The organism is Verrucomicrobiia bacterium, from assembly GCA_019634625.1.
GTDB lineage: Bacteria > Verrucomicrobiota > Verrucomicrobiia > Limisphaerales > CAIMTB01 > CAIMTB01.
Genome location: JAHCBA010000007.1, coordinates 115,343 through 173,013, shown reverse-complemented (window position 1 = coordinate 173,013; position 57,671 = coordinate 115,343). Strand labels below are relative to the sequence as shown.

Sequence of the window (57,671 nt, the reverse complement as noted above, 5' to 3'; positions counted from 1 at the left end):
ACCGCGCCTATTACACGCTGAACGAAATCCCGAGGTGAGGTCCTGAAGCATCTCATCCAACGGGTCCTCCGTACGGTTGCCGAGGACCTCATCAGGATGGGAAAGGGAGCGGAGCTTCCCGGGGCAGGACGACGAACGACGAACGACCGGATCGTGGCGATGGGAACGAAGCCTGGACTGGGAGAGGGACAGGGTGGGAGAACGATTCGGGAGAAGGCGGGTGAGGATTGAACTGGCGGAGACGATACCGATTCCGATAGCGACCCCGACCCCGATCCCATTGCGCCTTGCGACAACTTGGAGGTGCGTCCGATGGTTTCCCGGACGGGGTTCCTGCATTGACATACGTATGCGTTGCGCCTATGCGTGGATGCATGAAGCGCACGACGCTGGTGCTTGAGGAGGGGCTGCTGGCAGGCATCCGCCGGGAGGCGCAGCGCCGCGGTTGCGACATGTCGCGTTTGGTGAATGACTTGCTGCGCGAAGGGTTGCATCGACGCCCCGACCGACCCCATCCGCGTGTCCGGCTGCCCGTGTTCTCCATGGGGCAAGCACGCGTCAACGTCGCGGATCGTGACGCTCTGGAGGATCTGATGCGCACGCCATGAGCGGCGTCATTGACACAAACCTGCTGCTTTACGCAGCCAATGGCGACTGTCCGGAGCATGCTTCGGCCAGGGCATTTCTAGAGACCGTTTTCAACGATCCCGCTGTCTGGTATCTGACGGAGGGCATTTGCTACGAGTTCCTTCGGGTGGCTACTCACCGCCGGGTGTTCCCTTCCCCGCTGTCGGCCGCAAATGCACTCGGATTTCTCGATGCCTTGATGAGCTTGCCGGGAATGTCGATGCTCCGACCCGGACCAGACCATTGGCGGGCGCTGCGAGATCTGGTGGGATCCGTTCACGCACCGGAAGGGAATCTCTTTTTCGACATTCGCACCGTGGTCCTGATGCGGGAGAACGGAGTGCGGAGGATCTACACCGCGGACACCGATTTCCTGCAGTTTTCGGGGATCGAGGTCATGAACCCCTTAAGACCGGTGTGAGCCCGGCGTGTGGGATTTCCGAGCCATTGAATGGTCGGATGTCCCGTCCATCGTCTTCTGCCATCCGGACAAAGCGTCGCGGCCCCGTTCTTGACATGGTGTCAAGATGCCACTACACGGTGTTGCATTATGACGGGTTACCTTGACCGGGAGATCGTTGTGCGATTGGAAAGCGCGGCGCGACGGTTGCCCGTGGTCGTGCTGTCCGGGCTGCGGCAGGCCGGGAAGAGCACCCTTCTCCAGAACGAGCCCGGCCTGGCTCGCGGACGGACCTACCGCACCCTGGACGACTTCGCCACGCTGGCGGCAGCCCGTTCGAATCCCGAGTCGCTGTTGGAAGGTGCGGTCATCCTCGACGAGGTGCAGCGCTGCCCCGAGTTGCTCGTTGCCCTGAAGCAGCGTGTGGACGCCCGGCGGCAACCGGGTCAGTTCTTCCTCTCCGGGTCGGCCAATCTGGCCTTGATCGGCCATGTCTCGGAGACCCTGGCCGGGCGTGCGGGATACTTCACCCTTCATCCGATGACGCGACGGGAACTGCAGGGAGCCACGAACGAGGAGCCTCTCCTTGCAGCGTTCCTGAGGACGCAATCGATGCCTTCCGGCAAAGCCGTTCCCGTCACGGAACAGGAGGTCCTGCGTGGCGGCCTGCCACCAGCGTGCCTTGGTCCTGAGGGCGGCGTGGCCGAGTGGTTTCGTGCCTACGTGCAGACGTATGTGGAACGGGATGTCCGACAGCTCTCCCAGATCGCCGATCTGCTGGCCTTTCGGACTCTGGCGCAACTGGCCGCCATGCGGACGGGGCAGGTGCTTGTCATCAGCACCCTGGCTCGCGACGCGAAGCTCAACGCCGTCACGACGGGGCGTTACCTCGACCTTCTGGAAACGTCGTTTCTCATTCGGAGACTGCCGCCGTTCCTGAAGAATCGAAGTTCGCGCCTCGTGAAGTCCCCCAAGCTGCACTTCACGGACAGCGGCCTGGCGGCGCATCTGGCAGGAGTCAGTGACATCGAACCGGGTCGGGACGATCTCCTGCGCGGCGCCTTGTTCGAGACGTATGCGGCACAGAACGTCGCCGCCCTTCTGGAGGCCCATGTGCCCGAGGCCCGACTGGCGTACTGGCACGAGCAGGGCCGGCACGAGGTGGATCTGGTGATCGAATCGGGCCGGAGGATCTTCGGCATCGAGGTCAAGGCCGCTTCCCGCTGGACGGATGGCGATCTGTCGGGGCTGCGAGCGTTCCTCCTGCGGACGCCGGACTGCGTGGCCGCCATCCTGGCCTACAACGGGAAGGAAGCCGTGAAGCTGGAGGAGCGCTTGTTTGCAATCCCTCTTGGGCATCTCCTGGGATAGGCAACGTCTCGATTCGCGCCTCGTGCTTCTGCATGACGACGAACGAAGCCGGGAATGGGACAGGGTGGGATAATGATTCAGGAGAAGCCGGGTGAGGAGCGAATGGGCGGAGACGATACCGATTCCGATACCGACCCCGATGGGGGAGGGGGCCGGAACAGGCGGTGGCCCCGGTCCTCCACGGTGGTCGTTCTCATTTCGCCTGGGTCGTTGGGGAGAACCGCAATTCGGGAAAGTTGACGGGCAACCCTGATGATCCCCCCGACGGAGGGATCGGGCCGCGCCATCGGTCCGATCAAGTCGCCCATGGATGCGGTGAATGGTTACTGATACGAAGTGTCCCGGCTTGTCGTCCCACCGGCGTGACTTCTGTGATGTTCAACTGATCGCCGACCTAGATGCGCGCCATGTCCATCAGAGCCGCATCCCAGATCAATCCCTGCGAATTGCCGATCCGGGTAACGAAGGACGAGCCACAGCTCACCCTGGTCACGGCCCGATCGAGGGAGAGTTGGACGATCGAACGACCGCGCTTGGAGCGTGTTTCGGTATCTGTGTCATCTGTGGTGCATTCTCTGGTCAGGGGATTCGCTGGGCAAGGTGGCCGTGCGGGTCATAAACCTCCAGATAATTGCTGGCGACAACGTGAATGCGGTCGGGGAACACCACGACGTTGATGCCGCCAGGACGCTTGGCAGAGGCATATTTGATTCCAACGATGCGTCCGGAATCGTAGGCGAGTTGCCCCAGCCGTTGCGTGGGTGGATGCGGCAGGGGCGTCCAAGTGCCGGTCATCTCCTGGGCGGTTGTGCCGAGCGTCGTCAAGGTAGCTGGATCGGTCAGGTCCAGCAGGTTGTTGAGGATGCCGTCCACACTGATGACCACCCACGGTGCGGAACGAACGGGCACAGGTCCGCCGGGCAGCAGGATCAAGGCGGAGACTTCGATGAAAGCCGTGATGGGATCGTGCCCGAGGTAGATGGAATCGAAGCCGCCTGCGGGGGTGAAGCGTGCGCCGGCAGTTTTGGCCGCACCACCCCACAGTGGTTGAGGCGGGCCGCTCTGGCCCGGCGGCGGGCCGAGCAAATGGCGATAGCCGATGGCGCGCGACCACGGCCCGTGCGCCGAGACCAGGGCGGCGCAATTGAGCGCGGCAGCGAGTTGCAGGAGGGGCAACATCAGACGGGCACGCCAGCGGCAGCGTTTTCGAGAATCCGAAGGACCGCGCTGGAGTTGTTGGCCAGGATCATTTCCAGCGCGGTGTGCCCGTCGAGGTCCGGATGCGAGGTGTTGAGCCAGACCCGGACCGTTTCCGGTTTATGGAAGAAGTCGTGTAGTATCTCGGCGGAGCGCTTCACGGGTTTCAAAGCGGGCTGGAAACCCTCCGCCGAGGGGTTTCGATGAATGGCCTTGTAGTTTAGATGCAGGCCTTCGGCGAGCCGCTTGAGCGGCACACCCAGGTAAGCGGCAAGTTTTTGCGCATCAATGCGTCCGCTGGTTTCATCGTGCAGTTCAGGCAGGATCACCTGCAACCCGCCGACACCGCGCAAGAGCGTCTGCAGTTTTCCCTGCATGGCAGCAACTTGGCTTTGCAGCTCCGCCGCACGCTCCAGGATTTCCGATTCGGCTTCCACCAACGTCGTTTTCATGGCGAAAATCTACATATAATCTACATATAGTCCACAAATAATCCTGTCAGCCTGCCTTTGAACCAAACATGCGCGTTCACAGCCCGTGCTGGCTGGATCACGGCGATGCGAACGAAGCCGGGACTGGGACAGGGTGGGATAACGATTTGGGAGAAGCTGGGTGATGTTCGAATGGGCGGAGCCGATACCGATTCCGATACCGACCCCGACCCCGATGGGGAGGATTGGATGCGCACGTCATGAAGGGTGTCATGGACACAAACCTGACGCTCGGCGCAGCTCGTCCACTTACCTTCACTTACACAGGAGCTCTCGCAGTCGGCGGGTCGTCTGGTCGCGGTCGAACCGGCTGGCGGCGACATCGAAGGCCAATGCCGCCCAGGCATCGACGTCGAGGTTCTCGTCGGGCAGAAGGTTGTTTTCGCTCAGGAACACCAGGCACGTCGCCAGCGCGGTCCGCTTGTTGCCATCGACGAACGGGTGGTTGCGGCAGAGGTAGAACAGATAGGCGGCGGCGATCTCCAGCGGTTCGGTCAGGATCGGTTGACCCATCATGGTGGCCTGCGGCGCCGCCACCGCGGATTCCAACAGGGCCACGTCACGCAAACCGGCCTTGCCGCCGTGGGCCGTCAGCACTTCGGCATGGATGGCCTTTACCGCCTCTGGTGTGGGGTGCGAGAGGGGACGCTTCATGCCAGCCGCCGGAACAGCTCCGCGTTCTTTCTGATCAGGCGATTGGCGGCGACGGCGGCCCTTTCGGGAGTGATGACCGGTCGCAGTGGCGTCAGGACGATCGCACCTCCCTCGTGAACCGTGATGTTCACCTGATCGCCGACCTTGAGGCGCGCCAGGTCCATCAGGGCCGCATCAAAGATCAATCCCTGCGAATTGCCGATCCGGGTGATGGTCTTCGTCATGGCGTCAAACTATGTATTACGCCGGAGGGGGTCAAGCCGGCGGGCAGGGCCCCGTCCTCGTTCCAACCTCGTTGGGGCTGTCCGGCTGCTGTTGGGTGCAGGCGCGGACGTGAGGACGCGGGCTTTCGGAGCTCGTCCCTCCGAAGGGTGAAGCGGGGTGGTGGGATCGGAGGGACCGTTGGGTGTACACGCTTCAGCGTGAGCCTCCCAAATCCGCCCCCGACACGCTACAGCGTGCACACCGAACAAAGTCCGACCCAGCCTCTGCCCCCCCACGTCCCCGCCCTGCCAGCGCACCTCAGACTTTTGCACCAGACCTCGTAATCGTAATCGTAATCGTAATCGTAATCGCCCCGCCCAATTCCCATGCGGCATGGGAGGTCCGAACAGGATCGAACCCATCGGGCCAGCCATGAGGCGACGCTGAAACGGTGCGGCTGCGAGTCGAGGACGATGACGAGTACGAGTACCGCCCTTCGGGCTGAGTACGAGTCCCGGGGAGGGGGAAAAGGTGTGGTGCAGTGGAATGCGGACTCGCGGAGCTCGTCCCTCCGATTCGCTGCCTTCTCACCCACAACTCCGGGATGCACGGGAGGTTCGGGTGGATACGACACTTTTCGTACATTTTTGGGAACGACCCGAACCGCCACCATGCCCCAGGATCTGCACGCAACAGCCATTCAATATCTCTCCCGTCGCGATAAGCATCCCCATGAAACCCAAACTTCGAATCACTCCATGGACTCTCGTGCGGCGCCTGACGGTGCCGCTGGCCGAACTGGCCGCCGCAGCAGGGGCCGTTGCGGCGACCATTCACGTGCCGAGCGACGGCTCGGATGGCGTCCTGACGATCACCACCAATATCGTCGCGCCGAACATCACGGTTACGGGTACGAACATCGTGATCGATCTGGGGATGGCGGTGGACGGGGCGTGGAACGACGACAACAGCGCCCAGAGCGGGTTGGGGGTGTACGACTTCGAAAAGTGGGCGGTGGTGTTCAAGTACAGTTCTGTCTCCATCGCGGCGGGGACGCGGGTGACCTTTCGCAACCATCCGAGCAAGGCTCCCGTGGTTTGGTTGGTGGATGGGGATGTCACCATTAACGGGATACTGGACTTGAGCGGCGCGAACGGGGTGGCCGCGCCCGGTCATGCGGAGCCAGGGCCGGGAGGGTTCCGTGGGGGGCGGGGGTATTATGCACCGGGGGTGGGGGCGGGGTCTGGATTTGGGCCGGGGGGAGGGAGAACTGAAGGCGGCTGGTGGGGGAGTGGAGGCAGCTACGGGGCGCAGGCGTCCGGAACGCCGCCTGCCTACGGGAACCCGTCGCTCGTGCCATTGATTGGAGGTTCCGGAGCAGGGGGAGATGGTGACGAGGGCTGGGGCGGCGGGGCAGGAGGAGGCGCCATTCTCATTGCGGCCGCAGGTTCGGTTACGGTCGATGGTCGTGTCGATGCCAACGGGGGAAACAGACCGGCTCAGAACCCAGGCGGCGGCTCGGGCGGAGGCATCCGCATCGTGACGGGAGATCTCGCCGGGAATGGGATGATCCGAGCCCTGGGCGGCATCGGACAAGGCAACGGCACCGTCGGGCGGATCCAGATCGAGCGGTTGAGCGCCTCTGGCAATCCGACGGTAATACCGGATCCAGGCATCGTGCCCCTTGTGGAGCCGGCCACGGCCCTGATCTGGCCACCGGACGATGGGCCGACGGTGCGCGTGGTCTCGATCGGAGGCGGGGCGGTTCCGGCGGATCCGCGGGCGGATTTCGGGGTCTCGGGACCCGACGTGGCACTGCCCGAGACGGCCTCGACGCAGGTTGTGGTGGAGACGGTGAATGTGGAATCGGCGTCGCAGGTGCAGGTGCGGGTCACCCCGCGGGGCAATGCCAACTTCACGACGGCGGATGCCGCGGTGGAGACGGTGGTGAGCGACACGCCGCTGGTGATCCGCTGGGTGGCGACCCTCCCGGTGACCGTGGGCTACTCGGCGGTTCAGGTGAAGGTGGTGCGCCCGTAGCGGGGTGTGTCGCGGCCGGGTTCTGACGTCACCTCCATCTCTGGAACCATGCATTTCCCGGAGTTCTCCCGGAGTTCGGTGGTCCCTTGCCCGGCCGGCCGGGCGGCTTCCGGGCCATGCCATGTCGGTGGTCGAACGGCCAGGCGCGTCACGGGGCGGGTACCGTTCCTGGCTTTGGCACTGGGCTGGCTGATGGCCGGACCCGGGGTGGGCGCACAGCCGGCGGTGCATGTGAAGGAACTGGTCTCGCGGGAGGTGTCAGTGCTGGTGGGGGGCGATGCGACGTCGGGGATCCGCGAGGTGATGTCACGGGAGGTCTCGATCGCGGTGGAGAACGGAAGGTCGGACATCGCCCAGGCCATTTCGCGGGAAGTCGGATTGGTGGTGGCGACCTACGAGGTGCCCCCGCAGGTGACCGGGGTGGCGATGACCGTTTCGCCGACGGGAGAGACGGTGACGCTCGATTGGGGAGCCTACAATCAGTGGTTGGTGGGGGACATTGTCCGGTTCGACATCTATTACTCGGAGGACGGGCCGTTCGGGAGTGTCACCAACCGGACTCCGGTGCTTGCCGTGCCCGGGGGGGTGACGCAGGCGACGCTGACGGGACTGACGGCCTTCAAAGACCACTATTTCGCGGTGGTGGCGGTGGATGCGCTCGGCGGGTACGACAGTTCCGTGCGGTATGCGGCGGCGTATGTGCTCACGCCGCAGGTACTATCGAGGGAGGTGTCGCTGCTGGTGAACAACGGGCCGGCGGAATGGGTGGCCCAGGTGATTTCGCGGGAGAACAGTCTGGTGGTGGCTACGCCGGAGCCGCCGCCAAGGATCGAGAGTCTGGCCGTCAGCATGTCAGCGGACGGCAGTGAGGCCACTCTCGACTGGAGTGCCTACAACCAGTGGGCAGTGGGGGACATCGTCCGGTTCGACATCTATCGGTCCGAGACGGGACCGATCGCGACCGTGAGCGGGATGGTTCCGGTGCGGTCGGTTCCGGCTGGAACGGCGTCCGTGGTGCTGGAGGGATTGGGGGCGTTCCGGGACCATTACTTCGCCGTGGTGCCCGTCGATGGGCTGGGAAACTTCGACCCGGTCGTGCGGTATGCGGCGGGGTATGTGTTGTTGCCGCAACTGGTGTCGCGTGAGATCTCGATCCTGATCGAGAACGGACCGCCCGACAGGCAGGTGGTATCCCGTGAGGTTTCGCTGGTGGTTCCGGATGCCCTGATACCGGCGCCCGTCACGGGATTGGGGAGCGGATTTGCGGTGGCGACGTCCCGGTCGGCCTTCGGCGCGGTGGATCTGGACTGGAGCCACTACAACGAGGCGGCGCAGAACGATGTGGTCCGGTACCGGATCCATGTGGGATCGGCGTTCTTCGACAACGTTTCCACACTCGAACCGTGGGGGTTCGTTCCGGCCGGGATGCAGCGCTTCACCGTGACCGGACTGGCGGGGAGCGGGATCTTTCACTTTGCGGTGGTTGCGGAGGATGCACTGGGGAACTTCGATGCGACGGTGCGATCCTCCTCCGCCCAGGCCTCGATTGGCGGGGTGGGGGAAGTCATCGGGCTGGCGGTGGTGAGCGGGCCGGACCGGCTGTCCTTCACCTGGGCGCCGCCGGGGGATGCGGGCGAGTTTCTGGCGGCGTTTCGGTTGTATCTCGGGGCGGGCGGCATCCCGGTCCAGATTCCGCCGGACGCGACCTCGTATGAGTTCGATGGGCTGACGCCGGCCACCGGTTATACGCTGCGCATGGCCACACTGGACATTTTCGGGAGGGAGAGTGACGGGACGACGCTGGTGGCCGCGACCTGGCTGCCGAATCCGACCGGGGTCCGACTGGAAGTCGAGGGCGGTTCGGTGTGGCTGGCATGGAATCCGGTTTCGCCCGGGGCGCTGGTTCGGGAGTACGCTGTGTTCGATGGGTTGACGCCGTTCGATCAGGTGTCCGGCCGGACACCCCTGGCAGTGACTTCGCAGTCCCGTGCGGTGGTGGGAACGCTCGAGGCGGTGACCGGGCGGCATTTTGCGGTGGCCACGGTGAACGTCAGCGGCGGCACGGATCCGGCGGTGGTGTCCGTGTCTGCGGTTCGGGAGTCGCAGACGGTGGACTTCCCGGCGCCGCCGGTCGAGGCGCTGGTCATTCCGCTGGCGGCCACGGCCTCGAGCGGGTTGCCGGTCCGCTTTCTCGGAGGGGATCCGGAGGTGGCGGCGCTGGAGGGGAACCTGCTGCACGTCCTGCAGGGCGGCTCGACGACGCTGCTGGCGCGACAGGATGGGAACGATGCGTGGTGGCCGGCCGAGACGTCGCGCACCCTGCGGATCCCGCCGGTGATCGTGACGTTCACGGCGAACGGCGAGGCGTTGGAAGACGGGCAGGTTCTTTACGGCGGTTCGCTGCGGTTGGCGGTCACGGCAGCCGACAAGGAGGGGATCGTCCGGGCGGAGTTTTCCGTCAGGACGGTGGGGGAGACTCCGTGGACTCCCTTGGGGCAGGATGAGTCGGCTGCGGACGGGTGGATGTGGGATGGCACGCTGGCGGGTCTGGCGTCCGGCGAATTGGACCTGCGGGTGACGGTGTTCACCGCCTCGGGGGCTGCGCGCGACGCGGTTCGGCGGGTCGTGCATCACCCGAGCACGCCCGCAGACCTGGTGGCGGTTGAGATCGTCGGGCCGGAATCGGCGTTGGCGGGCACGGCCATCACGGTCCGGTGGACGGTCGAGAACCGGAGTCCGCATCCGCTCAGCGGGTTGCGGCGGGATGGATTGTACCTGTCGGGCGATGCCGCGATCGGGGAGGACCGTTTTCTCGGCTGGGTGGATGTGCCGAACGATCTCGGGCCCCATGCCTTTCAGAACCACGAACGGTCGGTCCTTCTGCCGTCCGGGCTGGCCGGGAACCAATGGCTGGTGGTGCATGTGGATGCGGACGACACGGTGTTCGAGGCGGGTGCCGAGGCGAACAACTGGACCATCGCCGTCGGCCCGATCCTGGTTCATGCGGTGGATCTCGAAGTGGAGGCCCTGGAATTGTCCGCAGCGGGTGGCGTTGCGGGCGGGGACATCGAAGTCGAGTGGCGGGTGAACAATCTCGGATCGGCGCCGACCTCGGCCCTGTGGCAGGACGCCATCCTTTTCACCACGACGCCGGGCGATCCTGCGGGGGCGCGGGTGTTGAAGACGGTGGCCGGGCCCGCTTCGCTGGGGGCGGGGGATCATTATGTGCGGCGCGTTGGCGTGACCCTGCCGTTGGCCGGGGATCTGCCGGCGGGTGCGTATCATCTGGTGGTGCGGGTCAACGCGGGTTCGGTTCAGCCGGAGGCCACCTTCGAGAACAACCTCGCCTCGGCGCCGTTCACGCTGACTTTGCCGCCGCTGCCGGATTTGTCGGTGTCCCTGGTGACTGCGCCCGCGTTGGTTGTGCCGGGTGAGCCGTTCGAGATTGGCTACCAGCTCACCAACGGCGGGTCGGGCCCGGCCCCGGCCGGGTTTGGCGCGGCCATTCATCTCGCGACGCCGGGGGGATCCACGCTGGGTGCGCCGCTGGTCCGCGTGCCCAACACCCCTCCGAGGATGCCCGGCGAGGTTTGGGACCAGACGGCCGTGGCAACGCTCCCGGGTTCGGTGGGGGCCGGCACGTACCGGATCGCGGTGCGGGTGGATGACGAGGGAGTGGTGGTGGAGGGGGACGAGGCGAACAACCTCGGCCTCAGCGCCACGTTCGAGGTGGCGGCGGTGCTGGGGCTGCGTCTGGCGGTGACCGACGTGCGCGAGGATGTCAGTCCGCCCCAGGTGAGTGCCCTGTTGAGCCGCAACTCGACGACGGCCGTTCCGCTGGACGTTCTGCTGACCTCCTCGGAACCCGACCGCCTTGGCGTGCCGGCGACCGTGCGTTTCGAGGTCGGGCAGAGTTCCATTCCGGTGGCGTTCACCGTGGTGCCCGATGGCGTTCCGGGCCCGGACGCATCGGTGACGATCACGGCTGCGGCGTCCGGACATCGCACCGCCACCGCCGATCTCGTGGTGCGCAACGTGGATCTTCCAGCCCTGCTGGTGATGCTGGATCCGGTCGAAGTGATCGAAGGCGAGGCGGCGGCGGGAACGGTGTTCCGGACGGGGTCCAGTGGAGAGGCGGTCACGGTGAACTTCAGCGCGTCGCACCCTTCGCAGGTGATCCTGCCGGGCCCGGTCCCCATTCCCGCGGGCATGGCCGAGGCCACCTTCACGGTGTATGCGGTGGACGATTCGCTGGTCGAAGGCACCCAGACCTACACCCTGCTCGCCTCCGCTCCCGGCCACACCACGGGAAGCGCGACCCTGACCGTGGTGGACAACGATGTGCCCGAGCTCGAACTCACGGTCACGCCGGAAACCTTCAGCGAAGGGGCGGGCGTGCAGGCAGCAATCCTCACGGTGCGTCGATCGGTGGGTTCGTCGCGGGACTTGTCCGTGGCCCTGTCGTCCGACCGGCCGGACCTGGTGCAGGTGCCTCCCAGCGTGACCATCCCCGCCTTCAATGTGGTGGCTTCCGTGCCGGTGGCCGCCCTCGACAACACCGAAGTCGGGCCGCCCCAGACCGTGACCTTGAGTGCGGTGGCCCGGGTGAGCGGAACGGCCCAGGAAATCGGGACGCCCGTCACCGTTGCCGTGACCGTGACCGACGACGATGGGCCGACCTTGAGCGTCGCGCTCGCCGACCCGGTGGTGCGGGAGGGTTCGACCACCGTCGGAACCGTCCGACGCAACACCGGCACGGATGGAGATCTGTTGGTGTTGCTGACTTCGAGTGACACCGCCGAGGCGATGGTGCCGGTCGAGGTGGTCATTCCCGACGGGGCGGACTCGGCTGTGTTCACGGTGGTGACTCTCGAGGATGGCGTGCCGGACGGAAGCCGGTCGGTCACGGTGACGGCCGGGGCGGACGGGTACACGCCTGGGCAGGCGCGATTGACCGTCACCGACGCCGACCTGCCCGACCTGGTGATATCCGAGGTGTTCGGTCCGGCGACGGCCCTGGTGGGGGAACGGGCGAACCTGACCTTCCGCGTGGCCAACCAGGGCGTGGCCCCGGCCCGCGGCCGGTTCGTCCAGCGTGTGTTTCTGTCCCGCGACGCGCTGGTCGGGGACGATCTGCTGATCGGGAACTTCGACCTGACCCCTTCCGGCGACGGCTTCGCGCCGGGGTTGTCCTTCGCGCAGACCGTGCCGAGCCATGTCTTCACCGAAGTGGGCGACTACTGGGTGGTGGTGACCGCGGATGTCGAGGACTCCGTGGAGGAACTCGACGAGACCAACAACACGCGCATTGCCGCCGTGCCGATCCGGGTCGAGTCGGACTTCACGGCGACGGTGCAGGTCGATCTCCCGGGTCGCACCGCACCGGCCGGAACCCCGGTGCCGTTGAGCGGGTGGGCCCTCACCCCGGGCGGACAGCCGGCGGTTGGAAAGCGGGTCGATGTTCATCTGCACCTGCGCGAGTTCCGGCGGGTCCTCTCGGCGATCACCGATGCCAGCGGGCATTTCAGCATGGTCTTCCGACCGCTCCCGGGTGAGGCCGGGCACTACACGGTTGGCGCCGCGCGCGGCGGGGAGAAGACCGCGACGCCCCAGGACGCCTTCACCCTGTACGGCGCCGCCTTCGAGCCGCCGTTCCTCGAAGTCCGGATCGACGAAGGCAGCAGCGTGGCGGGGCATGTCCGGTTGCGGAACCTGAGCGACGTCCCGCTGACCGGGCTGTCCGGAGCGATCCTGGGCGAGGGCGGTGAACTCAGCGGAACGGTCACCTTGAGTGGCGCGGGATTGCCGGGGCTGCACTTCATTGAAGCCCACTACACGCTGACCGCGGGCTTCCTGTCGGGAGGGGCGGCGATGGGTCCCCAGACCGCGGAGCGAACCCTGCGGGTCACCACGGCCGAAGGGACCACGCACGACCTGCCGATGACCGTGACCGTGGAGCCGTTGCGCCCCCGGTTGCGAACCGAGCCGGACGAACTGGTTGCTGGGATGGTCCGGGGCGGCCAGCGGGCGGTGGAGTTCACGGTCATCAACGAAGGTCGGGCGGACACCGGTCCGCTGTCGGTGTCGTTGCCGGAGGCAGCCTGGCTGCGGCTGGCCAGTCCGAACCCGATGCCTTCCCTGGCGCCCGGCGCCAGCAACACCGTCACGCTCCTCCTGTCACCCGCCGCCGATCTGCCGTTCGGACCGTACACGGGCCACCTGGCCCTCAACGGTTCCGCCACCCATCTCCGCGTGCCCTTCACGTTCCGGTGCCTGAGCGAGCTGAAGGGCGACCTGTTGGTGCGGGTGGTGGACGAGTACACCTACTACGCCGAGGGGAATCCGCCGGTGACCAACGCCACGGTGACGGTCACGGATGCGTTCACGGGGGAGGTGTTGCATCGGGGTCTCAGTGACAACAGCGGTGAGGTGTTGTTCACAGGGTTGCCGGAAGGCTACCATGCGGTCGAGGTGGTGGCGCCGGATCATGCGACCTTCCGGACGACCGCTCTGATCGACGCGGGTTCGGTCCGCGAGGTGCGGGCCTTTGTCGGGCGCGAATTGGTGAAGCATCGGTGGAAGGTCGAGCCGACTGAAGTGGAAGATCGGACGCGCCTTACCATTGAGAGCACGTTCGAGACCTTTATTCCCGTGCCCATCATCACGGCCGATCCTCCTGTCATTGTGGATTTCCTCGGGCCTGGCGAGGAGAAGGTCATTGAACTGACACTGACAAATCATGGCTTGATCGCTGCCAACGACGTTCACTTTGTGATCCGACCCGGGCGTGGATTCCGAGTGACACCGCTCATCGAGATTGTCGGTCAGATTCCGGCGCGCAGCAGCATCGGGGTGCCCGTGTTGCTTTCGAGAGAGGCGGACGCCGGGGCGCCGGGCGGGCTGCGGATTGCGGCAGGGGAGGCGGACGATGACTGTTCGTTCCCAGAGGTTACCGTGCTGTACCAGTACTACTGTGGTCCGGACGGCATATGGCGATCCTTCGAGATCCCAATGTGGCTTCTCGACTACTACGCGTGTTTCAGAGGCATCATCAGCCGCAACGTCCTGGACGCGATCTGTTCATGCGCGGCGTTGTTTCATGTCAATCTGGGTTGCCTGTGTGCCATCTACGATCTGGCCAAGAGTCCCAGCGGCAGCGGCGCGGCGACGGCATTGAAGGAGTGTTGCCCAAGCCTTGCCCCGACTCCCGGGTTGATACGCAGGCGTGGAGAGGATGGTGGAGGGGGAGGGATCATCATCCAGCCAGGCACCCTGCTTGAGCGATGGAAATGCGAGGATCGGCGCGTCGCCAGCCGTGCCAGTGGCGAAAGGCGGGAGGCGTTGAACGCGGGAGTCGCGTCGATTCCGCCGGAATCCGAGGATGAGGGTGTGTGTGCCCGCGTCCGGTTACGGATTGAGCAGGATGCTGTGACCACCCGCGATGCGTTTCGCGCTACGCTGGAGGTGGACAATGGCACGGCGGAGTCCCTCACGGAAGTTGGCGTCGAACTGTCGATTGGGGACGGCGAAGGGGTTCTGGCATCCGAACTCTTCGGCGTGCGGGCACCCATACTGGACGGCATCACCGGGGTGGACGGGGGCGGAGTCATTGCCCCGCAATCCGCGGGCTCGGCGACGTGGATTTTGATTCCGACGCTGGATGCGGCGCCGGAGGGGCCGACGGTGTATCTCGTGGGCGGGACGTTGAGTTACACGCAGAACGGGACGCGGGTGCGGGTGCCGCTGGCGGACGTGCCGATCACGGTGCATCCGGGCCCGGAACTGTATGTGGACTACTTCCATCAGCGGGATGTGTTCAGCGACGATCCGTTCACGGAGGAGATCGAGCCGGCGATTCCGTATTCGCTGGGGGTGATGGTGCGGAACCTGGGGCGTGGCGAGGCCCGGAACTTCCGGATCACGTCGGGTCAGCCGCAGATTGTGGAGAACGAGAAGGGTTTGCTGATCGACTTCAACCTGATCGGGACCGAGGTGGCGGGGGAGACTCTGAGCCCGTCGTTGACGGCGAATTTCGGGAACATCGCGCCGGGCGGGAACGTGATTGGGCGGTGGTTGTTCACCAGCTCGCTGCAGGGGTTGTTCATCGATTACAGCGCCACCTTCGAGCACCTGGATGCCATTGCGGGGCGGCGGTTGTCGTTGATCCAGGAGGTGGGCATCCACGAGATGATCCGGATGGTGGCGGCTCCGGGGCCGTTCGAGGACGGGCGGCCGGATTTCCTGATCAACGGGATTCCGGACCTGGAGGATTTGCCGGACACGGTGTGGTTGAGCGACGGGACGACCGCGCCGGTGAGCGTGGGTCTGGAGGCCATGCCGCTCGGGGTGCCGGGCGGGGAGGGCGGCGAGGTGGCGGTGGAAATGGTGGTGCCGGAGGGATTTGTGTACATGCGCTTCCCGGATCCGGCGGGGGCGACGGGTGCCTTGCCGGTGCGGCTGGCCGGGGTGCGACGCGGCGACGGGACGATGCTGGCGCCGGAGAACTTCTGGCAGACCGACCGGACCTTCATCGGGTTGGGGCGGCGTCCGATCCGGGAGAACCGGGTGCATCTGTTCGACCATGATCTGGGCGGTTCGTACACCCTGGTGTATGAGCCGGTGGCGGGGCTGGATCGGGAGGCTCCAACGAGCCGGGTGGCGACACTGCCGGCGGAGGTCGGGCTGGAGTTTGCGGTGCGTTGGTCGGGGACGGATGACCGGCCAGGGCCGCTGTCCTTCGATGTGTTCGTTTCGACGGACGACGGTCCGTTCCTGCCGTGGCGGGTGGAGACGACGGCGACGAGCGGGATCTTTGCGGGGGAGATGGGGCGTCGGTACGCCTTCTACAGCGTGGCGCGCGACGCGGCGGGGAACCGGGAACTCCCGCCGGTGTCGGCCCACACCACGACGCGGGTCGGGCTGGCGAACCGGGCGCCGGTGATCGAGCCGGTATCGGAGCAGCGGGTGGCGCCGGGGAGCGAGTTGCGGGTGGCGTTGCGAGCCAGCGATCCGGACGGCGACCCGATCACCTGGCGGTTGCGGCAGGGTCCGGTGGGCTTGACGCTGGACGGTGCGGGCGTGGTGCGGTGGGCGACGGGGCCGGCGCATCGGGGGACGGTTCACGCGGTGGAGGTGGAAGCACGGGATACGGGGGTGCCGCCACTGGCGACCACGAGTGCGTTTCAGGTGGTGGTCGAGGGGGGCAACCGGCCTCCGGTGGCGGGAACGGACGTGTTGAGCCGACCTCCGGGCAAGCCGGGGCGGATGCGGGAGAGCCGACTGCTGGTCAACGATACGGATCCGGACGGGGACACCGTGCATCTGGTCGGCGTTGCGGCGACGAGTGCCGGGGGCGGGACGATCCGGCGCAGCGAGGGATGGATCACCTACACGCCGCCGCCGGGTGAGGATCAGCCGGACGAGTTCACGTACACGATCACGGACGGCGAGGCGGAGGCGACGGGACGGGTGCGGGTGATCGTCGAGGATCCGGACGGCGGATTGAGCCTGAACATTCTCGGGCTGACGGTGGAGGCGGACGGGCGGGTGGCGTTGCGCATGGCGGGTATTCCGGGACGGCAGTACGCGTTGCAGACGGCCAGCAGCCTGCTGGCCCCGGTGTGGCACACGATCGGGGTGCGCACGGCGGATGCGAACGGGCGGTTCACCTTTGTGCATGAAGAGCCGCCTCCGGTGGCGGCGTTTTACCGGGCGATCGAGTACACGCCGGCGCCCGGGCCGGCGGTGCGTGCGCTTCGGTGAGGACGGAATGCCTGGAACCTCAATCTCACGATGAAACTCAATACATGCCTGGTTGGTGGTCTGGCGGTCGTCGGGCTGCTGGGGTTTGGCGCGGCGAAAGGCCGTGCCCAGATGATGTTCTTCGAGGTGGACCGGGCGGTGCCGGATGGCAATCCGGCGGGCCTCGCCGACGTCCGGACCCTCGGCGGGATCGCACCCGGGCTGCCGTTCACGGTGGGGTTATCGATCCGGGGGCGCGACGAGGACGGGATGTTGAGCGGGGACCTGTACGTGACGCTGTCGCATGAGGGGGTGGGTGGGGAAGTGGACGCCATGGTGGTCCTCTTGAACCGGCCGGGGCGGCGCGTTGAGGACGGGGAGGGGTACAAGGACAACGGTCTGGCGGTGACGTTCTCGGCGGATGGCGATTTGCCCGACGTTCACAACTACCGTCTGGTCTTGAACGGAGACCACGGGATTCCGCTGGGCGGCCCATTGACCGGGATGTGGTCGCCAGACGGGCGGAGCACGGATCCGGATGGGGTCCTGGACACCGACCCGCGGGACACGGATCTGGCATCGTTCTTTGCGCTGGAGACCTACGACGGAAAGTGGACGCTGTTCGTGGCGGACCTGATGCCGGGGGGCACTGCGCAGTTGGAATCCTGGAGTCTGACCTTTGTTCCGGAGCCCTCACGGGTCGCACTGATGTTCGGGGCGGGGTTGCTGGTGCTGGCGGGTTTGAGGCGGCGGGGACGCGGGTAGCGTTGGTCCCCCCCATCCACCGCTTGATGACCGCGCCGCTCCGTCGGCGGACCGGGCGGACCGGGGCAGGTCTGCGTCGATGAGGAAACGACCGGGAGTCCTCCGCGTGACAGGGCGTCCACTAGTCCGCACCGGATGCCAGGCTCTTCGTCAGGTGGGAGCGGGCGGAGCGATCGCGCCCGGGGCGTCCCGCAATACCGGACCTTGGGGGGTGATCTCAGCCCAGGTCAGGCGCCAATGGAAAGGCAGGTGGCCGCCTTCGAAGGATTTCCACAGGGCGTCGATTGCGGCATCCGATTCGTCGGCCGGATCGAGCTGGAGGAGGTTCGTCCAAGTGCCGGTATTGAGGTAGTGGTGCGGCGTGTCTTCCCGCGCCCACGATCGGGCCGCATGAGTGTGGCCGCAGACGACGACGCGCTGCGTCTCGCGCGGCAGGCTTTCTGGCAGCCAGGCATCGACCACCGCGCGGTCTGCGGCGGACAATTCGGTGGGATTGAAGAAGGCCGCAACGCTCTTCCGAACCTGCCGCAGCCACCCGCGGAACATCCAGCGACGGGCGCGACCGATCGATCCGGCGGCGGCGGCGAGGGTTCCATGGAGTGCCGGTTCGTCACCCCGGAACAGCGCCGACATCTCCGCTTCGAGGACGGCCTTGGTGACCCCGTCCGGCAGTCCATCCGCGATCAGGCCCGCCATCGCCTGTTCGAACCCCTGCTCGACCTCCCGTCCGCCGGAATCGCTCCCGGTTGACCTGGGTTCCGGAGCCGGTCCAGACGGTTCCTGCGCGCCAAGCACCGTGGGGGGCTGCAGTCGGCGCAGCAGCGACCGCAGGATTTCCGCCTGTATTAGGCGGAACCCGGCGGGTAGATGCCGGCGGAAGAGCGGGGGATCGAGCGCCCACAACAGAGCGAGAGTCGCGTATTCCGGCTTGAGCGCGTCCAGAAACGGAAACCTCCTTCGGCCGGTCCGCGGATCCATCGCCCGCTTGAAGGCATGCAGCGTGGTCAGGACGAACTGGGAACCCGGCGGAAGCGGGATGGAGTCCTCGCCCCGCGTGAGGGCGGCATGGATGCGTCGGGGATCGCAGTCATTGAGCGGGTCCCCGCGATGACCGTGGCCGACGATGACCTCCCACGCTCCCGATCCCGCCCGCCACGGTTCCGCGTCCCGCCAGATGGAGAAGCCGTCGGCCTCGCCGAGCGCGTCGCGCCAGACCTTGTCCGTGTCCGGATGAAACCATTCGAGATCGTGGTTGCCGGGCAGCAGGACGACCTGGCCTCCGCGGTCGATCCACTGGCGCAAGGCCGCGAGCCACGGCTCCATCCAATCGGTCTCCGAGCGCAGGCGCCTCATCAGTTCGCCCGCCAGGCGTGCCGCCGTGGCGAGGTGAAGGCTCAACGGCCGATCCTCGATAAGGAGGAAATCGAAAATGTCTCCGGCCAACACCAGCGCCTCGCCCCGCCTCGCCGCCTCCGCCTGGATCCGGGTGAATTCGGCGAGTGCCGGGCCGGCCGCGAAGTTGCCCAGGCGCTCCGCCGGGGTGAGGTGCAGGTCGCTGAGGAGGACGATGCGGTGGTATTCGGGGATCATAGGGGCGCAACCGGTCCCATCGTCTCGTCCATCGGGCTCAGGGGATCGATGCCCCGGTCCTGGAGGGCCTGCAGGCTTGCCGCGGCGGCGTTGGCGACCAGGGCTTCGCATTCCTCGACCAGCATGGGGTTTGGGTTTTCCGGATCGAAATCCGGAATCTCATTGGCCAGGATCCGGCCACGTTCCCCAGCAGACGGGTCGTCGATGCTTTTCGCTTTGGTCCAGGAGAGGTAGAGAGCGGCGACGGCTGACTGCGGATCCTTCATTGCGAGGGCTCGCGCCAGATCGCGCAGGGCCAGTCCCTGCCCAAACGCATCCTCGAGATCCGCGAGGCCTTTCCATGCCCATGCGCCGAGGACGATCGCGCGGTCGATCTCGCCCGCGGCCGCCGCCGCCCGGGCGAGGTATCCAAGGCTGCCGGCCATTCCGAGGCGACTCTCGATGGCTGCCTGAATGGCGAGGGCTTCCCGATAGCGATTGAACGCCGACCCGGGGTTTCCCTGACGGAGGGTCAGCTTTGCGATGCCTAGGAGCGTGTTGGCCTCTCCGAGCCGGTCCTCGATCTGGCGATAGATGGGCAAGGCCTCGCGGTAGCTCTGCTCGGCGTCCTGGAGCCGGTCCCTGCGCACCTGCAGATCGCCCAGCGCTTGGAGCGTGTTGGCCTCGCCGAGGCGGGCCGCGATCTGGCGATAGATGGCCAAGGCGTCGTGGTAGTGCTGTTCGGCCTCTTGGAGCCGAGCCCTACGCGCCTGCAGGTCACCGAGGGTCCTGAGCGTGTTGGCCTCGCCGAGCCGGGCCTCGATCTGGCGATAGATGGGCAGGGCTTCGCGCAAGTTCTGCTCGGCCTCCTCTAGTCGGTCGTCGCGGAGCTGCAGAGCACCGAGAGCCCTGAGCGTGTTGGCCTCGCCAAGCCGGTCCTCAACCTGGCGATAGATGGGCAAAGCCTCGCAGTAGCTCCGCTCAGACTGCTCGATTAGGTCTCGGTGTGCGTGCAGGTCACCCAACACTTTAAGTGTGTTGGCCTCGCCAAGGCGGTCCTCGAACTGCCGAAAGATCGGCAAGGCTTCGCGATAGCTCAACTCGGCTTCCCAGGGCCGTGCTTTGCGCGCTTGCAGATCGCCCAGTGCCCGGAGCGTGTTGGCCTCACCGAGTCGGGCCTCAATCTGCCGAAAGATGGGCAATGCCTCGCGGTAGCTTTGTTCGGCATCCTTGAGCCGGTCCCCGCGCACCTGCAGATCGCCCAGTGCTTGGAGCGTGTTGGCCTCGCCGAGCCGGAATTCCATTTGCCGGAAGATGGTCAAGGCGTCGAGGTAGGTCTGCTCGGCCTCCTGAAGCCGATCTCTGCGCACCAGCAGATCGCCCAGCGCCTTAAGGGTATTGCCCTCGCCGATGCTGTAATCAATATCGCGAAAGATGATAAGGGCCTTGCGGTAGTTTGATTCGGCTTCGTCCAGCCGCGCCCTGCGCGCTTGGAGGTCACCCAGTCCTCTAAGGGTGTTGGCCTCGCCGAGGCTCTCACCAATCTGGCGAAAGACGATCAGGGACTGGCGGTAGTTCGATGTGGCCTTTTGGAACTGCGCCCTGCGGACTTCTAGGTCACCCAGTGCATGGAGTGCATTGGCTACGCCCATCGGGTTCCCGATCTGTTGGTGGATCGCCAAGGCGTCGAGGTACGTCTGCTCGGCCTCCTGGAGCCGCGACCGACGCATCAGTAGATTGCCCAGCGCTTGGAGCGTGTTGGCCTCGTCAAGCCGGGCCTCGGTCTGCCGACAGATGCGCAAGGCCTCGCGGTAAGACACCTCGGCCTCCTGGAGTTGGTCTCCCTCTGCTTCCAGATCGCCCATCGATCGGATTGCTGCCGGGAGGCGAATCCCGGACCATTGAAGCCATCGTTGAACGGCATCCAAGGCCGCCTGAGCCCTGCCGGCAAACAATTCGATCGTCGCCCAGGCTTCGATGGCGGAGTCCGCTGCCAGCCAGGCACGGCAGGCCATGGCCGTGTTCAGGCCGGCAAATTGAATGAATAGGGCGTTCAGATTCTGCCCATCCTCCCCGGCGGTCCGCAGTGCTATCCCAGTGCGTCGGGGAACTCCTAGGTTCGCAGAATGATGCCCCACCAGCCATCGGGCCAGCGCTTCCGCCGCAGCGATCAGCCGTGCGTCGCGTTGCGGATCCTGGTGGCGGCTCCACTCACGGTGGGCGTACCACTGGAGGGGCGCCGGCAGGCGCAACCGGCGATCGCCGCCCACGACCTGGATCATGCTGTGCCGGCGCAGCAGTGCGACCGCCTCGGCCGCCTCCTCGCCGAAGATGGGAAGCGCCAGCGCCGAGGGTAGTCCCGCGGGAAACACACTCAGCCACCGGAAGACATCGGCGGCCTGCGAGGACGCGGAGGAGAGCGCGTCGTAGGCCAGGTCGAGACTGGCCACGAGACGCTGGGATCGCTGCAGACGTCGTTCGTCGAGCGTGCCGGGAGCGGCCTCGCCCAGCATCTGGTACGCCTCGACCGCGTCCACGCGGTGCTCGCGCACCCTTCGAAGGAGCGAACGGATCGGAAAGCTTCTGCCCGCCTGGCCGGCCACAAGGACGATCGATCGCGGATGGCCGTCCAGGAGCTTCAATAGCTCCTCCAGGTCCGGGGAACGAACCTCGTCGTCGTCGAGCCTTGGCCCGGCGATCGCCAGGAAGACCTCGCGGGCGTGACCGGCCGGCAGGACATCGACGTCGAGGACGTTCTCCGTCACACCGTCCAGGTCCCCCGATTCCCGGCGGCTGGCGAGCAGGCATCGGAGTCCGGGTACTGCGGCGAATGCCTGCGCGAGGAACTGGCGGAGGCGGTGCGGGTCGGCGGCGATGAGGTCCTCGGCGTTGTCGAGAATCCACAACACCCGGAGCTTCCCCATGGCACGAAATAGGGCTGACGGTCCTTCGAGATCCCTGGATTCCGGGAAGAGTTCCGATGCGACCCGGGCGACGATGGCATTCACCGAGGTGAGGGATTGAAGGGAGAGCCACACGGCGCGTTCGACCAGGAGCCCGCCGGATTCCAGGCGTGCGACGGCCGCCCGCGCGAGTTCGCTCTTTCCGATGCCGGGCAGGCCCGTGAGGGTGACGAGGCGGTGGGCGGTCATCCGCCGGATCAGCTCGGCGAGGTCGGCTTCCCGCCCGCGAAAGTACGGGACCGGGTCAGGCGCCGAGAGGACGAAGGCCCGATCCTTCTCGCGTTCGAGGATCTCTTCGAAGCTCTGGCGGAGGCGCTGCTCGAACGAGATGCTTTCGCCACGAAGAGGCCGTGCGTAATACACAGGTGCCGCCCATTGGAGATCGCTCGAGTGCAGGCTGCGCCGGGCGTCGCTCACCGCCTCCTCGAGCGATCGGGCGGTCTTCCTGGCCGCGTCGAAGATGGCGCGCGCGAGGGTGACGCTGCGCTCGGCGTCCACGGGCACATGCGCCGCCACCACCGCCACCACGCGACCGTTCTTGAGCAACTGCGCCGACAGTCCGTCCAGTTCGCGGTTTCGCTCGCCCCCATGGCAGATCCAGAGGAAAGCAACCCGAACCCGGGCGGATCGGAATGCGGCGGCGAAATCGCCTGCCGATACCGGTTCCCCGGAATCGTTGGGATCGCTTCGATTCCCGGGATCATGGAGCCAGACCCTTCCGCCTCCGCGCTGCCCGTGGGCGATGCAGGCCACGACGTCGATGGGGCTGTGCTCGGCGAAGTACGCGCGCAGAGCGGGCAGGGAAGCCCGGCTGCATGGGTCCAGCGCCGTTCCCCCCAGTGCCGTCGCGCCGTCGCGGACGGCGGCACAGTGCGCCTCGAAGACGGCGGCCGGGAGCGGCAGCCCGGAGGACGCGACCGTATTCGCCCACACGGTCCCGAGCTTCGTGCCTGGCTCCCACGACCACGATTCCGCTTCGAGATCGGTGAACGTCCGGACGACGGACGAACCGCCCGCGCGAAAGGCGAAGGCGCCGTCCGAGGCGAGGAGTTCGAAGGGCACGGAGGCAGGATCGAAGGAGAGATCAAGGTCCCCTGGGAACGTGAGGAACAGACGGAGCGGCCGGTGTTCCCGCAGCGCGCGACACCGCAGATTCTCCCACGTCCGCCGGATCTCGGCTTCGCGGGTGGGGAAGAGCCAGTCCGCGAGCCATCGACCGAAGTCGAGCGCCTCTCCCTCGGACCACGCATTCTGGGCGAACCGGGCCTGTGCCTCCTCGAACGTGCCCGTACGGTCGCCGCCCAGGGGAACATCCTTCGGAAGAGCGAGGGACATCACCATCCCGGCGGGACTGGCCAGGGAGTGATCCACGACATGCACGTCGAAGGCGGGACGCAGATCCCCTCCTTCGGCGGCCTCCCGACGGATTCCGGAGAACCGAAGTTCGAGGTCAAGGGGAGTGCGAGGGAGCGGCATCGGGAGGGTCGCGACTATTTCATCTTTCTCAATCCAAGTCCGAGCATGGCCAGTCGACCGGCACCGGGTCTGAACACGCCCTCCCGGGCGACCTTCACCTCCTTGTGTTTGAGAATCTGGCTCACGGCGAGCAGCCAGATGATGGACTCGAAGAACCCGACCAGAGGTGCGAGATACTTGTTGCCCTTGGCAACAAAGACCACGCGTAGAGTTCCCAGTGACTGATCCGCGATGCGTGCCAGCATGATCGCGATCGGTATGACAACCCAAGTGTACCACCAGGAATCGCTTCCTTGAAGCAACGTATCCATATCTCGATTCGTTCAGGTCCGGATGCGTCGGGACACTCGAGTATCCCGGGCGATGCCGGACACCTCGGGGTATTCCCGGCTGTCCGGTCCCGGACGACGGAATGCGGCTGGATTAGGGCATGGCTGTTCCGGTGGCTTCAATGGCATTTGCGCGGATCTCGCGCACGCGGAGGGTCGCGCTTCTCCCTTTCGCCCGGGCGGGTCTGATGCCGGCTTTCGGTGATGCGTGGACGCGCGTCGGGCGGGGTGGGGTGGTGCTACGTTCGACGTTTTTCGCCTCCCGTCCCGGTGATGCCGGTCGGATTGCGCCGCCTTGCGGATCCACGACCTTTCGCTCCCGGATAATGGGTTGATCGCCGGGGCCACTTGAGCGTGGATGAGCGACGCGACCCGGTCCGTTGGGTGTCGGAAGCCGCATCGACTCCTGCGGAATCGAAGACGCTTTGAATCAAGCGCTATGAAGATCACACCGCTTCTCCGGCTGCCTGTCCCCGTGTTCCTGTTGGCCGCCGTGTGCGCCGGACTCTCCGCGGGTGGGGAGGCCCCTGCCCAGACTCCCCGCACCAGGCTGTCACCATTGACCTCGGTGCGCGTGCTGGGGGGGCCGTTCGCGGACGCATTGAAGGCCAACCGGGACTATCTGCTGGCCCTCGATCCGGATCGACTGCTGGCGCCCTTCTTCCGGGAGGCGGGTTTGGAGGCGAAGGCAAGGTCGTACGGGAACTGGGAGAGCGGCGGGTTGGATGGTCACACGGCCGGACATTATCTCTCGGCGCTGGCGACGATGACGGCGTCCGGAGCGGACACGCCCGAAGGCGAACTGCGTCGCCGTTTGGAATCGATGCTCGCCGGGTTGGACCGGTGCCAGCAGGCGTCGGGTGACGGGTATCTGGGCGGGGTTCCGGGCGGACGTGAACTGTGGAGGGACATTGCGGAGGGACGCATCGAGGCCGACGGCTTCGGGCTCAACGGCAAGTGGGTGCCGTGGTACAACCTGCACAAGACCTTCGCCGGCCTGCGCGACGCGTGGGTCATCGCCGGAAATCAAAGAGCGCGCGCCATGCTGGTCCATCTGGGGACCTGGTGTGTGGGGGTTGTTTCCGGACTGACCGGGGAGCAGATGCAGGAGATGCTTCGAGCCGAGCACGGAGGCATGAACGAGGTGCTGGCGGATCTGCACGCCATCACCGGCGAAGAGAGGTTTCTGGAGGCCGCCCGGCGGTTTGGTCATCGGGCGGTACTCGAACCGCTGCAGCGCCATGAGGACCGGCTGACGGGACTGCACGCCAACACGCAGATCCCCAAGGTGACCGGGCTGGCCCGGATCGCCACGCTGAGCGGCGACCCGCGGGGGATGGCGGGCGCCCGGTACTTCTGGGAGAACGTCACCGGGCGGCGGACGGTGGCCTTCGGGGGAAACAGCGTTTCGGAACACTTCAACGACCCTCGGGATTTCCGGGGGATGGTGGAGCACCGCGAGGGTCCGGAAACGTGCAACACCCACAACATGCTCCGGCTGACGGAGCATCTCTTTCAGGCGGAGCCCCGGGCGGCGTATGCGGATTACTACGAGCGGGCTCTTTACAATCACATCCTCGCCTCGATTCATCCGGGAACGCCCGGCTATGTGTATTTCACGCCGATCCGGCCGGCGCATTACCGGGTGTACTCGCAACCGGGACAGGCCTTCTGGTGCTGCGTGGGCACCGGCATGGAGAATCCCGGGCGGTACGGCGCGTTCATCTACGCCGAGTCCGGGGATGACCTCCATGTCAACCTGTTCGTTCCATCGGAACTCACGGTGCCCCGACTGGGTTTGAAGCTGCGGCAGGAGACGACGTTTCCCGACGAGCCGCGCACCCGGCTGGAACTGCGGCTGGAGCAGGCTGCCACGTTCGCGATCCGGATCCGGCACCCGGGATGGGTCGCGGCGGGGGCGTTTCGGGTGCGAATCAATGGGGAGCCCGTCGCGACGAGTTCCGTGCCCTCGTCCTACGCGGAGGTCCGGCGCGAGTGGCGGAACGCGGACCGCATCGACGTGGAGCTGCCCATGCGCACGACCGTGGAACGGCTGCCCGACGGATCGAACTGGGTGGCCCTGCTGCACGGCCCGATCGTGCTGGCCGCACCGTCCGGCACGGAGGATCTGGAGGGATTGCGGGCTGATGACACGCGCATGGGCCATGTCGCGCGAGGGCCGCTGGTTCCTCCGGACCGGGTGCCCGTGCTGGTGGCGGGTCCGGCCGAAGTGCCGCGGCAGGTCCGGCCGGATCCCGCCGCCGGGCCGCTTTGTTTCCGGCTGGAGGGGGCGGTGGAGCCGGCCGTGCCGGGCGGGGTTGCGCTGGTGCCGTTCTTCCGGCTGCACGACGCGCGTTACCAGATGTATTGGGAGGTGCGCAGCCGGGACCGGACGGGCGGGCGGGCGGGCGGGCAATCCGATCCTATGGGCGGACGTTCCGGACATGGCGATGATCCGCGTCGGCGACACGTACTACGGTTCGTCGAAATGGTTCATGCGCCCTCGGGTTCGGCCTCGACGGTGGAACGGGTGGCGCTTGGGCAGGAGACGGTCTTCCTCCGGGTCGAGTGCGATTTTCGGGATCTGGCGGACCGGGCGCGGTTTTTCTACAGCCTGGACGGCGAGACCTGGACCGCCATCGGGGAGGAACTGCGGATGCGCTACACCATACCGCACTTCATGGGGTACCGCTTCGGGCTGTTCAACTACGCGACCCGGACACGGGGCGGATACGCGGACTTCGACTTCTTTCGCGTGGGCGACACGATCGCTGGAGCCGGGGGACCTGCGGATTCCCGATGAGCCGGGACAGGACGGGCATGGCGGCTCCGTGCACCCCGGAGTTCTCGGGAGAAGTGCGGGCATCGCGAGCCGTGGCATCGGTGGGCGGAGTTCCACGAGGCCGCAACCGTGGGGTGTTTTGGGGTGTGGACTCGTGGAGCTCGTCCTGGCGATCGGCTGCCACCTCATCCGCATGCCGGGATGCGCCGATGGTGGCTCGTTCCGGGGCTTTTGGCTTGGGCGGCGGGGAGGAAGGACGGAGGGTGGCGGCGTGGCGATGCTTCGAATGGCCTGCGCGGCGATGGCGACGCGGTTCGAACTGGTGCTGCACGGCCCGGAGTGCCGGCGGCTGCGGGCGCTGGGCGAGGAGGCGGTGGGGGAGATCGAACGGATCGAGGCGGCGCGACGGTGTGTGGGCTGGGACGGGATCGATCTGGATCCGGACCGGCACACGATCGGGTTTCGCGGAATGGTGGTGGAAGCGGGGGGCGGGGTCAGATTTCCGAATATGACCCTTGGGGCGTGACCCCGGTGGGGGCCTCCCAGACCTCGGGAAAGCCACGGCATTGCGCTCCTCCCTGCTCTCCCGTGGGATGGTGGTGAGACCGACAGTTCGACCGGTGCCGTGCTCCCCGCTCAAAGCCACCCTGGAATGGGGACGTCCGCGGTCCTCATCAGCCGGGGCCGCTCCTGCCACGAACTGGGGCACGGTCAGCGGCAGCAAGTGCCCTGCCCACGCGTGCGACGGCCTTGAATGGGGTCCTCATCTCGTGCTCCCAGATGCGCACCACGCGCCACCCAGCCCCGCGCAGGGTCCTTGTGACAAGGCGATCCCTGGCCCGGTTTGCCAGGAGCTTGCGCTCCCGGAACAGGTGAAGGAATGTTCGCCGCGCCGATCGAGGGTGCGACGGAGGAGGGTGACGACGGCGGGAATGGGGCGTCATCGGCGGCGGGGTGGGCGAAACACTCCCGGTGTCGGAGTTTCCTGGAGCCGACGGGCCGTGTCGTGAGGGCCCGGGGTTTGCCTTGGGCTATTCGAGGGTAAGCCAGGCGACGACCGGGAAGTGGTCGCTGGGGTAGCGGCCGTTTCTCTCGAAGGTGACGATTTCGGCGGCGCGGACGCGGGCCTGGCCGCGGAGGAGGATCCAGTCGATGCGCTGACCGTCCTGGCGGGCGGGGCGGAAGCCGTTGAAGGTGTTGAAGGTGGGGTTGATGCGTTCGGCGGCGAGTTCCCAGGTGTCCCGGAAGTAATCGTCGCCGGCCAGGATGTCGAAGGTGCGGTTGGCGCGGGCAGGGGCGTTGAAGTCGCCGACCAGCAGGATGGGGAGCTGGGTGTTGAGGGCTTCGATGCGGCGTCGGACGAGTTCGGCGGATTTTTCGCGGGCGGGCTGGAGGGCGTGGTCGAAGTGGGTGTTCCAGAAGTAGAACTCACGGCCTGTGGTGCGGTCCTTGAAGCGCACCCAGGTGACCATGCGGCGATTGGTGTTGCCCCAGGTGCTGGAGGCGATGACTTCGGGGGTGTCGGAGAGCCAGAAGTGGTCGTATTCGAGGGGGTCGAACCGGTCGGCCCGATAGTACACCGCCATGAACTCGCCGCGGCTGCCGCCGTCGCGGCCAAGTCCGATCCAGTGGTAGGCGGGGAGGTCGGCGGCGAGGTCGTTGAGCTGGCGATAGACGCCCTCCTGGGTGCCGATGAGGTCGGGGCGGTACTGGTCGAGGAGCTCCTTCATCAGGGGGCGGCGGTCGGGCCAGGCGTTGGCGCCTTCCCAACTGGCGTAGCGAAGGTTGTAGGCCATCACGGTGAGTTCGGCGGCCCGGGGGGCGGGGGCGGCGAGGAGGCCGATGGCGAGCAGGAAGGCGGCGGCGAGTTGGACGAGGGTTGGGCGTGGCGTGTGGCGGTCCGGGAGGGACGAGGGCCTGGCGAAACGGGGGGGGGAGGACAGGGACTCGTGCATGGGGGGAGGGTGGGCCGGGATGGGAAGGGGATTCAAGGGATACGGAACGTTTTTCGGGCGAAGGCCTCGGGATCGGAGCCGGGCGGGCGGCGGAGGAGGGTGTAGGTGTTCGTTTGCGAGAGGCTTTCGCCGGGGCCAATGCGGCGGAGGGGCCCGAGCATTTCGAGCTCGATGTAGGTCTTCGGGTCCGGGTTGGTGTAGATCTCCGCGCTGCTGTCGTGGTCGGGGTAGGAGGCGCCGCGCAGTCGAGGGCTTTCGATCAGCAGGGCCTGGTCGGTGCCGACCCACAGGAGGCGGTCGGTATCGAGACCGATCTTGGTGGAGCGCCGGGGATCCCGGGTGAGGGAAAGCAGGCCACGTTCCACGGCAAGGTCGGACGGGAGAGCCTCGCCGGACTGGCGGTTATAGCCTTCGGGAAAGAGGGAGCGTTCGGGAATCGGTGCGAAGACGGCCACGGGGTGTCGGAGTTGGGTGACGATCCAGACGCTGACGGTGACGGGGGGGCCCTCGACCTTCTCGAAGGTGGTGCGGACGGTCATGGAAGGGGCGCCGGAAGGGAGATGGATCTCGCGTTGGATGCGGATGCCGTAGTGGGGATCGACGGGCGAGGTCATGATCACGGTGTCGCGGCGGACGGACAGGGTGACCGGCATGGCATCGAAGGCGGCCGGGGGCGGCCAGGCGCGCGGGGTGAGGCGGGGCCAGTCGGATTGAGGTGCGGGCCAGGCCTTGTCGCCGCCGAAATTGCGCCACTCGGTGGAGTCGGGGTCGGGAGGATGGCCGTGGAGGGCGGGGTCTTCCCAGAAGGGGCTATTCTCGCCGGCCCAGCGGAACTGCTGGATGCGGCCGATATCGGGCACCACCAAGGCTTCGACGCGGCCGTTGGAGAGGGTGAAGCAGCGGTCCCAGCCGGCATAGGGGCCGACCTGGATCTGGAGCGGGGCGACCGAAGGGTTGGTGGCGGCGAGGGCCGCCGGAGTGGCGGGGGGCCTGGGGGCGGGGCGAACTGCGCGGGAGAGCTGTTCGGCTCCCTTGGGCTGGGCGGAAGAGGTCGGGGTGGTGGGAATGGCGAGTACGACCAGGAGGGCGAGGAGAGGATGAATGAGGCGGAGCGGGGCGGTTGAGGCGGCCGCGTGGCCGGGCGGGTTGGGGCGGCGGAGGGTGGGGTGGGAGGCGCCTGGGTTCATGGGGGCGGGCGGGAGGGGAGGAGAGCATCGAGGCCGATTTCGCGTAGGAGGAGACGGACGAGGAGCGGGGTGAAGTCCGAGGTGGAGCGGACGTTGCGAAGGACTTCGTTGGTGAGGCCGAGTTCCAGTTGGCGCTGGAACGGGGGGAATCCGAGGTTGGCGATACGGCCGCGATCGGCGGCGAGGTGGAGGGTTTCGATGCCGGTGTGGCGGAAGCCGGGGGGGGCGAGGAGGAGGGCGTCGAGGAGGGAGGCGCGTTCCTGAACGGCGCGGACGACTTCGTGGAGGTTGGTGCGACCGTCGGCGGAGCGGACGAGGCTGATTTCGGCGAGGTGGAGGTGGGCGGACTTGAGGCGGATTTCGCGGCGGCTGAGGGCCTGGCCGTCGAGTTCGAGACGGATGCTGGGGGCATCGAGGAGGAGACCGCCGCCAAAGGCGGGGGCGTTGGAGATGCGCAGATCGGTGAGGGTGACGGTGCCCTGGAGGAAGGCGGTGTGGAGTCCGGCGAGGCGGGTGTCGAGACCGGTGACCGTGCGGAGGCGGTGGGCGAGCCAGGGCCGGAGGAAGATGTCCTTGGCCAGCACCACTCCGACCACGAGGACGACGAGAGCGAAGAGGAGGCGTCCGAACCAGCGGGAGAAGAACCGGATCACGCGGGCGGGGCGGGTTTAGGCGACGGTGATGTCTTCGGGGCGGACATCGAGGCATTCGTCCTGGTCTTCCCAGACGACGGCGGGGAAGGGGTCGAGGAGTTTGGAGAGGTGGGTGCGGACGATGCGGGCGAGGAGTTTTTCGGCGCGGGTGGCCGCTTCATCGAGGGCATGGTCGTAGTTGCCGCTCTGTTTGCGTTGCCGATCGTCCCAATGGGCGACGTCGTGGATCTCGGAATAGTCGGCGGCCCATTTCCGGAAGGCGTTCTGGAGCTGGGCGGGGAGGTCGTCGAAGGGGACGGCGGTCACTCCGCAGTGCAGGCAGAGCAGGCCGGATTCGACGACGTCGCGGGTGAAAAGGGGAAGGAGGGGGGCACGGCAGCATTCGGCTTCGCGGTAGTCGGCCGGGGCATTGGCGAGGCGTTTGAGCCAGACCTGGCGATCATGTCCGATCTGGGCGGCGAGGCGATAGGCGCCCACGAGCGGGTGGGACATGCGCCAGACCCGGCCGCGGAGCTGGCCGAGGGTTTGGGCCATCCATCGGGCGAGGGTGAGGTCGTCGAATTCCCGGAAGATGCTCCCGTACTCCTCCCACAATTGATCAACGGGCGATTCCTTGGCCTCAGACATGGGGCGAGACTGGAAGGGAGGGCGTCGTTTGTCCAACCGGGGTTTGGGGGAGGGGAAGACTGAAGACTGAAACCTGAGACCTGAAGCCTGAAGCCTGAAGACTGAAGACTGAAGACTGAAGACTGAAGACTGAACGGTGAATCGTGGCGGTGCAGCCCGGAGTTGTGGGTGAGGAGGCAGCGAATCAGAGGGACGCGCGGTGCGAGGCCTCAACCCAACGCGCCATGCTGTTGCGGCCTCGTGGAACTCGGCCCTCCGAAGCGACGCTTTGTGGATTTCGCACCTCTCCCCACCATTCGGGGATGCACGGGAATCGTGGGGGTGGGGTCAGGCGGGGGGGGTGAAGATGAGGGAGGCGAGGTTGCCCCAGAAGCCGAGCGAATTGCTCATGACGCAGGGGGGGGTGAGGGGGCGGGGGGTGGCGAGGACGAGGTTCAGTTCGAGAGCGGTGTCCGGGTGGGGACAGGCGGCGATGGGTGGGGCGAGGCGATGGCGGAGGGATTGCACGGCGAGGACGGCTTCGAGGGCGGCGGCGGCTCCGAAGCAATGGCCTGTGACCGGCTTGGTCGAGGTGACGGACGGGGGGCGGGAGGCGGAATGGAAGAGATGGCGGAGGGCGGCGGCTTCGGCGGCGTCGTTGACGGCGGTCCCGGTTCCATGGGCGTTGACGTGGCCGACCTGGCTGGGGGAGAGGCCGGCGCGGAGGAGGGCGGTTTCCATGACCCGGGCGAGCCCGGCACCGTCGGGCCGGGTGGCGACGCGATTGTGGCATTCGGCGCCGAGGGCGAATCCGGCAAGCCGGGCCAGGGGGGGGAGGCCGCGGCGCCGGGCCTGTGCGGCGGTTTCGAGGACGAGAAAGGCGGCGCCTTCACCGGGGGTTGTGCCGTTGCGGGTCCGGTCGAAAGGGCGGCAGGCGAGACGGGGGTCGGGGTGGCTGCCGAGAATGCCGGCTGCGGCGAAGGCTTCGAGGGTGGGTCCGGTCAAGGGGGCCTCGGCGCCCCCGACGAGGACGGCGTCCGCCTGGTCGGTGAGGAGCAGGGATGCGCCGGTGACGATGGCGTGGGCGGCGGAGGCGCAGGTGGCGGAGAGGGTGAGGCAGGGGCCGGCGAAGCGAAAAGCGAGGGAGAGGGCGCCGCTCAGCGAGGCGATGGCGGAGTGGGCCGACTGGGAAGGGCGGACGCGCGGGGGCGGCGGTTGGGACCAGAGTTCGACGGGGCCGCGGGAGTTCCCGACCGCCACGGCGACGCGGGAGGAATGCAGTTCGGAGAGGCGGGCCTGGCGGCTGGCGGCCTCGGCGGCGGCGAGGGCGAACTGAGCGGAACGGTCGAGGCGCCGGGCCTGCGGGAACGCGGGGGGGATGGGGGGGTCAGGGGCGCGGCAGAGGGCACGCGGCTGGCCGGCAAGAGGCACGGACACGGCCGGGGAGCGTGCCTGAAGGGCCGTCCGGAAGAGTTCCTCCGGGGTGGTGCCGGCGGCGCACCAGACGCCGAGTCCGGTCACGACGAGGTCGGCGGGGGCCATGGGGGGAGGAGGGAAACCCGGAGTCGGGCCGGAAGTGGGGTGGTCGGGCTGGCGTCCGGCCAGGTGTCGCGGGGGAGGGACGGTTCAGGCGGCGCGGGGGGCGGAGCGTTCGCGGTATTCGTCGAGGAGGCTTTGGAAGACCAGGAGGCCGTCGTCGTTGCCAAGGATGGTTTCGCAGGCCCGCTCGGGGTGGGGCATGAGCCCGGCGACATTGCGGGTGGCGTTGCAGATGCCGGCGATGTGCCGGAGGGAGCCATTGGGGTTGGCGCGTTCGGACGGGGTGCCGGCGGGGTCGGCGTAGCGCCACAGGACCTGGTCGCCGGCTTCGAGGGCATCGAGGGTGGGTTCGTCGGCGAAGTAGCAGCCTTCGCCGTGGGCGATGGGGAGACGGAGCGTCTTGCCTTCGGGGATGGCGCGGGTGAAGGGGGATCGGCGGGTGACGGTCTGGAGGAAGATGTTTTCGCAGCGGAACTGGAGGGAGCGATTGCGAATGAGGGCGCCGGGAAGGAGGCCGGCCTCGCAAAGGACCTGGAAGCCGTTGCAGATGCCGAGGACGATTCCGCCCCGGCCGGCGTGTTCACGGACGGCGCCCATGACGGGGCTGAACCGGGCGATCGCGCCGCAGCGGAGGTAGTCACCGTAGCTGAAGCCGCCGGGGACGATGACGGCGTCGGCGCCGCGGAGGTCCGTCTCCTTGTGCCAGACGAGGTCGGCTTCCGCGCCGAGGGCATGGCGGAGGGCGTGGACGGCGTCCTGATCGCAATTGGAGGCGGGGAACTGGAGAACGGCGAAGCGCATCGGGGGGTTGTCAGTCCACGATGTCGAGGCGGTAGTCCTCGATGATGGGGTTGCTGAGGAACCGGTGGCTGGCCTCGTCGAGGGCGCGACGGGCGGCGTCGGGGTCGGTGTCGGGGGCGAGTTCGACCTCGATGTACTTGCCGACGTGGACGGCCTCGATGCCGGAGTAGCCGAGGTGAGCGAGGGCGTTGAGCACCGTCTTTCCCTGGGGATCGAGGACGGCTTTTTTGGGGGTGATGATGATCCTGGCCTTCATGGGGAAGACACGTGGAGGAGACTGTGGCGGCGGCGGGGAGTCGGAGGCGAGGCGATTCTTGGGGATGCCGGGCCATGCCCGTGCCTCCCGGCGTTGTGGGGAGGGGTGCGAACTTCGCGAAGCGGCGCTTTGGAGTGCCGGGTTCCACGAGGCTGCAACGGTGTGGAGCGTTGGGTTGAGGATTCGCGGAGCTCGTCCCTCCGATTCGCTCCGTTCAACGAGCCGGCGACTGGCCGAGGGGCGGGACTGACCAGGAATTGGTCTGGCGAGAGCAACAGGGGTGGGTTGCAGGTCGGGGAAGGGCGATGGGAGGGTTCATGCCAGAAGGGCTGTTGTGAATGTATTGCTGGTGTACCCGCCGAACCCGGAAACGTTTTGGAGCTTTCAACATGTGCTGCATCTGGTGGCGAAACGTTCCTCGTATCCTCCCCTCGGGTTGCTGACGGTGGCCGCGCTGTTGCCGCGGAAATGGGTCCTGCGACTGGTGGACGCGAATGTAAGGGCCCTTCGGGACGAGGACATTTTGTGGGCGGACTACGTGTTGATCAGCGGGATGATCGTTCATCGGGCCGCGGTGAGGGAGATCGCGGTGCGGTGCCGGGACCTGGGACGGCCGGCGATCGGTGGCGGGCCGTTGTTCGCCCCGGGTTCGGGGACGATTCCCGAAATTCCTCATGTGGTGGTGGGGGAGGCGGAGGAGGTGATGGCGTCGGTCGTCGCCGATATGGAACAGGGGGCCGTTCGTCCGGAGTATCGGGCAGGCGGGCGTCCGGATTTGTCGCGGGTTCCCATTCCGAGGTGGGACCTGATCGACTTCCGGGACTACGTGACCATGGCGGTCCAGTTTTCCCGCGGCTGCCCGTTCGACTGCGAGTTCTGCGACATTGTGGCGATGAGCGGCCGGGTGCCGCGGACGAAGTCGGCCGGGCAGTTCGTGGCCGAGTTGGAGGCGCTGCGGGTGCGGGGCTGGAAGGACATGGTGTTTGTGGTGGATGACAACTTCATCGGGAACCGGCGCCGCACCCGGGAGTTGTTGGGGGCGATGATCGCGTGGCGGGAGCGGACGGGGACGGCGATGGGATTTCTGACGGAGGCTTCGGTGAACCTGGCGGATGATCCCGAGTTATGCGCGTCGATGGTGGGGGCGGGGTTTCGGAAGGTGTTCGTGGGGATCGAGACGCCCTCGGTGGAAGGGTTGCAGGAGTGCCAGAAGGTGCAGAACCAACGGCGCGACCTGGTGGCGGCCGTCCAGAGTCTCCAACGTGCGGGTCTGGAGGTGATGGGCGGGTTCATCGTGGGCTTCGACAGCGACCCGGTGGACATTTTCCGCCGGCAGTTCGAGTTCATCCAGCGGTCGGGGGTGGTGACGGCGATGGTGGGTCTGTTGACGGCCCTGCCGCAGACGCGGCTGTACCAGAGGCTGCTGCGGGAGGGACGGATCGAGACGGAGAGTTCGGGGAACAACACCGGTCTGGCGCTGAACTTCACTCCGCGTCTCAACCGGGAGTTTCTCCAATCGGGATACCGGGAATTGATGCGGCGCCTGTACGAGCCCCGGGAGTATTACCGCAGAATCCGCACCTTCCTGAAGCATCACCGTCCGTCGGCGGCACCGATGCGCCTGTCGGTCCGCGAGGTGACGGCATTTCTGAAGTCGCTCTGGCTTCTGGGCCTCCGGCATCGGGGGCGGCGTTCCTACTGGCGCCTGATGGGGACGGCGCTGCTGCGGCATCCGCGTCAGTTCCGGATGGCCATGGAGATGGCGATCCTGGGTCATCATTTCCGCTGCGTGTCGGCGGGGCTTCAGGGGCCGGCCGGTTCGGAGGATGCTCCTCTCGCAAGCCTGTAGGTGGGGTCGTTCGGAGGTATGGGTCCTGACGGGCGCGATTCCAGGGGGTGCGATGGATGGGGGACTCGCGGAGTTCGTCCCTCCGGGGGGAAGTCAGGGCCGGGGAGGGGGTGGGTCGGGGTTGGGGTCAAGGTTGGGATCGGGAGGGGGATCCGGCGGGGGTTTGGGGGCGGGGTCGTCGCCGAGGCCGAAGAGGCCGCGGAGGACCTTCATGGGCTGGAGGGGGAGGAGGAGGAGCTTGGGGATGTAGAGGGGTTCGCTTTCGATTTCGGCAAGGGTGCCGGTGACGCGGAACTCGAGGAGCTTGGTGAGGGGACGGAGGACGAGTCCGAAGATGGGGCCGATGCCGATGATGTCGGTGAGGATCTGGCCTTCGACGCGGGCGTCGATGCGCTGGTCGAAGTCGATGGTGCCGCGGTAGAGGAGCTTGGCGGGGGGGCAGTTGATGACGAGGTCGCGGGTGAGGATGACGCTGTTGGTGAGGGTGAAGGTGGAGGAGGCGCGTTCGGCGCGGTTGTTGCCGAGGCCTGGGACGACGGAATTGAGGACGGGGCTGAGGAAGCCGAAGATGGGGACGTTCCAGAGGAGACCATTGCGGAGGTCGGCCTGGCCGCTGCCGTTCCAGGAGTGGAGATCGGCGGTGCGGGCGGAGTGGATGTCGAGGACGAGGTCGAAGGCGCCTTCGGCGAGGTTGGTGCGTCCGGGGGTGGCTTCGCGGAGGAGATCGGCGAGGGAGGCGTCGCGGACGCGGGCTTCGAAGCGGTAGCCGGTGTCGTCGGGCTGGCGGAGATCGAAGGCGGCATGCCCTTCGAGGGTGCCGCGGTAGAAGGAGGCGTGGAGGTTGGTGAGGAGGAGATCGGGGCCTTTCCAGAGGAGACGGGTATCGAGGCGGTCGGCGGAGAGCCGCCAGAAGCGGAAGGGCCCGCCGGAGATGTGGAAATCGAGGTCGGCGGAATCGATGTCCTGGGTGCGGAGGGAGCCCTGGACGCGGACGGTGGGGGGGGTGTCGAAGCGGTAGGGGGCGATGCGTTCGGGGAGGGTGGGGCCGATGGCGGCGGCGAGGACGGCGGGATCCAGGGTGGAGATGGCGTTGGTGAGGGTGAGGAGATCGTCGCTGAAATCGTAGCGGACGCCTTCGGCACGGGCTTCGCCGGCGTCGCGGAGGAGGCGGGCGGGGGCGGCGACGAGGACGGCGTTGGTGTAGTGGACGCTGGCGTCGAGGCGGTCGAAGCGCTGGTTGCGGAAGGTGAAGGGGGGGAGGGTGAGGGAGCCGAGGATGGCCTGGCGGGTGCCTTCGGACCAGGGGCCCCAGACGGAGAGGTCGGCTTCGACGGGGCGATCGAACTGGAAGAGGTCGAGGATGTCGGCGGTGTGTTCGCCGAGGATGGGCTTGAGGACGGGGGGATGAACGGGGCCGCGGGCGTCCACGCGGTATTCCTGGGAATCCTCGTGGTAGGCGACGGCGATTTCCTGGCGGCCTTCGGGGCGTTCGGTGCGGAGATCGGGGAGGCGCCACCAGGCACCGTCGTAGGAGAGGGAGGAGGCGGCCTTGAGGAAGGGGATTCCCTTGAAGGAACCGGGGCCGACTTCGAAGCGGCCGTCGAGGCGGAGGGTGGGTTTGACGGCGCCGTCCCAATCGGGCCGGGGTTGGGACCAGGGTTCGAGCCGGGCCTGGGCGCGGGCGTGGACGGTGGGGGGGTCCTGCCACTGGTAGCGCTGGAAGTTGGTGCGGCTGCGTTCGCCGAGGAGGCCGTCGATGGCGTGGAGATCGAAGGTGGTGCGGGCTTCGGCGGAGGCGAGGCGGGCGGGGACGTCGAGGCGGGCGGAGAGCTGGACGTCACCGCGATGGAGGGCGGCTTCGAGGTGGGGGACGAGGAGGAGCGGGGGTTGCCAGTCGAGTCGGGTTTGGAGGCGGTCGAGATCGAGGCGTGGCGAGCGGAGTTGGGCGAGGCTGAGGTCGAGTTGGCCGTGGTAGGGCCAGAGGTGGGACCACCAGGCGAGGTCGGGGGGGGGCTCGCCGGGGTCGGGGCGGTGCTGGAGGCGGCCTTCGATCCGGGTGGGTCCGAGGGTACCCGGGGCGCCGTTGAGGGAGGCGAGTTCGAGGCGGAGATCGAGGTGTTCGGGGGGGCGTGGGGCGGCGGGGTGACGGGCGGTGAGATCGAGGACGGCGCGGGTGCCGGCAAGGCGGTCCAGATGGGCGGGACCTGCCTCGATGGCGGCGGCCTCGGCGTGGACATGGGAGAGGAGAGGCAGTTCGGGGAAGGGAGTGGGAGCGGTGTGGGCAGGGGTGCCGGGGTGGGGTGGGAGGAGCGTGTGTTCGCCGCGGGCGACGAGCTGGCGGGCGCGGGCGACGGGGAGGAAGAGGTGTTCGACCGAGGCGGTCCAATGGGCGTTGGTGGGGAGGGCCGGGCGGGGAGGGCCGGAGGAATCGAGCCGGGCGGCGAGGCCGGTCCAACCGCCGTGGGGGGATTGGAGTTCATCGATGTCGAGGGTGACCGAGGAAGTGGCGGGGCGTTCGGGATCCGGAGGCGGCTGGACGCGGAGACCGAGCCGGAACTGGCGGACCTCGCCGTGAGGGGTGAGGAGGGCGGGGGCGTGGAGGTAGGCGTCGGCGCGGAAGTCCCAGGGTTGGCGTCCGTCGAGGGCGACGTTGAGTTCGAGGCGGGGCGGGGTGGGGGCGGACCAGAGGGTGAGTTCGTCGATGAGGGAGCGGAGGGCGAGGGTGCGTTGAAGGAGGGCGTCGGGATCGTCGGGGGTGGGCGGGCGGGGCTGGCGGAGCGCGGCGGCGTGGGTGAGATGGGCGCGCAGTTCGAGGTGGAGTCCGAGGGATTGGGCGGAGAAGCGGCTGATCTCCCAGGCATCGTTGGGGAGGAAGCGGAGATCGGCATGGATCCGCTCGACGGTGAGGTGGCGTGGGGGATGGTTGGAGAGGGGGAGGGGGATGACGAGGGTGCCGTGGCGGATGACGAGTCCGCGGACGACGCCGCGGTGGCGCCAGGGGGGCGGGGCGAGGTTGAGATCGGCTTCGTCGAGGGTGAGGCGGGGACCGTCGGGGCCGAGCCAGGCGACGCGCAGGTTTTCGGCGACGAGGCCGCGGAACCAGTGGAAGCGCAGGGAACCGAATTCGGCGGTGACGCCGTGCTGGGCGAGGGCTTCCTCGATGGGCTTGCGAAGGAAGCCGGGGATGCCGGCGAGGCGCAGCCATGTCATGAGGGCGAGCAGGAGGAGGATGCCGGCGAGGGCGGCGATGCGGGTGGCGCGGAGGAGGCGCCGGCCGCGGGTCTGTCCCGGCGGCGGGGTGCTGGGTTCGGGTTCGGGGTCGGGATCCATCGGATCAGGGGGCATTGCGGCCGGCCTCGGTGAAGCCGATTTCGGCCCAGAGCCGGTCGAAGACGGGGCCGGGGAGTTCGAAGGTCAGGCGGGCACCGTCGGGGGCGGTGAAGGCGGCATAGCGATGGCCGGAGGCGCTGGTTTTGCCGAAGGCGAGGTGGAGGGGGTTGAGGGGCGCGGGGGCCCGGAACTCGAGGGTGACCTGGGGTCCGGAGGTGGTGCCGAAGAGGTGGGCGCGGGCATCGCCGAGTTCGACCCAGCGGAGGGCGCGGGACTGGCCGAGTTCGAAGAGGGCTTCCTCGAGGGCGAAGGGGTTGATGGTATTGCGCCAGCCTGGGGACGGGAGGTAGTCGTTTTCGGCGACGCGACGGATGGACCAGTCGAGGCCGTCGTTGCGGACGGCGATGGAGGCGACCTGGGCGGGGTCGAAGCGCCAGAGGGAGCGGTCGCGCCAGCGCCAGGCGACGGTGGGGAGTTCCTCGGCATCGGCGGGATTGAGGGCATAGACTGAGTCCTCGCCGGGGACGCGGGCGAAGACGCGGTTGTCGCGGAGGAACCCGGTTTCCAGGATGGCGAGGGGGGAATTGGTGTCGCCGGGTTGGGCATGGAGGGAGAGGCGGGCGGTGGGCGGGGCGAGTCCGTAGGTGGGGAGGTCGAGGTCGGTGACGACCTCCTTGGCGATGTCGAGGAATTCGAGGCGGACAAGGTTGAGGAGGAGGCGCTGGACGAGCTGGGAATCGGCGGGGACATCGGAGGGCCAGAGGCGCCAGGCGCCGGACTGGCGGACGAGGCGGAAGGGATCGGGGGTTTCGACGACGAGTTCGGCGACGTTGGCGGGGTCGAAGCGGAGGATGCGGCGGTCGAGGAGATCCTTGTAGGAGAGGCGGAGGAGATCGAGGGTTTCGGCGGGGACGACGAGGAGATCCTCCTCATCGGCACGTTGGGCGAGGATGGAACCGTCCGGGGCGGAGGGGGCACCGAGGGCGAGGGAGAAGACCTCGCGGGGGCCTTGGAGAAGGGAGAGGACGAGGCGCGGGGGCTGGAGGCCGGCGGCCTCCGGGGCGGGGCTGGCGGCGGGGGGGAGGAAACGGCGGATCTGGGTGGTTTGGAGGCGGCCGAGGAGGTGATGGACCCGGTCGGAATCGGCGCGGGCGGGGCGTGGTTCGGCGATTTCCCAATTCCGGTTGGTGGCGGGTCGGACGAGGGTGAAGGCGGCGGCGGGACCGGCGACGCGGATGCGGTCGAAGCGGAGCTGGGCGAGGGGGAGGAGGGTGGTGTCGCGCCATGCTTCCGGGCTGGCGGGGAGGCCATCGAGGAGGGAGGCCGGGGCGGTGAAGATGCCGGGTTGACCGGAGACCTGGAAGAAGACGTGGCTGCCGGTGACGTTGCGGACGCCGAAGAGGAGGTCGAGGCGGGATTCGGGGCCGGAGGCGGTGAGTTGGAGGATGGGCGGGTTGAGTCCGAATTCGGCGGTGATCTGGGGGTTGGCACGGAGTTCGGCGATGCTGAGGACGGAGCGGCCGGAGAGTTCGGCGATGCGGCGGAGGAGGTCGTCGATGAGGTGGCCCTGGGCGGGGCGGCGGGTGGGTCCGGCGATTTCCCAGCGGGCGGCGGGTTTTTCGAGGTGGACGATGTTGGAGGCGGAGCGGATTTCGAGGGAGGTGACGGAGGCCGGGGCGAAGGCGGGGACGATGCGGGGGACGGCGGCGGCGCGGAGATGGGCGAGGCGGGCGGGACGTTCGAGGAGGAGGATGAACAGGGCGAGGGCGGCGGCGATGGCGAGGAGCCGGAGGGTGTTGCGCCAGTTCATGCGGGGAGGGGTGGTCGGGTGAGGGGTGTCAATGGCGGCGCCACCAGACGAGGAAGCCGAAGGCGAGGGCGCCGCCCGGGAGGGCGACCAGGAGGAGGAGACGGATCATGTGTTGTTCGGCCGGGGTCATGACGACCTGGTAGGTGCGGATGGGGGCGGGCTGGATGCCGCCGAGGAGATGGGAACGATCGAGGAGCCAGTTGATGGCGGAGGTGGCGAAGTGTCGGTTTCCGCCGACGAACTGGATGAGCTGGTTGGCGAGGAAGCTGGATTCGCCGACCACGACGATGCGGGTGGTGCCGAGGCTGGCGGCGACGCCGGGGAGGGCGCCGCGTTCGACGGCGACGGCGAGGGGGATTTCACCCTGGGGATCGTCGGGTCCGAAGCGGTGGGCGCCGCCGACGAAGGTGGAGACGGCGACGCCATTGCTGCCGGTGCGGAGGAGGGGTTCGATGCGGGCGGGGGCGCCGAGGATGTTGGGGAGGCGGCGGGCCTGGACGGCCCGGGGGAGGAGGAGGTAGAGGCGGGAGCCGCCGAGGGGCCGGGTGACGGGGTGATTGCCGAAGCGGGTGACGATGAGGATGGCGCGGTCGGAGTTTTCGGCATCGAGGACGAGGGTGTCGGCGACATCGACGCCCCAGTCGGCGAGGAGGCGTTCGAGTCCGGTGTGGGAACGGTGTTGGAAGAGGACCAGGAGGCGTCCGCCGCGGCGCAGGTAGCGGTCGATGGCGGACAGTTCGCCGGGGGTGAGAGGATCCTGGGGGCCGGCGATGACGAGGAGTTCGCATTCGGCGGGGACATCGTCCCGGCCGGCGAGGCTGAGGCCGGCGACATCGATGTGGTCCTCTTCGAGGAGGGAGGCGAGGTGGCGGTAGCCGGTCTGGGGGGCGTCGCTGCGGAAGTCGTGTTCGCGATGGCCTTCGAGGAAGAAGACGCGGCGGCGGGAGCCTTCGCAGACGGCGTTGATGGCGGAGGTGAAGAGGAGTTCGCCCTTGAAGGCGACGGGGTGCGCCTCGGGTTCGCCGCGGATGAGGGCGGCGGTGTCGTAGTCGCGGAGGTCGCGGGCGGGGACGACCTTGGAACGGCCACCGGACTCGAAGAGGACGAGGGCGGGGTCATTTTCGTCGAGGGTGAAGGGGACGCGGAGGCGGAAGGCCTGGGCGGCGGCCGGGTTGGTGGTGAAGTCGATTTCCTCGATGGTGAGGCGCGGGGAGGCGGCGGCGTATTCGCGGAGGAGGGCGCGGACGCTGGGGTAGACGGGGTGTTGGCGGTCGAAGAAGACGGTGATGCGGATGTGGTTGGTGAGACCTTCGAGGGCGCCGCGGGTGAGCGGGGAGAGGCGGTGATCGCCGGCGGCGCCGAAGTACCAGCGTGGGGCGTAGTGGTGGGCGAGGTAGTTCGCCATGAAGGCGAGGGCGAGGACGGAGGCGGTGGCGAGGAGGACGCTGCCGCCGATGGCGAGGCGGCGCCAGGGGGAGAAGCTGGGTTCGGAGGGGGGCGGGGGGGGATGCATGGGGTCAGCGCCAGCGACGGCCTTCGACGACCTTGAGCGTGAGGTAGAGGAGGACGGAGGCGAGGCTGAGGTGAAAGACGAGGTGACGGAGGTCGATGACCCCGCGGGCGAATTCCCACATTTGTTCGACCAGGGAAAAGTTGCGGAGGATGGAGGTGGACCAGGCGGTCTGGCCGGCGAGGGCGGGCATGGCGAAGCTCGAGAGGAAGAGGGTGACGCCGAGGGCGAGGGCGACGATGGCGGAGACGATCTGGCTGCGGGTGAGGGCGGAGGCGAACACCCCGAGGGCGACGTAGAGGGTGCCCACGGAAAGGATTCCGAGGAAGGTGGTGGCCAGGGTGCCCCAATCGAGGCTGGAACCATCGGGGGTGTAGCGGCGGACGATGAGGAGGCAGCCGGCGAGCGGGAGCCAGAGAACGGCGTAGAAGGTGAGGGCGCCGGCGAACTTTCCGAGCACCACCTGGGCGTCGGACACCGGGGTGGTCATCAGGGTCTCGTAGGTCCCGGTCGCCCGTTCGAGGGCGAAGGTGCGCATGGTGATGATGGGGGTTGAGAGGAGGAGGATCACCCAGAAGAAGAGGGAGCCGAAGAACAGTTCGGTCAGGGGCGTGTGGCTGGGTTCGCGCAGGGCATCGACCATGAGGACGAAGCTGACGCCCATGAGGAGGAGGACGGCGGCCAGAACGATGTAGCCGATGGACGAGGCGAAGGCGGAGGCCACTTCGCGACGCCAGAGGGTAAGGAAGACGCGCATGCCGGTCATTCGTCGAGGCGTTCGCTCCGGGTGAGGTGGACGAAGATGTCCTCGAGCGAATGGCGGGTGAAGGTGAGTTCGCGGAGGCGCCAGCCGCGGGACCGGACCTCGTCGAAGACGCGTTCGCGGAGGTCGGAGCCGTGGGCGGGGGTGATGGCGCAGCGGAAGTAGGAGCCGGCGGCGGGGGCGATGTTGAAGCTGGCGACCTCGGGGAGGGTTTCCCAGCAGTCGCGGAGATCGGTTTCGGGGGCGAGGATTTCGGCGACCACCTGGCTGCCCTCGCTGAGGGCGGCCTGAAGGTCGGCGGTGGTGCCGGCGGCGCGGACGCAGCCGCGATGCATGATCAGGACGCGGGTGCAGGTCATTTCGACCTCGGGAAGAATGTGGCTGGAGAGGAGGACCGACCGGCGCTGGGCGAGGTCCTTGATCAACTGGCGGAGGGAACGGATCTGGTTGGGATCGAGTCCGATGGTGGGTTCGTCGAGGATGAGGAGGGGCGGGTCGTGGACGAGGGCATCGGCGAGTCCGACACGCTGGCGGAATCCCTTGGAGAGGGTGCCGATGATGCGTTTGCCGACGTCGCGAAGGCCGCACATGTCCTGGACCTGCTCGACGCGCTCGCGGCAGTGGGAGCCGGAGAGACCCTTGAGGCGGGCGCGGAAGCGGAGGTACTCGCGGACCCGCATGTCGGGGGGGAGCGGATTGTTTTCGGGCATGTAGCCGATGTGGCGGCGGACCTCGACGGAATGGCGGAAGACATCGAAGCCGGCGACGCGGGCGGTGCCGGAGGAGGCGGGGAGGAAGCCGGCAAGGATGCGCATGGTGGTGCTCTTGCCGGCACCGTTGGGGCCGAGGAAGCCGACGATCTCGCGGGGCCCGACGGCGAAGGAGAGCTGGTCCACGGCGGTGACCCGACCGTAGCGTTTGGTCAGGCCCGAAACTTCGATGACCGGCGGTGCGTGCATCCGGAACCGGATAAGCTAGGGGCAGGGGCGGCGGGGTCGCCACGAGAAAATCCGGTCAAGAGCGCGGGGCGGTGCATCCCCAAGTTGTCGGTGAGGAGGCAGCAAATCGGAGGGACGAGCTCCGCGAGTCCTCATCCCAACGCACCCCATCGGTGCGGCCTCGTGGAACTCGGCCCTCCGGATTCGCACGCCTGCTTCACTTCGGAGGGGCGGGCTCCGCGAGTCCATGCGGCGGGAGTGTCTCCCGGGGGGGGCACCATTGGGCATCAGGCATGGCCGAGGAGTCCGTGGTAGCGCCGGATCCGGGCGAGTTCAGCCGGGAGTTCGAGGCTTTCGTAGGCGTGTTCGAGGTTGGTGCACATGCGCTGGAGCATGCGGCGGGGGCTGACGGGATGGAGGAACGAGCCTTCGAAGGTGCGACCGAGCTGGTTGACGAAGGCCACGCAGTCGGTGCGGCTGAGGAGGCGGCCGCCGTTGAAGGCATCGAGGTAGATTTCGCGCTTGGGGGTCTGGTAGCGGCAGAGGAAATGGGCGGGCAGACCGATGCCGCTGAGGGGGAGTTCGAGCCGTCGGGCGACGAGGAGCACCACGGCGCAGAGGCTGATCGGATTGCCGGTGCGGCGGTCGATGACGCGGTTTAGGTAGCTGTTGTCGGGGTCGTAGTAATTGTCCTCGTTGCCGCGGAGTCCGAGTTGCTGGAAGAGCATCACATGAAGTCCGGCGAGGTTGCCGTCCACGTCGTTGCGGTCGGCAGGCAGCCATTCCTCGACCTGGGCGGCCCACTGGTCGAGGACGGCGCGGTAGCCGTCGAGATTGGCCTCGGGATACTTGGTGGCGGCGAGCCGGAAGACGCCCTCCTCGAGATCGAGATCGTCGCCGGGGCGGCGGCAGAAGGCGACCATGCGGGCCTCGGCGTCGGCCTCGGCGAAGGCATGGAGGATTTCGCGGGCACGCCGGCGAAGGAGGGGATTGTTGCTGAGGGCGTGGGGCCGGAGCCAGTCCCGGACATCGGGGCCTTCCTCCATGAGGCGTTGGCGGGCGGCCTCCATGATCTGGGCGTCGTCATCCGCCAGGAGCGTCAGCAACGCCAGCCGCTGTCCTTCGGTCAGCGGTGTCGGCGGGCGGTCGGGTGGCGGGTTCATGGGCCGGGACGGCACAAGACTGGCACCTATCGTCGGTGATTCAACGGCGAAAGACGGGAAGGCGACGGCCCGGGTGGATCGCGGGCGTACCAGGCGTGGGGCGGGACAACACGAGCGGGAATGGGGGAAGCACCGGCCGGCACCCCACCCGAGGTGCGAACTCCCGGCAGATCCCGCACAAATGGACGCAAACGGCGTGCATATGCACGCCGTTTGCGTCCATTTGTGCGGGAGGGTGAGGTGGGGTTGGGCGCTTGATGGGGGTCACGGGGTTCCGGTTGAAACGGGTGGAGGGAAGGGTCGTTCGCTGCCGCAACGGGGGCAGGCCGGGAGGAGAGAGGGGCGGGTGGCATGGCAGTGGCCGCATTCCTCGAAGAGGCGGGTGGCGCAGACGGGGCAGACGTAGGGTTCGTCGGGGGTACCGGCGGGATCGGGACCGGGGTGGAGGCGCCGGATGGAACGGCGGTTCCAGAAGAGGAACTTCAGCGGGCCGCGGCGGATGGGGTAGGCGCAAATGGGGCACTGGAAGTGTTCGTAGGCCTCCCGGTACTGCTTGAGGAGCCAGTCGGGACGGGGGAAGGCGCGGAGGCGGATCAGGTGGAGGAGGAGGCGGGAGGCCAGGAGGATGGCGACGCCGATGAGGAGGTACTTGAAGTAGCGGCGGGGGAAGTGTTCGTGCATGACCCAGCCCACCTGGATGACGACGGCGATGCCGAAGGCCCAGACGGCGGGGGCGTAAAGGCCCGAGCCGAAGCGGACGAAGGCGATGACGGCGGCCACGAGAACCGGGAGGAGGACCAGGAGTTTCACGGCGGCGCGGCGCCACTGGTGGTGGGCGTAGCGGCGCTGGACCTCCTCCTGGACGAGGCTGCGCTGGGCGGCGAGTTGGGCTTCGAGGGTGCGGGCATTGTCCTCGAGGGATTCGAGTTCCTCGGTGCGGTTTGAGATGCGGTCGTTGATCTCCTGGTAACGGGTCTGGTTGGCGAGGAACAGGCGCTGGCTTTCGGCGAGGGCTTCGAGTTCGCCGGGGGAGGGGGTGAGTTCGCGCTGGAGGGTGAGGCGTTGAAGCTCCAGGAGCTGGTTCATGGTGCGCTCGGAATTGCCCGTGCTGTCACGGAGCACGGCCTGGCGCTGGCGGTCGGCGTCGATGGCGCGGCGGGTGGCCATGATGCGCTGGCGCAGATCGACCAGATCCGCCCTTTGCTGCGGGTCGAGCATGGACTCTTCGATCATCGCGACGTCGGGCCCGGGCCAGGTGGCGATGTCGCGCATGACGAAGCCCAGCAGCCAGTAGATGAGCAGTCCGAAGGCGACGGCGACCAGGTAGAGAAGGAACCGGTGCAGCCAGGGTCCCTGGGGGGATCGGATCACGACGGCGTTCTAAGGCCTTCGCGGGGGGCTGTAAATGGGGTTGGGGCCGGGCTGGGGGTTGGAGGCCTGTCCGGCTCGACATCGGTGGCTGGAGTCGCGAGGTTGACCGACACGCGAATCCCGCATCTGTCATGCATCCATTCCTTCGCCCGAGTCTTCTTGCCCTCGTCGGGGTGCTGGGTGGCCCGATCGGGCCTGCCGCCAATCCCATTCTGCCGGGGGCCGACCCGCACGCGGTGGTCGTGGGGGACACGGTGTGGATGTATCCGACCTGGAGCGATGAACGTCGCGGGCAGCGTTTCTTCGCCTTCTCCTCGACGAACCTGGTGGACTGGAGGCGGCACGGTCCGGTGCTCGACCTTGCCGACGTGCCCTGGGTCTGGGAGGACGGTCAGGCATGGCACGGCGCCTGGGCGCCGTGTGTCTTCGAGCGGGATGGCGCCTGGTACTTCTATTACTCGGTCGGACCCCAGAATCCGACGCCGTCCCGAATCGGGGTTGCCGTGGGCGAAGGTCCCGAGGGTCCGTTTCGCGATTCCGGACGTCCCCTGCTCACGGGTGGGAACGGGTTCGAGGCGATCGATCCGATGGTTTTCGAGGATCCACGGTCGGGGAAGACGTACTTCTATGCCGGGGGGAGCGCCGGGGCGACCCTGCGGGTGTTCGAACTGAGCGCGGACCTGATGAGTCTGGCGCACGAGATCCAGGTCGAGACGCCGCCCCGCTTCACGGAGGCTCCCTTCGTGCATTACCACGCGGGACGCTACCATCTCACGTACAGTCACGGGAGCTGGCAGCGTTCATCCTATTCGGTGCACTATGCCACGGCTGCGACGCCCACCGGGCCGTGGACCTATCGGGGGGCGATTCTGGAGAGCGACGGGACACGAAAGGGCCCCGGGCATCATTCGCTCGTCCGGCGTCCGGGCACCGGGGAATGGCTGATCTTCTACCACCGATGGGAGAACACGTCCGGAGACGGACCCTACCGCGGCTCACGACAGGTGGCGATCGACCGCATCGAGCACGATTCCGACGGCCTGCTCCGGCCGGTCACGATGACCGGCCCACCCGTGGGGGCGGAGATGTGACTGAAGACTGAAGCCTGAAGCCTGAGACCTGAGACCTGAGACCTGAGACCTGAAAGCTGAAACCTGAAAGCTGAAAGCTGAAGGCTAGAATTCAGTTCCTGCGCGGAATGGGAGGTGCGGGCAGGATCGAACCCAACGGGCTGGCCCAAAGCCGGTGTTCGCAAAGGTGTGCCTGCGGGTTCGAGGATGAGTCCCCACGAGGGATGGCTTGGGCGAATTCCAAGAGCCTGAGATGCGCCCGGGAATCGGGGAGGGGCTGGGGGCGGGGGTGGACGAGGGTGGGGCGGATGGGGGAGGGTGGATTCATGAACCCTGCCACGGAACGTCGCTGGCTTTGGAGCGTGGGCATCTGGATCATCGGGTTGATGAGTCTTCCCATTCATGCGGCGGGCGGGGCGACCCAGAAGCCGGTGTTGCACGGGCGCCACTGGGTGGCGATCGCGGGCAAGCCGCCGGCAGCGACGGCGGGAGCGCGGATGTTCCATCAGGGGGGCAACGCGATTGATGCGGCGTGCGCGATGCTGGCGGTGGTCTGCACGATGCACGACGACGTGGGGTGGGGCGGGGAGACGCAGGCGCTGCTGTATCATCCGGAGCGGCGCGAGGTGATCGGGATCAACGCGCTGGGGGTGGCGCCGGGCGGCGCCACGCCGGAGTTCTTCCGTGGGTTGGGGCTGCGATATCCGCCGAGCGAGGGTCCGTTGGCGGCGGTGACGCCGGGGAACCCGGGGGGATTGATGGTGATGCTGGCGGAGTTTGGGACCCTGAGTCTCGGGCAGGTTCTGGCTCCGGCGATCGAGATGGCGGACGGCTATCCCATCGAGGCGGAACTGGTGAGGCGCATCGAGACCGGGCGGAAGTCGATGATGGAGTGGCCGTACTCGAGGGCGGTTTTCTTTCCCCACCGCGGGGCGGAGCGGGAGCATCCGCGTCCGGGGGAGATTTTCCGGCAGCCGGACCTGCATCGGACGCTGCGGGCGCTGGTCACGGCCGAGGCGGAGGCAAGGGCGGCGGGGAAGGGTCGGAAGGAGGCGATTCAGGCGGCCTACGACCGGTTTTACCGGGGCGATCTGGCGGAGGAGTTCGTGCGCGGATCCCGGGAGCAGGGGGGGCTGCACACGCTGGAGGATCTGGCGCGGTGGCGGGTGAAGCTCGAGAAGTCGGTCTCGACGACCTACCGGGGGATCGAGGTCCACAAGCTGACCACCTGGACCCAGGGACCGGCGATGTTGCAGGCGTTGAACCTGCTCGAGCCTCTGGATCTGCGGGCGATGGGGTACAACAGCGCCCGCTACATCCATGCGCTGTACCAGGTGATGAACCTGGCGTTTGCCGATCGGGACTTCTATTACGGCGATCCCGACTTCCCGCCGGCCGAGCCGGTGGCGGGGTTGTTGTCGAAGGAGTACGCCCTGAGCCGGCTCAAGGAGATCGACTGGACCCGGAACCGGCCGGATCTGGGCCCCGGGGATCCGTACCCGTTCCAGGGGGGGCGGCATCCGTTTCCGGACTGGCTGCGGGACTGGCCGAAGACGGCGACGGTGCGGCCGCCGCGGAGCCGGGCATCGGTGGACTTCGACCGGGCGTTCCGGGCGGGGACGACCTCGATCCAGGCGGCGGATGCGGCGGGATGGGCGGTTTCGATCACGCCGAGCGGCGGATGGCTGCCGGTGTGCATTGCGGGGCGGACAGGGGTGGGGATGAGCCAGCGGATGCAGAGCTTCGTGCTCGACCCGGCGGAGAACCCCTACAACGTGCTGGCGCCGGGGAAGCGGCCGAGGGTGACGCTGACGCCGACGCTGGCGTTGCGGGACGGGCTGCCTTTCCTGTGTTTTTCGGTGCAGGGGGGCGACACGCAGGAGCAGAACCTCCTGCAGTTCTTCCTGAACGTGGTGGAGTTCGACATGACGGTGCAGGAGGCGGTCGAGGCGGCCAACATCACCAGCTACCAGATGCGGGCGTCGTTCGAGGACCACGAGTCGGAACCGGGGCGCCTGACGCTGAACGACGAGGTGCCGTCCTGGGTGCGGCGGGACCTGATGCGGAAGGGGTACCGGCTCGATTTCATGGAGCGCACCTCGGGGCCGATCACGGCGATTGAATTCGACCGGCGCCACGGGACCCTCTGGGGCGGCGCGAGCAACGACGGCGAGGACTACGGCATCGCGTGGTAACCGGGCGGGTGTCCGGGTTCAACGTTCCAGGCTGAGGCGGAGACGGAGGAAGCGAACGTCGATCGGAGGGAGCGCGAGCGGATCCTGCAGGAGGATGCGATCGGTGGTGGCGCCCTGTTCGAGGATGGTTTCCCGGGCAGGGACGGCTTCCCACCCGATCAGGTCGCGGGACCGTTCGACCTCGAACCGGACTCCGGCCGCGGCGTGGGCGCGCTGCAAAAGAAGCCCGGCGAAGCGGCTGTCGCCTTCGGTGACAATCGCGCCGCGCGCCGGCTCAGGCTCGTCAGGGACACGGGGATCGGTGCCGCGGGCGAATTCGACGAGGTTGACCGCGCCATCGCCGTCGGGGTCGTCGAGGGGTCCGTCGAGGCCGGGCGGAAGGGTGTGGGACCAGGTCCAGAGCACGAATTCGTGGTGCCCTGGAGTGGCCCGCTGGCCCGCGGTGATCCAGAGCTGTTCGCCGTCCACTCCGGTAAGGATGCGGACGGGGTCGGTGGTGTGGTTGAGACCGGGGACCTGGGCGATCTCGAGGGTATGGATCCCGGCCGGGAGGCCCGTGAACAGGAATCCCCCGGCCTCATCGGTGCGCTGTTCCGGGACCCCGGGATCACCGACGAGGCGGACCGGGACGTCGGCAAGGCCGGGTTCATCCGGATCGCGGATGCCGTTCCCGTTGCGGTCTTCAAAGACGATGCCGGCGAGTTCGAAGACGGCGGGACGGGGGAGGACCGTCACCTCGATGGGATCGCTGTCGGTGCTGCCGAACGAGTCGGTCACGCGGACCCAGTAGGGCGTGGACTGGGTGAGGGGGCCGGTGGCGAAGGTGTCGGAATCGTCGCCGACGGGCCGGGAGGTGTCGGAGGGGAGGCCCTGGAACCACTGGAAGGCGAGCGGCGGACGGCCCTCGGCCTGGACGTGGAGCAGGGCGGACGCGCCGAAGGCGACGGTGAGCGGTCCGGACTGGGAAACGATCCGGCGGGGTTCGATGACCGTGAGTGCGACGGGCCCGGACTCGATCACGCCGAGGGGATTGGCGACCCGGACGGAATAGGCGCCCTGGTCGGCGGGTTCCACAGCGGACAGTTCGAGGACAGGTCCGCGGTGGGAAGCCAGGGGGACACCATTGCGGAACCAGCGGTAGTCGAGCGGGGCGGATCCGTCGGCCTCGACGGTCCAGCGCAGGGATGCGCCCGCGGCGACCTCCATCGGTCCGAGCGGGATGATCCAGGCGGGAGGCGTCGCCGGGGCAATGCGGAACGATTCCAAGCCCATCGGAGGTGCGGGCAGGGAAGGCGGCTGCCCGTCGCCTCCGGTGCGGACGGCGATGACCGTGCTGGCACCGCAACGAGCGCCGACGGCGAGGGCCGCTTCGTACGTGGCGGCGGCGGTGCGGTCCCAGGCGCGGAGCTGGACCCAGGCGGTGGCGCCTTCGGGGACGGTTGGAATGCGGGGGGAGGAGGACTGGAGATAACCGGCGTTGGCGCCGGAGCGGAACGCATGCGGTTCGCCGACGGGCAGGAGGTCGTCGGGGGAAGGACCGGCGTAGAACTGACCGGCGTAGGCATCCCCCGCCAGGGGCGTCGTGCCGTCGGCGTCGAACACCGGTGCGTCGAGGCTGGTGCCGGGGAGGCGATTGACGGCGAAGAACGTGCCGCCGACCGCACCGAACAGGGCGACAATCCGGCGGTCGGCATTCATGACGACGGTGGCGACCGGATTCGCACCCGTGACGTCGCCGGACCAGCCGACGAAGCGTTGATCGAAGGAATCGAGGGCTTCGAGGCGGACTTCGGAGCCTCCGGGATGGAGGGTGAGATCGGGATCAACGGCAACGCGGCCATTGCCCTGGACGACGGTCTCGATGCGGTACCAGGGAGGGATGGTGACGGCGTCGTGGCCCACGGTGCCGGCGGGGTTGGTCACTTCGATCCGGTAGGTGCCGGGGCGGGCATCGGCGAGATGCAGGACCGGACTCCAGTTGGCTTCCCCGAAGTTGATGCCATCGCGGAGCCAGAGGTAGGCAAACGGACCTGTCCCGGCGATGACCACCTCCATCCGCAGGGCATGGCGCGGCTGGGGTTCGCGGTCGAAATGGACCGAAACGATGACGGGCAGCTCGGCGATGGAAAGTCCCGCCGGGGCGGATTGGACCGCGCCGACCTGATTCGACACCGACACGGAGTACTGGCCGACGTCGGCGTCCTGAACCGAAGGAAGGGTCAGGGTGGACTGGGTGGCGCCGGGGATGGGGGTGCCGTCCTTTCTCCACTGGTAGGTCATTGGTGCGGAGCCGGTGGCATGGACGTGAAAGGTGTATTCGGCGCCCCGGCGCACCTGGGCCGACACCGGTGCCGTGAAGATGCGCGGCAAGGTCGCCAGGGTGAACGAGCGCAAGCCACTGAGGACGGCGGCCGGTTCCGGGGGAAGTCCCGTGCCACCTGTGATGACCGTCACCGGGGGGCTTTCCCCGAAGCCGGAGCCGATACTGCGGGCCGTCTCCCAGGAACCTGCGGACGCGAGCCAGGCGCGCAGTCGGAGGACGATCGGTTCACCCCGGGCAATTCCTGGGAGGACCTGGGCATGCCCAAAGACGTAACCGCCCCCGAACGGCAGGATCGGGCCGATCGGGACGGGGGCCGATTCCGCAGGACCTCCGTGGAATTGCCCGACGTAGTTCGAATGGAGCGGATTTCCCTGTCCATCGGTGGCGAGGGCATTGACCTGGCCCGCGACATGGGAGGAGAGCACGACCGTCCCGCCGGCGGGCCGATACATGGGCGTGACGAACTTGTTGGCGTCCACGACGAGCGTCGCGGGATTGGCCGTACCCTCGTAATCCCCATGCCAGCCGATGAAATCGTAGCCAGGGTTGGGGCGGGCCAGCAGGTGAACCGTGTCGCCGGTGAGGTAGCCGAAGCCGGAGTAGGGCTCGATGCTGACATTGCCGCCTGGATCGGAGAGCGGCCAGTTGACCCGGTGTGGCCCCTCGAGTTGGAGAATGTCGCGTCCGGCAAGGTTTTGGGGACCGTGGGCCACGACCCTGTAGAGGCCGACACGGGCGGCATTGACCTGCAGCGACGGGCCGAATTCCCCCTGGAGGCGGACGTTGTTGTGGTACCACGCGAAGGTGAGCGGACTGGCGCCGGACGTGGTGACCTCGGCGCGAAACGGCTGGCCCGGGAGCGGTTCGGGCGGCGTCAGGATGACGGAGGCGATCGTCGTGCGCGCGATGACCGTGAGCTGGACCGGCGGGGTCATCTTGACGTGCCCGGCGAACCGGTACTGGGCGGTGTACCAGCCGGCATGTTCGTATTGAACGGGGTCCAGGACGAGGACCGGGCCGCCGGGGCCGGGCAGTGCCGCGCCATCCTTGAACCAGGTCACCTCGACCGGCTCGTGGATGCCGGAGGAGTCGAGCCGGAACGACCAGTGCCCTCCAAGATCGGCCGGCGACGTGTTCAGCGGCCGGATGATCGCGGAGCGGACGCGGCCGTCGGGCCAGAGATGGAACGATTTCAGTCCGCGCAGGGGCGATGGCGAGGAGAGACCGCTGAGGGGACCCAGGCCATAGAGTTGATCGCTGACGCCCACCTTGCTGCGGGCGGCGGCGGCGGCTTCGAAACTTCTTCCTTTGGCCGCTTCCCAGACCCGGAGTTCAACCACCACCGGAGCCCCGATCGGATAGGGAAGCGCGACCGCCGAACCGTGGCCGACCGCGAGGTAGCCTGCGTCCGGGCCGGTGCCGAACGGGACGGGATTCCCGAACGGCACGAGCCAGTGACCGGGGGGAGGACCCGTTTCGAAGTAGCCCATGACCCCGAAGGGCGACACGTACGCCTGGGCGAGGAACGCATCCCCTTCGAGGCGGGTGATCCCGTCCGTGTCGAACACCGGGGCATCGAGAAGGCCGGGGACCCGATTCGCGAGAAGGATGGCGGCCTGGTTCTGGGCGTCCGCGGGGATGGAGCCGGCCAGGATGCCTAGCAGGCCCAGCGTGGTCAGGGCCCGCGAAAAAGGCATGTGGGGCGGGATCCGGACAGCGGCCCGACGACGGGGCGGAGGACGAGGGGTTCCGGCGGCCGGGGTGGGCACGGCTTGCATGATGGCGCATGAGTTACCACCGCCGCCTCAAGCTGTCATCCTTCCTGACGCGAACGGGGTGGCCGGCGGTGCATCCCGGAGTTGCAGGTGAGGAGGCAGCGAATCCGGATCGGAGGGGCGAGCTCCGCGAGTCCACAATCCATCGCACCCATCCCTTGCGGCCTCGTGGAACTCGGACCTCCGAGGCGACGCTTCGCGAAGTTCACGCCTCTCCCCACAACTCCGGGATGCTCGGGGTGACCGGGCGATCAGGGCAGGTGGAGCGGGGTAATGCGGAGGTTGCGGAAGGCGACCGGGCCGTGGTCGCCCTGGAGCATCAGGGGCCCGAACGGTTTTTCGTCGTCGTACCGGGCGGCGCGGGTGGGTCCCGAGACCTCGACATCACGGTGGATCAGCGAGTTGTTGAGGGCGACCCGCTTGAAGACGGCGTTGGCGACCTTGTTGCCCTCCTTGTCGAATCGCGGGGCACGGAAAACGACCTCGACCTTCTGCCATTCCCCGGGCGGTCGGCAGGCATTGAGCAGGGGCGGATGGCCTTCGAAGCCGCGATCGTTGGCCCAGCGCTCGTAGATGCCCCCGCAGTCCGAATGTTTGGGATCCGCCACGCCATGGCTGTCGTAGATCTGGATCTCGTACCGGCCCATGAAATACACGCCGGAGTTGGAGCCCTTGGGGATGCAGAAATCGTAGGTGACCCGGACGTCGGCGTACTCGGCGGTGGTGAGGAGGTCCACGGTCCGTCCTTCCCGACCGTTCACGATGACGCCGGTGCCGGGAACGATGTGGAACCGTGACGGGTTGTCAGGGTCGAGCCGGATGTCTCCAGCGGGCTGCCAGTCGCCGTGGGGCGCCCGGGTATTGGAGAGGTCACCTTTGCCGAGGATGACCTGGGTGCATTCGGCGCAGCCGAGGAGGGCGAGGGCGACGAGCGCGAGGGCGGCAGCCGCGGCGGGGATCGGGGGGGCAAGGGGTGGCATTGGGGGGTGTTGGGGCTGGACGCTATCGTCAGCCGCACGGGGCCCGCAATGGCGGAAGGGGAACCCAAATCGCCGCGCCAAGGACGAGGACGCGGGCAGAGGATTGCGGAGCCGCGTAACCTCCGTACTGTCGCACCCGTCGAAGCCCGGTCGGCAGACGCCGATCAACCGTGGTTTTTGCCTGCGACTACCTGCCATGAAAGCCCTGCCTCTCGTCCCGCGACTGCTCGCACTCTCCATCGTCCTTGGTCTATCGGGTGCCGCCTCGGCCCAGGATTGGGCCCGCCCACGGCTGGAGGCATCACCCCGGCACCTGGAGTGGGTCAATGTCCGGCACGGCGACCGGGAGGTGAAGTGTTTCATCGCCTTTCCGGAGGTGGCGGAGAAGGCGACGGCGGTGGTGGTCATCCATGAGATTTTCGGCCTTACGGACTGGGTGCGCGGCGTGGTGGATCAACTGGCGGAGGCAGGATTCATCGCCATTGCGCCGGATTTGCTGTCGGGATCCGCGGAGGGAGGCGGAGGCACGGCGGAACTGGGTGGGGGGGATGCGGCGCGGCGTGCGATTGCCGCCTTGGCGCCGGACCAGATCACCGCCGATCTCCACGCCGTGGTTCGTTACCTGAAGGGGTTGCCGGCCTCGAATGGCAAGGTGGCGGTGGGGGGCTTCTGCTGGGGCGGCAGCCAGACGTTTCGATTCGCCACCCACACCACGGAGATCGCGGCCGCGTTTCCATTTTATGGGACGGGCCCCGACCGGGAGGATGATCTGGCCCGGATCGCCTGTCCGGTCTTCGGATTCTACGGCGAGAACGACGCCCGGGTGAACGCCTCGATCCCCACTTCCGAGGGGCTGATGAAGAAGGCCGGCAAGGTGTTTGAGCCGGTGATCTACGAGGGGGCCGGGCACGGATTCATGCGCAGTGGCGAGGCGCCCGATGCCTCCGCCGCCAACGCCAAGGCCCGGACCGACGCCTGGAAGCGCTGGCGGGAACTGCTGGGCAGGCTGTGAGCCTGCAACTCAACCGATGACCGGACCCCACCGCAACGAAACCATGAAGCACATCCTCTCCCAACTCCGCCCCGTTCTGCCCTTCCTGACGCAACGGGCGACGGCGCTTGCCGCCCTTTCCGGGGCGGTCGCCTTGAACGCCCTGGCAGCGTCCGCCGGACCCGTGCCGGAAAGGGACTGGCCTCAATGGCGGGGCCCGCTGGCCAACGGGGTGGCCCCCGGGGCGAGGCCTCCAACGGAGTGGAGCGAGACCCGGAACGTGAAGTGGAAGGTGCGGATTCCGGGTTCGGGAACCTCGACGCCGATTCTCTGGGAGGATCAGGTGTTCATCCTCACCGCCGTTCCCTCGGGCCCTCCTCCCGAGGGTGCCCGGGCTCCGTCTGGTGGCGGACGCGGACAGGTGGAGGAACCGACGGAGACCCACGCCTTCATGGTCGTCTCCTACGATCGGAACACTGGACGGGAACGTTGGAAGAGCGTGGCGCGGACGGAGTTTCCCCATGAGAGCCACCATCGGGATCACGGGTATGCATCGTTCTCGCCGATCACCGACGGGGAAAGCCTCTATGTCTTCCTCGGCTCGCGCGGACTGCACGCCTACGACCTGGAGGGCCATCGCCGTTGGGAGCGGGATCTGGGTCGGATGCAGACCCGGAACGGCTTCGGGGAAGGGAGTTCTCCCGCGCTCTGGGGCGAGGTTCTGGTGGTGAATTGGGACCATGAAGGCGACGACTTCATCGCAGCCTTCAACAAGCGCACGGGGGAGGAATTGTGGAGGCGACCGCGGTCCGAGCCGACCAGTTGGGCCACCCCGCTGATTCTCGAGCACCAGGGGCAGGTCCAGGTGGTGGTCAATGCCACCGAGCGCATCCGCAGCTACGAACTGCACAGCGGCCGGCTGATCTGGGAGGCGGGCGGAATGACCGTCAACGTCATCCCGTCCCCGGTGTCGGGTTTCGGCAAGGTCTTCGCCTTGAGCGGGTTTCGTGGATCGGCTCTCAGGGCGATCCGGCTGGGGCAGACCGGCGACTTGACGGGCACGGACGCGGTTGCCTGGAGTTACGATCGCAACACGCCGTATGTGCCTTCGCCCCTGCTGGCCGGGGAACGGCTGTACTTCCTGGCGGGGAACAACGCCACGCTCTCGATTCTTGGCGCCCGTGACGGAAGGATCCTGGTGGATGCCGAACGGTTGCCGGGACTGTTTGGTGCCTACGCCTCGCCGGTGGCGGCCGATGGACGGGTCATTGTGCTGGGGCGCAATGGCACCTCGGTTGTCCTGCGCGAGGGGAACACGTTGGAAATCCTCGCCACCAATGTGCTGGACGACGGCTTCGACGCCTCGCCCGCCGCGGTGGGGAACCAGCTCTTCCTGCGCGGGCGCCAGTTTCTGTATTGCCTGGAGGAAGGTTGATCCGGTTCGCACCCCTCGGGGGTGCGGTGTTCCGGCTGTGCATTTCTTGCGCGGTGGCCGCCGCGGCGAATTGAGCAAGAGCTGCGCGCCGGGAGGGGTTGGCGGTTGGGAGGGCCCGGTAATCGTTCCTGGCACGAGGTTTGCATCCACCATGACGAGCGAGGACGCGGTCACGATTCGCGACCGCGTCCCGCTCCGTTTGAGAGCACATCAATCGAGAGCACATCAACCACAAGTTCCATCGAACAGCATATGAATCGAATCTTCCGAGTCGGGATGTTGGCCGCCGTAGCGGCCGCCATGGTGATTGGCAGCGGCAATGTTTTGGCGCAGGGACGTCCGGGTGGAGGTGGAGGTCAGGGGGGTCCGGGGGGCGGGAATTGGGATCCGGAGCAGATGCGGCAGCGGATGATGGAGCGATATCGGGAGCAACTGGAGGTGAGGTCGGATGCGGAGTGGAACCTCATTCAGGAGCGGATCGCGAAGGTGACGGAGGCGCGGCGCGACGTGGGCACGATGGGCATGGGTGCGGCGGCGTTGCGGGGGGCCATGGCCCGCGGCC

38 protein-coding genes and 1 pseudogene (2 of these 39 running past the window's edge) are annotated in these 57,671 nt (G+C 67.5%); 16 read left to right on the top strand and 23 right to left on the bottom strand.

All coding sequences use genetic code 11. The features are described 5' to 3' along the window. The 4 genes from KF833_06430 to KF833_06415 all read left to right on the top strand — a co-directional run. Nucleotides 1-38, top strand: the 3' portion of a protein-coding gene (locus KF833_06430) for a hypothetical protein (protein ID MBX3744930.1). The gene continues 1,438 nt to the left of window position 1, outside the view; only the last 38 of its 1,476 coding nucleotides appear in the window; its start codon lies beyond the left edge, outside the window; the stop codon is at nucleotides 36-38. Nucleotides 39-374: 336 nt separating this feature from the next. Then, entirely contained in the window at nucleotides 375-608 is a 234-nt protein-coding gene (locus KF833_06425) for a hypothetical protein (protein ID MBX3744929.1), read from the top strand. Further along, the gene (locus KF833_06420) at nucleotides 605-1,048 is read left to right on the top strand and encodes a PIN domain-containing protein (protein MBX3744928.1); all 444 of its coding nucleotides are present in this window, start codon (nucleotides 605-607) and stop codon (nucleotides 1,046-1,048) included. The genes KF833_06425 and KF833_06420 overlap by 4 nt, the downstream gene beginning before the upstream one ends. A gap of 129 nt (nucleotides 1,049-1,177) precedes the next feature. Continuing rightward, nucleotides 1,178-2,398 (top strand): ATP-binding protein, encoded by a 1,221-nt coding sequence (locus KF833_06415; protein ID MBX3744927.1) that lies wholly within the window; start codon nucleotides 1,178-1,180, stop codon nucleotides 2,396-2,398. Nucleotides 2,399-2,977: 579 nt separating this feature from the next. Here KF833_06415 and KF833_06410 read toward each other — a convergent pair. From KF833_06410 to KF833_06395, 4 genes are all read right to left on the bottom strand, one after another. After that, the gene (locus tag KF833_06410; GenBank protein MBX3744926.1) at nucleotides 2,978-3,577 is read right to left on the bottom strand and encodes an RES family NAD+ phosphorylase; all 600 of its coding nucleotides are present in this window, start codon (nucleotides 3,575-3,577) and stop codon (nucleotides 2,978-2,980) included. Continuing rightward, a complete protein-coding gene (locus KF833_06405) occupies nucleotides 3,577-4,047 on the bottom strand; it encodes a DUF2384 domain-containing protein (protein MBX3744925.1) in 471 nt (156 codons plus the stop codon). Before KF833_06405 ends, KF833_06410 begins: the two co-directional genes overlap by 1 nt. 294 nt (nucleotides 4,048-4,341) lie before the next feature. After that, nucleotides 4,342-4,740, bottom strand: a complete 399-nt coding sequence (locus KF833_06400) for a type II toxin-antitoxin system death-on-curing family toxin (protein MBX3744924.1) — start codon at nucleotides 4,738-4,740, stop codon at nucleotides 4,342-4,344. Next, entirely contained in the window at nucleotides 4,737-4,964 is a 228-nt protein-coding gene (locus KF833_06395) for a hypothetical protein (GenBank protein ID MBX3744923.1), read from the bottom strand. Before KF833_06395 ends, KF833_06400 begins: the two co-directional genes overlap by 4 nt. A 712-nt stretch (nucleotides 4,965-5,676) precedes the next feature. On the opposite strand from KF833_06395, the gene KF833_06390 reads away from it, so the two are divergent. From KF833_06390 to KF833_06380, 3 genes are all read left to right on the top strand, one after another. Then, complete coding sequence (locus KF833_06390; protein MBX3744922.1) at nucleotides 5,677-6,984, top strand: hypothetical protein; 1,308 nt, start codon at nucleotides 5,677-5,679, stop codon at nucleotides 6,982-6,984. A gap of 174 nt (nucleotides 6,985-7,158) precedes the next feature. Further along, entirely contained in the window at nucleotides 7,159-16,746 is a 9,588-nt protein-coding gene (locus tag KF833_06385) for a cadherin-like domain-containing protein (GenBank protein ID MBX3744921.1), read from the top strand. 30 nt (nucleotides 16,747-16,776) lie between these two features. After that, nucleotides 16,777-17,490 carry a PEP-CTERM sorting domain-containing protein gene (locus tag KF833_06380; protein MBX3744920.1) on the top strand — a complete coding sequence of 238 codons (714 nt, stop codon included), beginning with the start codon at nucleotides 16,777-16,779 and terminating at the stop codon, nucleotides 17,488-17,490. Between the two features lie 150 nt (nucleotides 17,491-17,640). Here KF833_06380 and KF833_06375 read toward each other — a convergent pair whose 3' ends face one another. From KF833_06375 to KF833_06365, 3 genes are read right to left on the bottom strand one after another with little or no spacing between them, the layout of a single operon-like run. Continuing rightward, nucleotides 17,641-19,080 (bottom strand): metallophosphoesterase, encoded by a 1,440-nt coding sequence (locus KF833_06375; protein ID MBX3744919.1) that lies wholly within the window; start codon nucleotides 19,078-19,080, stop codon nucleotides 17,641-17,643. Next, nucleotides 19,077-23,498 carry a tetratricopeptide repeat protein gene (locus KF833_06370; protein MBX3744918.1) on the bottom strand — a complete coding sequence of 1,474 codons (4,422 nt, stop codon included), beginning with the start codon at nucleotides 23,496-23,498 and terminating at the stop codon, nucleotides 19,077-19,079. The genes KF833_06375 and KF833_06370 overlap by 4 nt, the downstream gene beginning before the upstream one ends. 14 nt (nucleotides 23,499-23,512) lie before the next feature. Then, nucleotides 23,513-23,809 (bottom strand): hypothetical protein, encoded by a 297-nt coding sequence (locus tag KF833_06365; GenBank protein ID MBX3744917.1) that lies wholly within the window; start codon nucleotides 23,807-23,809, stop codon nucleotides 23,513-23,515. Nucleotides 23,810-24,185: 376 nt separating this feature from the next. Between KF833_06365 and KF833_06360 the strand changes: the two are divergent. The 3 genes and pseudogenes from KF833_06360 (at nucleotide 24,186) to KF833_06350 (ending at nucleotide 27,135) form a co-directional block, all read left to right on the top strand. Continuing rightward, nucleotides 24,186-26,216 (top strand): annotated as a pseudogene (locus tag KF833_06360) (glycoside hydrolase family 127 protein). After that, on the top strand, nucleotides 26,190-26,630 hold the full coding sequence (locus KF833_06355; protein ID MBX3744916.1) for a hypothetical protein: 441 nt from the start codon (nucleotides 26,190-26,192) through the stop codon (nucleotides 26,628-26,630). The pseudogene KF833_06360 and the gene KF833_06355 overlap by 27 nt, the downstream one beginning before the upstream one ends. 250 nt (nucleotides 26,631-26,880) lie before the next feature. After that, nucleotides 26,881-27,135 (top strand): hypothetical protein, encoded by a 255-nt coding sequence (locus KF833_06350; protein ID MBX3744915.1) that lies wholly within the window; start codon nucleotides 26,881-26,883, stop codon nucleotides 27,133-27,135. A gap of 505 nt (nucleotides 27,136-27,640) precedes the next feature. Here the strand turns inward: KF833_06350 and KF833_06345 are convergent. The 7 genes from KF833_06345 to purS all read right to left on the bottom strand — a co-directional run bounded on the left by KF833_06345 (nucleotide 27,641) and on the right by purS (nucleotide 33,606). Then, the gene (locus KF833_06345) at nucleotides 27,641-28,405 is read right to left on the bottom strand and encodes an endonuclease/exonuclease/phosphatase family protein (protein MBX3744914.1); all 765 of its coding nucleotides are present in this window, start codon (nucleotides 28,403-28,405) and stop codon (nucleotides 27,641-27,643) included. 191 nt (nucleotides 28,406-28,596) lie between these two features. Continuing rightward, complete coding sequence (locus KF833_06340) at nucleotides 28,597-29,751, bottom strand: DUF4380 domain-containing protein (protein MBX3744913.1); 1,155 nt, start codon at nucleotides 29,749-29,751, stop codon at nucleotides 28,597-28,599. Then, the gene (locus KF833_06335) at nucleotides 29,748-30,404 is read right to left on the bottom strand and encodes a hypothetical protein (protein ID MBX3744912.1); all 657 of its coding nucleotides are present in this window, start codon (nucleotides 30,402-30,404) and stop codon (nucleotides 29,748-29,750) included. Before KF833_06335 ends, KF833_06340 begins: the two co-directional genes overlap by 4 nt. Before the next feature lie 15 nt (nucleotides 30,405-30,419). Further along, a complete protein-coding gene (locus KF833_06330) occupies nucleotides 30,420-31,031 on the bottom strand; it encodes a hypothetical protein (protein ID MBX3744911.1) in 612 nt (203 codons plus the stop codon). A 327-nt stretch (nucleotides 31,032-31,358) separates the two neighbouring features. After that, on the bottom strand, nucleotides 31,359-32,552 hold the full coding sequence (locus KF833_06325; GenBank protein MBX3744910.1) for a beta-ketoacyl-[acyl-carrier-protein] synthase family protein: 1,194 nt from the start codon (nucleotides 32,550-32,552) through the stop codon (nucleotides 31,359-31,361). Nucleotides 32,553-32,636: 84 nt separating this feature from the next. Further along, nucleotides 32,637-33,350, bottom strand: a complete 714-nt coding sequence (gene purQ, locus KF833_06320; protein ID MBX3744909.1) for a phosphoribosylformylglycinamidine synthase subunit PurQ — start codon at nucleotides 33,348-33,350, stop codon at nucleotides 32,637-32,639. Nucleotides 33,351-33,360: 10 nt separating this feature from the next. Beyond that, a complete protein-coding gene (gene purS / locus KF833_06315) occupies nucleotides 33,361-33,606 on the bottom strand; it encodes a phosphoribosylformylglycinamidine synthase subunit PurS (protein MBX3744908.1) in 246 nt (81 codons plus the stop codon). A gap of 334 nt (nucleotides 33,607-33,940) precedes the next feature. Between purS and KF833_06310 the strand changes: the two genes are divergently transcribed. After that, on the top strand, nucleotides 33,941-35,455 hold the full coding sequence (locus tag KF833_06310) for a DUF4070 domain-containing protein (GenBank protein ID MBX3744907.1): 1,515 nt from the start codon (nucleotides 33,941-33,943) through the stop codon (nucleotides 35,453-35,455). 93 nt (nucleotides 35,456-35,548) lie between these two features. On the opposite strand, the gene KF833_06305 is transcribed toward KF833_06310, so the two are convergent. From KF833_06305 to KF833_06275, 7 genes are all read right to left on the bottom strand, one after another. After that, the gene (locus KF833_06305) at nucleotides 35,549-38,785 is read right to left on the bottom strand and encodes a hypothetical protein (protein ID MBX3744906.1); all 3,237 of its coding nucleotides are present in this window, start codon (nucleotides 38,783-38,785) and stop codon (nucleotides 35,549-35,551) included. Between the two features lie 4 nt (nucleotides 38,786-38,789). Then, nucleotides 38,790-40,595, bottom strand: a complete 1,806-nt coding sequence (locus tag KF833_06300; protein ID MBX3744905.1) for a DUF4340 domain-containing protein — start codon at nucleotides 40,593-40,595, stop codon at nucleotides 38,790-38,792. 28 nt (nucleotides 40,596-40,623) lie between these two features. Continuing rightward, nucleotides 40,624-42,108 carry a GldG family protein gene (locus KF833_06295; protein ID MBX3744904.1) on the bottom strand — a complete coding sequence of 495 codons (1,485 nt, stop codon included), beginning with the start codon at nucleotides 42,106-42,108 and terminating at the stop codon, nucleotides 40,624-40,626. A 4-nt stretch (nucleotides 42,109-42,112) separates the two neighbouring features. After that, entirely contained in the window at nucleotides 42,113-42,862 is a 750-nt protein-coding gene (locus KF833_06290; GenBank protein MBX3744903.1) for an ABC transporter permease, read from the bottom strand. Between the two features lie 5 nt (nucleotides 42,863-42,867). Beyond that, nucleotides 42,868-43,827, bottom strand: coding sequence for an ATP-binding cassette domain-containing protein (locus KF833_06285; GenBank protein ID MBX3744902.1), 960 nt, complete (start codon nucleotides 43,825-43,827; stop codon nucleotides 42,868-42,870). Between the two features lie 266 nt (nucleotides 43,828-44,093). After that, entirely contained in the window at nucleotides 44,094-44,969 is an 876-nt protein-coding gene (locus tag KF833_06280) for a transglutaminase family protein (GenBank protein ID MBX3744901.1), read from the bottom strand. A gap of 264 nt (nucleotides 44,970-45,233) precedes the next feature. Beyond that, on the bottom strand, nucleotides 45,234-46,340 hold the full coding sequence (locus KF833_06275; protein ID MBX3744900.1) for a hypothetical protein: 1,107 nt from the start codon (nucleotides 46,338-46,340) through the stop codon (nucleotides 45,234-45,236). 131 nt (nucleotides 46,341-46,471) lie between these two features. Here KF833_06275 and KF833_06270 point away from each other — a divergent pair, with 131 nt between their 5' ends. Next, nucleotides 46,472-47,431: a family 43 glycosylhydrolase gene (locus KF833_06270; GenBank protein MBX3744899.1), complete on the top strand. Its 960-nt coding sequence runs from the start codon at nucleotides 46,472-46,474 to the stop codon at nucleotides 47,429-47,431. A gap of 305 nt (nucleotides 47,432-47,736) precedes the next feature. Next, nucleotides 47,737-49,605 (top strand): gamma-glutamyltransferase, encoded by a 1,869-nt coding sequence (locus KF833_06265; GenBank protein ID MBX3744898.1) that lies wholly within the window; start codon nucleotides 47,737-47,739, stop codon nucleotides 49,603-49,605. Nucleotides 49,606-49,623: 18 nt separating this feature from the next. Here KF833_06265 and KF833_06260 read toward each other — a convergent pair whose 3' ends face one another. After that, nucleotides 49,624-53,625: an immunoglobulin domain-containing protein gene (locus tag KF833_06260; protein MBX3744897.1), complete on the bottom strand. Its 4,002-nt coding sequence runs from the start codon at nucleotides 53,623-53,625 to the stop codon at nucleotides 49,624-49,626. 329 nt (nucleotides 53,626-53,954) lie between these two features. After that, the gene (locus tag KF833_06255; GenBank protein ID MBX3744896.1) at nucleotides 53,955-54,683 is read right to left on the bottom strand and encodes a DUF1080 domain-containing protein; all 729 of its coding nucleotides are present in this window, start codon (nucleotides 54,681-54,683) and stop codon (nucleotides 53,955-53,957) included. A gap of 196 nt (nucleotides 54,684-54,879) precedes the next feature. Here KF833_06255 and KF833_06250 point away from each other — a divergent pair, with 196 nt between their 5' ends. From KF833_06250 to KF833_06240, 3 genes are all read left to right on the top strand, one after another. After that, the gene (locus tag KF833_06250; GenBank protein ID MBX3744895.1) at nucleotides 54,880-55,695 is read left to right on the top strand and encodes a dienelactone hydrolase family protein; all 816 of its coding nucleotides are present in this window, start codon (nucleotides 54,880-54,882) and stop codon (nucleotides 55,693-55,695) included. A gap of 43 nt (nucleotides 55,696-55,738) precedes the next feature. Next, the gene (locus tag KF833_06245; protein MBX3744894.1) at nucleotides 55,739-57,109 is read left to right on the top strand and encodes a PQQ-binding-like beta-propeller repeat protein; all 1,371 of its coding nucleotides are present in this window, start codon (nucleotides 55,739-55,741) and stop codon (nucleotides 57,107-57,109) included. A gap of 276 nt (nucleotides 57,110-57,385) precedes the next feature. Then, nucleotides 57,386-57,671, top strand: partial view of a hypothetical protein gene (locus KF833_06240; GenBank protein ID MBX3744893.1) — the 5' portion only. The gene runs 251 nt beyond the window's last position; the window shows 286 of its 537 coding nt (coding positions 1-286); it begins with the start codon at nucleotides 57,386-57,388; its stop codon lies beyond the right edge, outside the window.

Bases quoted from the DNA above. Each gene is read 5' to 3' on its own strand.
- KF833_06250 (MBX3744895.1), top strand. From the start codon at position 54,880: ATGAAAGCCCTGCCTCTCGTCCCGCGACTGCTCGCACTCTCCATCGTC.
- KF833_06410 (MBX3744926.1), bottom strand. From the start codon at position 3,577: ATGTTGCCCCTCCTGCAACTCGCTGCCGCGCTCAATTGCGCCGCCCTG.
- KF833_06415 (MBX3744927.1), top strand. From the start codon at position 1,178: ATGACGGGTTACCTTGACCGGGAGATCGTTGTGCGATTGGAAAGCGCG.
- KF833_06295 (MBX3744904.1), bottom strand. From the start codon at position 42,108: ATGCATCCCCCCCCGCCCCCCTCCGAACCCAGCTTCTCCCCCTGGCGC.
- KF833_06340 (MBX3744913.1), bottom strand. From the start codon at position 29,751: ATGAACCCAGGCGCCTCCCACCCCACCCTCCGCCGCCCCAACCCGCCC.
- KF833_06325 (MBX3744910.1), bottom strand. From the start codon at position 32,552: ATGGCCCCCGCCGACCTCGTCGTGACCGGACTCGGCGTCTGGTGCGCC.
- KF833_06255 (MBX3744896.1), bottom strand. From the start codon at position 54,683: ATGCCACCCCTTGCCCCCCCGATCCCCGCCGCGGCTGCCGCCCTCGCG.
- purQ (MBX3744909.1), bottom strand. From the start codon at position 33,350: ATGCGCTTCGCCGTTCTCCAGTTCCCCGCCTCCAATTGCGATCAGGAC.
- KF833_06260 (MBX3744897.1), bottom strand. From the start codon at position 53,625: ATGCCTTTTTCGCGGGCCCTGACCACGCTGGGCCTGCTAGGCATCCTG.
- KF833_06395 (MBX3744923.1), bottom strand. From the start codon at position 4,964: ATGACGAAGACCATCACCCGGATCGGCAATTCGCAGGGATTGATCTTT.
- KF833_06400 (MBX3744924.1), bottom strand. From the start codon at position 4,740: ATGAAGCGTCCCCTCTCGCACCCCACACCAGAGGCGGTAAAGGCCATC.
- KF833_06285 (MBX3744902.1), bottom strand. From the start codon at position 43,827: ATGCACGCACCGCCGGTCATCGAAGTTTCGGGCCTGACCAAACGCTAC.
- KF833_06420 (MBX3744928.1), top strand. From the start codon at position 605: ATGAGCGGCGTCATTGACACAAACCTGCTGCTTTACGCAGCCAATGGC.
- KF833_06300 (MBX3744905.1), bottom strand. From the start codon at position 40,595: ATGAACTGGCGCAACACCCTCCGGCTCCTCGCCATCGCCGCCGCCCTC.
- KF833_06355 (MBX3744916.1), top strand. From the start codon at position 26,190: ATGTATTGGGAGGTGCGCAGCCGGGACCGGACGGGCGGGCGGGCGGGC.
- KF833_06290 (MBX3744903.1), bottom strand. From the start codon at position 42,862: ATGCGCGTCTTCCTTACCCTCTGGCGTCGCGAAGTGGCCTCCGCCTTC.
- KF833_06245 (MBX3744894.1), top strand. From the start codon at position 55,739: ATGAAGCACATCCTCTCCCAACTCCGCCCCGTTCTGCCCTTCCTGACG.
- KF833_06405 (MBX3744925.1), bottom strand. From the start codon at position 4,047: ATGAAAACGACGTTGGTGGAAGCCGAATCGGAAATCCTGGAGCGTGCG.
- KF833_06280 (MBX3744901.1), bottom strand. From the start codon at position 44,969: ATGAACCCGCCACCCGACCGCCCGCCGACACCGCTGACCGAAGGACAG.
- KF833_06375 (MBX3744919.1), bottom strand. From the start codon at position 19,080: ATGATCCCCGAATACCACCGCATCGTCCTCCTCAGCGACCTGCACCTC.
- KF833_06265 (MBX3744898.1), top strand. From the start codon at position 47,737: ATGAACCCTGCCACGGAACGTCGCTGGCTTTGGAGCGTGGGCATCTGG.
- KF833_06345 (MBX3744914.1), bottom strand. From the start codon at position 28,405: ATGGCCTACAACCTTCGCTACGCCAGTTGGGAAGGCGCCAACGCCTGG.
- purS (MBX3744908.1), bottom strand. From the start codon at position 33,606: ATGAAGGCCAGGATCATCATCACCCCCAAAAAAGCCGTCCTCGATCCC.
- KF833_06305 (MBX3744906.1), bottom strand. From the start codon at position 38,785: ATGGATCCCGACCCCGAACCCGAACCCAGCACCCCGCCGCCGGGACAG.
- KF833_06380 (MBX3744920.1), top strand. From the start codon at position 16,777: ATGAAACTCAATACATGCCTGGTTGGTGGTCTGGCGGTCGTCGGGCTG.
- KF833_06425 (MBX3744929.1), top strand. From the start codon at position 375: ATGAAGCGCACGACGCTGGTGCTTGAGGAGGGGCTGCTGGCAGGCATC.
- KF833_06370 (MBX3744918.1), bottom strand. From the start codon at position 23,498: ATGCCGCTCCCTCGCACTCCCCTTGACCTCGAACTTCGGTTCTCCGGA.
- KF833_06390 (MBX3744922.1), top strand. From the start codon at position 5,677: ATGAAACCCAAACTTCGAATCACTCCATGGACTCTCGTGCGGCGCCTG.
- KF833_06365 (MBX3744917.1), bottom strand. From the start codon at position 23,809: ATGGATACGTTGCTTCAAGGAAGCGATTCCTGGTGGTACACTTGGGTT.
- KF833_06330 (MBX3744911.1), bottom strand. From the start codon at position 31,031: ATGTCTGAGGCCAAGGAATCGCCCGTTGATCAATTGTGGGAGGAGTAC.
- KF833_06270 (MBX3744899.1), top strand. From the start codon at position 46,472: ATGCATCCATTCCTTCGCCCGAGTCTTCTTGCCCTCGTCGGGGTGCTG.